At 45.1% G+C, this 57,671-nt stretch carries 55 protein-coding genes and 3 tRNA genes (2 of these 58 only partly in view); 27 read left to right on the forward strand and 31 right to left on the reverse strand.

The window, feature by feature from the left end; translation table 11 throughout:
* Positions 1-87, reverse strand: partial view of a DUF2726 domain-containing protein gene (locus TM7x_RS01200; protein WP_052198795.1) — the beginning only. The gene continues 408 nt to the left of window position 1, outside the view; the window shows 87 of its 495 coding nt (coding positions 1-87); its start codon is at positions 85-87; its stop codon lies beyond the left edge, outside the window.
* Positions 88-137: 50 nt separating this feature from the next.
* Here TM7x_RS01200 and speD point away from each other — a divergent pair, with 50 nt between their 5' ends.
* The 3 genes from speD to TM7x_RS01215 are packed head-to-tail and all read left to right on the forward strand — an operon-like array spanning position 138 to position 2,700.
* Positions 138-485, forward strand: a complete 348-nt coding sequence (speD, locus tag TM7x_RS01205) for an adenosylmethionine decarboxylase (RefSeq protein ID WP_052198796.1) — start codon at positions 138-140, stop codon at positions 483-485.
* Between the two features lies 1 nt (position 486).
* The gene (locus tag TM7x_RS01210; RefSeq protein WP_039327129.1) at positions 487-1,161 is read left to right on the forward strand and encodes a hypothetical protein; all 675 of its coding nucleotides are present in this window, start codon (positions 487-489) and stop codon (positions 1,159-1,161) included.
* 9 nt (positions 1,162-1,170) lie between these two features.
* Positions 1,171-2,700 carry a polyamine aminopropyltransferase gene (locus TM7x_RS01215; protein ID WP_230478855.1) on the forward strand — a complete coding sequence of 510 codons (1,530 nt, stop codon included), beginning with the start codon at positions 1,171-1,173 and terminating at the stop codon, positions 2,698-2,700.
* Between the two features lie 11 nt (positions 2,701-2,711).
* On the opposite strand, the gene TM7x_RS03770 is transcribed toward TM7x_RS01215, so the two are convergent.
* The 8 genes from TM7x_RS03770 to TM7x_RS01255 all read right to left on the reverse strand — a co-directional run bounded on the left by TM7x_RS03770 (position 2,712) and on the right by TM7x_RS01255 (position 13,203).
* Entirely contained in the window at positions 2,712-5,351 is a 2,640-nt protein-coding gene (locus TM7x_RS03770) for a type IV secretory system conjugative DNA transfer family protein (protein WP_052198797.1), read from the reverse strand.
* A 44-nt stretch (positions 5,352-5,395) separates the two neighbouring features.
* Positions 5,396-6,448 carry a sigma factor-like helix-turn-helix DNA-binding protein gene (locus tag TM7x_RS01225; RefSeq protein ID WP_039327133.1) on the reverse strand — a complete coding sequence of 351 codons (1,053 nt, stop codon included), beginning with the start codon at positions 6,446-6,448 and terminating at the stop codon, positions 5,396-5,398.
* Between the two features lie 202 nt (positions 6,449-6,650).
* Complete coding sequence (topA, locus tag TM7x_RS01230; RefSeq protein ID WP_039327136.1) at positions 6,651-8,954, reverse strand: type I DNA topoisomerase; 2,304 nt, start codon at positions 8,952-8,954, stop codon at positions 6,651-6,653.
* Positions 8,955-9,006: 52 nt separating this feature from the next.
* Positions 9,007-9,687: a CDP-alcohol phosphatidyltransferase family protein gene (locus TM7x_RS01235; protein ID WP_039327138.1), complete on the reverse strand. Its 681-nt coding sequence runs from the start codon at positions 9,685-9,687 to the stop codon at positions 9,007-9,009.
* Between the two features lie 38 nt (positions 9,688-9,725).
* Positions 9,726-10,595 carry a DNA-processing protein DprA gene (gene dprA, locus TM7x_RS01240; RefSeq protein WP_052198798.1) on the reverse strand — a complete coding sequence of 290 codons (870 nt, stop codon included), beginning with the start codon at positions 10,593-10,595 and terminating at the stop codon, positions 9,726-9,728.
* A 381-nt stretch (positions 10,596-10,976) separates the two neighbouring features.
* Complete coding sequence (locus TM7x_RS01245; protein WP_052198799.1) at positions 10,977-11,390, reverse strand: Fur family transcriptional regulator; 414 nt, start codon at positions 11,388-11,390, stop codon at positions 10,977-10,979.
* A 45-nt stretch (positions 11,391-11,435) separates the two neighbouring features.
* The gene (locus tag TM7x_RS01250; RefSeq protein ID WP_082001327.1) at positions 11,436-12,170 is read right to left on the reverse strand and encodes a TIGR03943 family putative permease subunit; all 735 of its coding nucleotides are present in this window, start codon (positions 12,168-12,170) and stop codon (positions 11,436-11,438) included.
* On the reverse strand, positions 12,160-13,203 hold the full coding sequence (locus TM7x_RS01255) for a permease (protein WP_052198800.1): 1,044 nt from the start codon (positions 13,201-13,203) through the stop codon (positions 12,160-12,162). The genes TM7x_RS01250 and TM7x_RS01255 overlap by 11 nt, the downstream gene beginning before the upstream one ends.
* A gap of 41 nt (positions 13,204-13,244) precedes the next feature.
* Here TM7x_RS01255 and TM7x_RS01260 point away from each other — a divergent pair, with 41 nt between their 5' ends.
* Positions 13,245-14,363, forward strand: coding sequence for a DUF475 domain-containing protein (locus tag TM7x_RS01260; RefSeq protein ID WP_082001328.1), 1,119 nt, complete (start codon positions 13,245-13,247; stop codon positions 14,361-14,363).
* Positions 14,364-14,382: 19 nt separating this feature from the next.
* Here the strand turns inward: TM7x_RS01260 and pth are convergent, their stop codons facing one another.
* Entirely contained in the window at positions 14,383-14,943 is a 561-nt protein-coding gene (gene pth / locus TM7x_RS01265) for an aminoacyl-tRNA hydrolase (protein WP_039327143.1), read from the reverse strand.
* Between the two features lie 43 nt (positions 14,944-14,986).
* Between pth and TM7x_RS01270 the strand changes: the two genes are divergently transcribed.
* Positions 14,987-15,955 carry a GTP-binding protein gene (locus TM7x_RS01270; RefSeq protein WP_039327146.1) on the forward strand — a complete coding sequence of 323 codons (969 nt, stop codon included), beginning with the start codon at positions 14,987-14,989 and terminating at the stop codon, positions 15,953-15,955.
* Positions 15,956-16,076: 121 nt separating this feature from the next.
* Here the strand turns inward: TM7x_RS01270 and TM7x_RS01275 are convergent, their stop codons facing one another.
* The 6 genes from TM7x_RS01275 to TM7x_RS01300 form a co-directional block, all read right to left on the reverse strand.
* Positions 16,077-16,466, reverse strand: a complete 390-nt coding sequence (locus TM7x_RS01275) for a hypothetical protein (protein WP_039327148.1) — start codon at positions 16,464-16,466, stop codon at positions 16,077-16,079.
* Positions 16,467-16,721: 255 nt separating this feature from the next.
* Positions 16,722-18,290 carry a ribosome biogenesis GTPase Der gene (der, locus tag TM7x_RS01280; protein ID WP_082001330.1) on the reverse strand — a complete coding sequence of 523 codons (1,569 nt, stop codon included), beginning with the start codon at positions 18,288-18,290 and terminating at the stop codon, positions 16,722-16,724.
* A 58-nt stretch (positions 18,291-18,348) separates the two neighbouring features.
* Positions 18,349-18,870, reverse strand: a complete 522-nt coding sequence (locus TM7x_RS01285) for a hypothetical protein (RefSeq protein ID WP_039327150.1) — start codon at positions 18,868-18,870, stop codon at positions 18,349-18,351.
* 71 nt (positions 18,871-18,941) lie between these two features.
* The gene (locus TM7x_RS01290; protein WP_039327152.1) at positions 18,942-19,646 is read right to left on the reverse strand and encodes a pseudouridine synthase; all 705 of its coding nucleotides are present in this window, start codon (positions 19,644-19,646) and stop codon (positions 18,942-18,944) included.
* Positions 19,643-20,599 carry a response regulator transcription factor gene (locus TM7x_RS03775; RefSeq protein WP_052198801.1) on the reverse strand — a complete coding sequence of 319 codons (957 nt, stop codon included), beginning with the start codon at positions 20,597-20,599 and terminating at the stop codon, positions 19,643-19,645. Before TM7x_RS03775 ends, TM7x_RS01290 begins: the two co-directional genes overlap by 4 nt.
* Positions 20,600-20,651: 52 nt before the next feature.
* Positions 20,652-22,610, reverse strand: coding sequence for an ATP-binding protein (locus TM7x_RS01300; protein WP_039327155.1), 1,959 nt, complete (start codon positions 22,608-22,610; stop codon positions 20,652-20,654).
* Between the two features lie 59 nt (positions 22,611-22,669).
* On the opposite strand from TM7x_RS01300, the gene TM7x_RS01305 reads away from it, so the two are divergent.
* From TM7x_RS01305 to TM7x_RS01315, 3 genes are all read left to right on the forward strand, one after another.
* A complete protein-coding gene (locus TM7x_RS01305) occupies positions 22,670-23,878 on the forward strand; it encodes a hypothetical protein (protein WP_039327157.1) in 1,209 nt (402 codons plus the stop codon).
* A gap of 35 nt (positions 23,879-23,913) precedes the next feature.
* Positions 23,914-24,906, forward strand: a complete 993-nt coding sequence (locus TM7x_RS01310; RefSeq protein WP_039327160.1) for a hypothetical protein — start codon at positions 23,914-23,916, stop codon at positions 24,904-24,906.
* A gap of 55 nt (positions 24,907-24,961) precedes the next feature.
* A tRNA-Glu gene (locus tag TM7x_RS01315) sits at positions 24,962-25,036 on the forward strand.
* A 36-nt stretch (positions 25,037-25,072) separates the two neighbouring features.
* Here TM7x_RS01315 and TM7x_RS01320 read toward each other — a convergent pair.
* Genes TM7x_RS01320 through TM7x_RS01340 form a run of 5 tightly spaced genes read right to left on the reverse strand, consistent with a single transcriptional unit; the run spans position 25,073 to position 30,612 of the window.
* A complete protein-coding gene (locus TM7x_RS01320) occupies positions 25,073-25,456 on the reverse strand; it encodes a response regulator transcription factor (protein WP_230478856.1) in 384 nt (127 codons plus the stop codon).
* Positions 25,457-25,464: 8 nt separating this feature from the next.
* The gene (locus TM7x_RS01325) at positions 25,465-26,988 is read right to left on the reverse strand and encodes a sensor histidine kinase (protein ID WP_082001331.1); all 1,524 of its coding nucleotides are present in this window, start codon (positions 26,986-26,988) and stop codon (positions 25,465-25,467) included.
* A complete protein-coding gene (locus TM7x_RS01330; RefSeq protein WP_052198802.1) occupies positions 26,979-28,085 on the reverse strand; it encodes a DUF3048 domain-containing protein in 1,107 nt (368 codons plus the stop codon). The genes TM7x_RS01325 and TM7x_RS01330 overlap by 10 nt, the downstream gene beginning before the upstream one ends.
* Before the next feature lie 38 nt (positions 28,086-28,123).
* A complete protein-coding gene (gltX, locus tag TM7x_RS01335; RefSeq protein ID WP_039327169.1) occupies positions 28,124-29,566 on the reverse strand; it encodes a glutamate--tRNA ligase in 1,443 nt (480 codons plus the stop codon).
* A 29-nt stretch (positions 29,567-29,595) separates the two neighbouring features.
* Positions 29,596-30,612, reverse strand: coding sequence for a DUF4367 domain-containing protein (locus TM7x_RS01340; protein ID WP_039327172.1), 1,017 nt, complete (start codon positions 30,610-30,612; stop codon positions 29,596-29,598).
* Positions 30,613-30,700: 88 nt separating this feature from the next.
* Between TM7x_RS01340 and TM7x_RS01345 the strand changes: the two genes are divergently transcribed.
* Entirely contained in the window at positions 30,701-32,197 is a 1,497-nt protein-coding gene (locus TM7x_RS01345) for a PEGA domain-containing protein (protein ID WP_039327173.1), read from the forward strand.
* 8 nt (positions 32,198-32,205) lie between these two features.
* Here the strand turns inward: TM7x_RS01345 and TM7x_RS01350 are convergent, their stop codons facing one another.
* Positions 32,206-33,579 (reverse strand): sortase, encoded by a 1,374-nt coding sequence (locus tag TM7x_RS01350; RefSeq protein ID WP_039327175.1) that lies wholly within the window; start codon positions 33,577-33,579, stop codon positions 32,206-32,208.
* 103 nt (positions 33,580-33,682) lie between these two features.
* Here TM7x_RS01350 and TM7x_RS01355 point away from each other — a divergent pair.
* Positions 33,683-33,769, forward strand: a tRNA-Leu gene (locus TM7x_RS01355).
* A gap of 42 nt (positions 33,770-33,811) precedes the next feature.
* Here TM7x_RS01355 and TM7x_RS01360 read toward each other — a convergent pair.
* Together TM7x_RS01360 and TM7x_RS01365 are read right to left on the reverse strand one after the other, a co-directional pair.
* Positions 33,812-34,594 (reverse strand): carbohydrate kinase family protein, encoded by a 783-nt coding sequence (locus TM7x_RS01360; protein ID WP_230478857.1) that lies wholly within the window; start codon positions 34,592-34,594, stop codon positions 33,812-33,814.
* 6 nt (positions 34,595-34,600) lie between these two features.
* Positions 34,601-35,401 (reverse strand): exodeoxyribonuclease III, encoded by an 801-nt coding sequence (locus TM7x_RS01365; protein WP_039327178.1) that lies wholly within the window; start codon positions 35,399-35,401, stop codon positions 34,601-34,603.
* A 30-nt stretch (positions 35,402-35,431) separates the two neighbouring features.
* On the opposite strand from TM7x_RS01365, the gene TM7x_RS01370 reads away from it, so the two are divergent.
* Genes TM7x_RS01370 through TM7x_RS01380 form a run of 3 tightly spaced genes read left to right on the forward strand, consistent with a single transcriptional unit; the run spans position 35,432 to position 38,595 of the window.
* A complete protein-coding gene (locus TM7x_RS01370) occupies positions 35,432-36,238 on the forward strand; it encodes an alpha/beta hydrolase (RefSeq protein WP_039327180.1) in 807 nt (268 codons plus the stop codon).
* Between the two features lie 19 nt (positions 36,239-36,257).
* Positions 36,258-37,280, forward strand: a complete 1,023-nt coding sequence (locus TM7x_RS01375; RefSeq protein WP_039327182.1) for a glycosyltransferase family 4 protein — start codon at positions 36,258-36,260, stop codon at positions 37,278-37,280.
* Positions 37,281-37,296: 16 nt separating this feature from the next.
* A complete protein-coding gene (locus TM7x_RS01380; RefSeq protein ID WP_039327184.1) occupies positions 37,297-38,595 on the forward strand; it encodes a glycosyltransferase in 1,299 nt (432 codons plus the stop codon).
* 6 nt (positions 38,596-38,601) lie between these two features.
* Here the strand turns inward: TM7x_RS01380 and smpB are convergent, their stop codons facing one another.
* On the reverse strand, positions 38,602-39,078 hold the full coding sequence (smpB, locus tag TM7x_RS01385; RefSeq protein WP_052198803.1) for an SsrA-binding protein SmpB: 477 nt from the start codon (positions 39,076-39,078) through the stop codon (positions 38,602-38,604).
* A 121-nt stretch (positions 39,079-39,199) separates the two neighbouring features.
* Between smpB and TM7x_RS01390 the strand changes: the two genes are divergently transcribed.
* A complete protein-coding gene (locus TM7x_RS01390) occupies positions 39,200-40,366 on the forward strand; it encodes a ParB N-terminal domain-containing protein (protein ID WP_039327186.1) in 1,167 nt (388 codons plus the stop codon).
* A 34-nt stretch (positions 40,367-40,400) separates the two neighbouring features.
* Complete coding sequence (locus TM7x_RS01395; RefSeq protein ID WP_039327188.1) at positions 40,401-42,281, forward strand: ATP-binding cassette domain-containing protein; 1,881 nt, start codon at positions 40,401-40,403, stop codon at positions 42,279-42,281.
* A 48-nt stretch (positions 42,282-42,329) separates the two neighbouring features.
* On the opposite strand, the gene TM7x_RS01400 is transcribed toward TM7x_RS01395, so the two are convergent.
* Positions 42,330-42,617: a glutaredoxin family protein gene (locus tag TM7x_RS01400; protein ID WP_039327189.1), complete on the reverse strand. Its 288-nt coding sequence runs from the start codon at positions 42,615-42,617 to the stop codon at positions 42,330-42,332.
* Positions 42,618-42,668: 51 nt separating this feature from the next.
* Positions 42,669-42,890, reverse strand: a complete 222-nt coding sequence (locus TM7x_RS01405; RefSeq protein WP_039327192.1) for a hypothetical protein — start codon at positions 42,888-42,890, stop codon at positions 42,669-42,671.
* Positions 42,891-42,932: 42 nt separating this feature from the next.
* Here TM7x_RS01405 and TM7x_RS01410 point away from each other — a divergent pair, with 42 nt between their 5' ends.
* The 9 genes from TM7x_RS01410 to atpC are packed head-to-tail and all read left to right on the forward strand — an operon-like array spanning position 42,933 to position 49,542.
* Positions 42,933-43,190, forward strand: coding sequence for an AtpZ/AtpI family protein (locus TM7x_RS01410; RefSeq protein ID WP_039327194.1), 258 nt, complete (start codon positions 42,933-42,935; stop codon positions 43,188-43,190).
* Entirely contained in the window at positions 43,187-44,023 is an 837-nt protein-coding gene (gene atpB, locus TM7x_RS01415; protein ID WP_052198804.1) for a F0F1 ATP synthase subunit A, read from the forward strand. The genes TM7x_RS01410 and atpB overlap by 4 nt, the downstream gene beginning before the upstream one ends.
* 35 nt (positions 44,024-44,058) lie before the next feature.
* The gene (locus TM7x_RS01420) at positions 44,059-44,271 is read left to right on the forward strand and encodes a H+-transporting ATPase (protein ID WP_039327198.1); all 213 of its coding nucleotides are present in this window, start codon (positions 44,059-44,061) and stop codon (positions 44,269-44,271) included.
* Between the two features lie 15 nt (positions 44,272-44,286).
* Positions 44,287-44,829: a F0F1 ATP synthase subunit B gene (atpF, locus tag TM7x_RS01425; protein WP_039327200.1), complete on the forward strand. Its 543-nt coding sequence runs from the start codon at positions 44,287-44,289 to the stop codon at positions 44,827-44,829.
* Positions 44,830-45,228, forward strand: coding sequence for a F0F1 ATP synthase subunit delta (locus TM7x_RS01430; RefSeq protein ID WP_039327203.1), 399 nt, complete (start codon positions 44,830-44,832; stop codon positions 45,226-45,228).
* Between the two features lie 8 nt (positions 45,229-45,236).
* Positions 45,237-46,763, forward strand: coding sequence for a F0F1 ATP synthase subunit alpha (gene atpA / locus TM7x_RS01435; protein ID WP_039327206.1), 1,527 nt, complete (start codon positions 45,237-45,239; stop codon positions 46,761-46,763).
* A gap of 3 nt (positions 46,764-46,766) precedes the next feature.
* Complete coding sequence (gene atpG, locus TM7x_RS01440) at positions 46,767-47,648, forward strand: ATP synthase F1 subunit gamma (protein ID WP_039327209.1); 882 nt, start codon at positions 46,767-46,769, stop codon at positions 47,646-47,648.
* A 14-nt stretch (positions 47,649-47,662) separates the two neighbouring features.
* Positions 47,663-49,114, forward strand: a complete 1,452-nt coding sequence (gene atpD, locus TM7x_RS01445) for a F0F1 ATP synthase subunit beta (RefSeq protein WP_052198805.1) — start codon at positions 47,663-47,665, stop codon at positions 49,112-49,114.
* A 2-nt stretch (positions 49,115-49,116) separates the two neighbouring features.
* Positions 49,117-49,542 carry an ATP synthase F1 subunit epsilon gene (atpC, locus tag TM7x_RS01450; protein ID WP_039327212.1) on the forward strand — a complete coding sequence of 142 codons (426 nt, stop codon included), beginning with the start codon at positions 49,117-49,119 and terminating at the stop codon, positions 49,540-49,542.
* A gap of 88 nt (positions 49,543-49,630) precedes the next feature.
* On the opposite strand, the gene TM7x_RS01455 is transcribed toward atpC, so the two are convergent.
* From TM7x_RS01455 to TM7x_RS01465, 4 genes are all read right to left on the reverse strand, one after another.
* A complete protein-coding gene (locus tag TM7x_RS01455) occupies positions 49,631-50,401 on the reverse strand; it encodes a hypothetical protein (protein WP_039327215.1) in 771 nt (256 codons plus the stop codon).
* A gap of 22 nt (positions 50,402-50,423) precedes the next feature.
* Complete coding sequence (locus TM7x_RS04175; protein WP_039327218.1) at positions 50,424-51,554, reverse strand: tRNA dihydrouridine synthase; 1,131 nt, start codon at positions 51,552-51,554, stop codon at positions 50,424-50,426.
* Between the two features lie 266 nt (positions 51,555-51,820).
* Positions 51,821-51,895: transfer RNA gene (locus tag TM7x_RS04040), tRNA-OTHER, on the reverse strand.
* A 342-nt stretch (positions 51,896-52,237) separates the two neighbouring features.
* Positions 52,238-55,537, reverse strand: coding sequence for an ATP-dependent helicase (locus TM7x_RS01465; protein ID WP_039327221.1), 3,300 nt, complete (start codon positions 55,535-55,537; stop codon positions 52,238-52,240).
* A 548-nt stretch (positions 55,538-56,085) separates the two neighbouring features.
* On the opposite strand from TM7x_RS01465, the gene TM7x_RS01470 reads away from it, so the two are divergent.
* The 3 genes in view from TM7x_RS01470 to TM7x_RS01480 are tightly spaced (at most 55 nt apart) and all read left to right on the forward strand, a layout consistent with a single transcriptional unit that may run on beyond the window.
* Positions 56,086-56,403, forward strand: a complete 318-nt coding sequence (locus tag TM7x_RS01470) for a hypothetical protein (RefSeq protein ID WP_039327225.1) — start codon at positions 56,086-56,088, stop codon at positions 56,401-56,403.
* Positions 56,404-56,458: 55 nt separating this feature from the next.
* Positions 56,459-56,947: a hypothetical protein gene (locus TM7x_RS01475; RefSeq protein WP_039327227.1), complete on the forward strand. Its 489-nt coding sequence runs from the start codon at positions 56,459-56,461 to the stop codon at positions 56,945-56,947.
* Positions 56,947-57,671: the start of an HAD-IC family P-type ATPase gene (locus TM7x_RS01480; protein ID WP_039327229.1), read on the forward strand. Its footprint extends 1,591 nt past the window's final position; the window shows 725 of its 2,316 coding nt (coding positions 1-725); the start codon lies at positions 56,947-56,949; its stop codon lies off the right edge, out of view. Before TM7x_RS01475 ends, TM7x_RS01480 begins: the two co-directional genes overlap by 1 nt.

A 57,671-nucleotide genomic window follows, 5' to 3' on the forward strand; every position in this document is an offset into this window, starting at 1 on the left:
TTTAATTGAACCTCTATCATTTATTTTTCCCAACCCTATAATAAAAATTACGATAACTACAGCTATTATAAACATAAGTGTTTCCATGAACTCATTGTAGCATATTACTGTGGTTAAATAGTGCTATAATTACTAATATGAACACATCTGGGATACAATCTATCGCCGTTAAGGTGAGCGGATCTAACTCTGCCCTGCTTGATGATGCAGATGGGTTGCAAAAACTAATGCGCGACATTGCCGAGGCGGCTAGCTTACACCCATTAGAGTCGGTAACTCATCAGTTCTCGCCGCAGGGGGTTAGCTCTGCTCTGCTTTTGTCTGAGTCGCATATTGCAGTTCACACATGGCCGGAAAGTGGTACTGCCTATACATCAATGACTACTTGTAAACCCTTGAATGATGTCACTATTCAACAAATACAAGAATTAGTCGGTCAGGAACTAGCGGCTGAAGACATAACTATGAAAAAGGTGGATTTATAATATGAAACGTACTAAGGCACGCCTGAAGATTAACCAGATTTTGACTGGAAAGAAGACAAATCTACGAGTGGTTGGCTGCTTGCTGTTTCGTGAGTGGAGTGAGAAAGATAAACGCTTTTACTACTGGGAAGAATGGGAAATCACTGGCCTAGCTGATTATGATACTTGGGTTGAGTATGACCACAGTGACGAGGTTGTATCTTTATATGAGCCAATTCGGTTTACTAGGTCAATTGATCCGCAGCAGCTAAAAAAAGGTCAATCTTTTACTCTTTCCGAGCAGGACGGAACGGATCATGTTGTAGTTGTTGATGAAGTTGGCGTGGGCGAAATTGTGAATATTAAAGGTAAAAACACCTATCAAGTTTTCCCAAAAGAAATGATGGCTTACGCTACACTGCGGGACAGTAAAGCGCCGAAGGGGCGCCAGCTAATTACTATTGAGAAGTATAATAATCGTGAGTATGATGCTTATCGTAAAGTGAAGCTAGACTCTAAAGAGCAAAAGCGAATATTCGGCAGGACAATTACGCCGATTAATTGGTGGATGATTATATTTATAGTGTTTATTGCCACTGCTGTTATATTTACATTTTTGGATAATAGCTCCAGCGATGGGCATGGTGGCGGAGCGCGTGGTGTTTATGGCGGCAGTAGTGGCGGATTTGGAAAGTAGGATATTCTAGTGCCGCGATTTGAAATGCATAAACGTGAGCAAGTGTCTTTATTTGCGGCGGCGATATTAGTGGCGATTGGCGGCATTATATATGAATTAATTTTGGGTGCGGCTGCATCTTACTTGGTCGGAGATTCAATCTTAAGCTTTAGCTTGGCGACTGGCGTAACTTTATTTGGAATGGGTATTGGTTCGCTGCTGGTTAATTATATTAAAATACATCCAGCGACCAGTTTTGCGACTAATGAGATTGTCTTAGGACTAATTGGTGGTAATTCGGTACTTTTGATGTATACGGGATTTGTTTTTACGCGACTGCACTGGGTTATTTTTGCAATTATCAGCCTAGCGATAGGCATTTGTATCGGTCTGGAAATTCCACTTCTAGTGAAGATGTTTCAGAAATTTGGTCGCAAATCATCAGTTAGGTTATTTAGTAAGATTCTGGCGCTTGATTATTTTGGTGCGTTAGTAGCCTCCTTATTATTTCCCCTGATTATGTTGCCTCATCTTGGTTTGATGCGTAGTGCTTATCTGGTAGCGGCGTTGAATATCGCTGTGGCCGTATTGATTTTAAGGCAGATGAAAGCTTCTAGGGTTGTGATGATAGTTAGTATTGTAGCAACAATAGTTTTGTCTGGACTGTTTATTTATGCGACAGAGATTGAAAACGCAATTGATAAGCGGACCTATAAAGATCCGGTAATGTTTCAGCAGCAAACGCCATATCAGAAGATTGTACTAACCAGATATAAGAAAGACACCAGGCTATTTTTAAACCACAATCTGCAATTTTCTAGTCTGGATGAGGCGCGCTACCATGAGACCCTGTCTGCTTCTGCCCTGTCCTCGGTCGCTAGTCCAAAGCGAGTGCTGATTATGGGCGGCGGTGATGGCCTGTTGACGCGTGACGTGTTGAAATACCCGAGCGTCGAGCATGTTACTCTGGTTGATATTGACGAGTCAATGACTAATTTAGCAAAGACTAATCACCTACTAACTGACATTAATCAGCGGTCACTTCATGATTCTCGCGTTAATATTGTTAATCAAGATGCTTTTCAATTTGCTTTTTCGACGCAGGATAAATATGATGTTGTGTTGATTGATTTGGTTGACCCTTCGAATGAGCGACTAGCTAAGCTCTATTCCGAGCAGCTGTACCGTCAGGTCGGCAATATTTTAACAGAGCATGGCGTAATGGCAACGCAAGCAACTTCTTCGTTCTTTTCTCCGCAGGCTTTTTATATGGTGGCAAATACCATAAAATCCGCTCATCCTGGGCGGCACATAGCGGCGTTCTCGGTGAATGTGCCGTCATTTGGCGAGTGGGGTTTTGTGCTGTCAGCGCCAAATGCTGATGTTGTGATGAGTCAGCCTTTACCAAAAGGATTGCGTTATCAAAATCAGAAGCTACTTACTTTTTTAACTAAAAATAATGCGGTTTCAGTTCCGTCGGGTCCCGTCTCTACGCTGATTTCTCCGCGGATAACTGATGTTTATAATGCTGATATGCGCCAGTGGCGTTATTATAACTAGAGTTCAATAATTTATTGAGTGGTGCTCTTTTTCCGTCGTCGGCGTCGTCTTTTTGGCGTGGTGGTCGCGGTTGATTCGGGCGTGGTTGCAACTTCTGATGAGGACTTAGGCTTATCTAATCCATTATTGCCACGAATTTGCAGGACAACCTCCCCGCTATCTATAGAGGGTTGTGTTTTATTTGGTTGACTATTGGTCTGCGGATTCGGCTTTGGGACGGCCTGCTTTTTCTGATTTCTGTTGGGCATGATAGTGTCGCTAATTTCTCTCTCGACATCCTCCCTGCTCTTCGAATACATACGCCTTGAATGTTCGATGATATGTGGCGTATTGTCCGCTTGGGACGGTGGAAGCTCCAGGCTGCGCGCTGAAAATGCAGGAGTTTTTTCGCCGCCGATTACCATATTGATAACAAAATTACGATTATGCATCTGTAGTAGGTCAATTGATTCAAAGTTTGGCTCAAACTGTTTAGCTAGGATCGGTGCGTCATCGGCAGAAACTCGGAAAGAAATCATGGTACCAACGTTACCAAAAACGGCGTCACGAACAGTTTCACTCATTTGGGAAATATACTGATTGGCGACAGTCAGATTAAGACCGTATTTGCGAGCTTCGGATAAGATGGTGGCAAATGAATCAGTGGCGAAATTCTGGAACTCATCGACATAGAGATAGAACGGACGACGATCGCGAACGTCAGGAATGTCTGATCGTGACATGGCAGCGAGCTGAATTTTTGTGACTAAGAAGGATCCCAGAATGGCGGCGTTGTCTTCACCAATTAAGCCCTTCGATAAATTGACGATGAGGATTTTGCCTTCGTCCATGATTTGACGAATATTGAACGTAGATTTAGGCTGGCCAATGATGTTGCGGATGATTGGGTTGGCGGTAAAGGCGCCGACTTTATTTAGCACCGGTGCGATTGCTTCAGCGACAAATTTATCGTTCCAGCTGGCAAACTCAACATTCCAGAATTGTAGGACCACGGTATCGCGACAATAGCCCAGCGTCTCTTTGCGGAATTCTTTATCTGTTAGCATGCGAGTAATATCAAGCATAGTGGCTTCTGGTCGGTCAAGTAGCGCCAGAATAGTGTAGCGTAAAATGTATTCCAGCCGCGGACCCCACGAATCGCCGAACATGCGCTTCAGGACGCCAATCACTTCTGATGAAATATTGGTTTTTTGGTTGGGATTAGTGACTTCTAGCGGATTAAACCCTAAGGGGTAAGCGGTGTCGGCTGGGTTAAAATAGATGACGTCATTCAGTCTTGAGCCCGGTATGAACTTCATGTTATTGATAGCGAAATCGCCGTGTGGGTCAATGATGGCGTAACCTTGATTATGGAAGATATCGCTGAGGGCGAATAATTCCAGCAGGCCGCTTTTTCCGGCGCCAGTTTGCCCGATAATGTAAACGTGGCGTGAGCGGTCGTAGCGTAGCATGCCGAATTGATGACTAATGCCGCGGAAGTTAGTGACTCCAAAGGCGGAGATTTGGTCGTCGTTGGCGTCATTGCCAGTTAAGACTGGTAGTTTGGACGGTGGTTCGGCGGTTTTGGCACTAGCCCAGACAATATTCGGTGTCTCAACATTGGTGTGTGGTAGGTGAAAGACAGAAGCTAGTTCTTCAATGTTTAAGATAAAGCCGTCGCCATAAAATGCTCGCTTACGATATTTCTCCAGGAATTCTTTACCGAATGCACCCTTGAAGGCGCGAAAGCCGTTAAGGTTGGTTGAGTTGAATTGCTTAAATGTACCGACCAGGGCTTGCATGCGAAGCTTTGCGTTGGTGTTACTTTCGCCCATGTAAACCAGTCGTATCTTTACCTCATAGCCAAGCTTTGTAGCCTTTTTTTCCGCTTCAGAAATGCGAGTTTTATCGCGGTCTGACAACTCAACAGCTGTAGACTGACCGACTCCCTGCTCCGGTGGTTGCCAGAGCGCACCAAGTATCCCGACTATCCACTGCATGCTACCGCCGAGTCCTGGAAGCGACAAGCCGCGTCCGCTTTTTATATTATTTATATATCTGTCTGCAGCGTGTTGCCAATCATCAGGAATCGGTCGAGCTAGCACCTGAATCCATAGCTCTTCTCCGGTAGTTTCTAATTTGGCGAGGGTGCCGGTAACACCAGCTAGCGGGTCAACTTCAAAATTCTGAAAGGTGCGAATTGGTAAAAATTCATCCGTAGTTAAAGTTAGTTCGGTTGAATACGCAACCTCGTGATCACGCTCGTGCTCGGTATAATCTTCGTTGGCTTGATGAATTTGGACGGTTGGATATTGCGAGTAAATTTGACCCTCGACGAAACTTTGCAGAGTTTTTGGCACCCAAACATAAAAGCGAATTTGACCATTAACCGAAGCAATCTCAAAACTAATATGCTCCTGCTGTCCACCGGATAAGCGCAGTTCTTTATTGTCGCGTAAGATGCCGTGGAGTGAGGCAAACAGCTGCTCGGCGGCCAACTCCTGTTTATCATTGGTCCGTGGGATTTCCAGAACTAATAGTACGCTCTCAACAGGAGTAAATTCTTCGATTCTTCGATAATTTCGCCACGTCAGAAATACCAGAACTGCTACAATTGGCATCCAAACATACCATTGTAATAACGTACCAATAATCCAAGAAATAATCTGCATGATATGTAAATTATCTCACCTCTGAAGGAAGTTTGCAACTTAGCTTAAACAGCTTCGTCAAAAACGTAAGTAGCTTTCGCGACACGCTTGAACTGCGGTTTTGACTGAAGGTTGAGCAGAATAGTGGTTTCTTTAACCTGCCGCTTATCAAGGACTTGACGAACAATTTCATCACGGTGCAATGGAGACTCAGAGTTTTTCAAGATATCGGTAATAATATCAGAGACGGTACCGCGACTATATCCCCAGCTGGCCAGTGCATAAATACCACGCCCAATCAGCACAAATCGACTATCTTTAATAAGTTCATTGTGAATCGCCTGAGTAGTAACGCTTCGTCGGTTAAACTCGCTGTCTCGAATACCTTTGGCAATGTCAGAAAAGTGCATCGGTGAGCCGTTGGTGTCAAGAACGACATAGATTTTATCGCGGATGTTCTTTGGGTTAACTGATGGCCATTTAGCTAGTCCCCATTGATTGTGTAGATTAGCTAATTTTTTACTAACAGTAGCCAATGCTGCAATATTTGATGGATGTTCGTAGTCTAATTTTTTATGTAGATCTTCCGCAGTGATTGGCTCGCCATGTTTTTTAATCGTCTTAACAACTTCTTCAACTCTTACTTTAACTTGCTTTTCGTTACCCAGAGTGTCAATGGCTGCCGCTTGATAGTAGTCGTCATTTTCTGTGATGATAGTGATATTTTCCGCCAACTCTCCGATAAACGCTACACGAGAGCGGTCAATTGATGAGGCCTCCTTGCCCAGGAAATGTGATGCTAAATCTTGTATACGGGCTACTCGACCCATTTCTGATAGGCTTGAGGTTATTTCCTTTTCTATAGCAGTAACTGACGGTAGGGTTCCTTCGCTAACAGCAACTCTAAGTCGTGTTAGGATAGACTTTTCCAGCTGACGAACTCGCTCGCGGGTGATGCCGAACATATCACCAATCATTTCTAGCGTTTCCTTCCTGTCAGACAAGCCGAATCGTCGAGAGATGATTTCCCTTTCGCGCTCTTGCGGTATTTTGGAAATAATAGTATCAATGGCAGAATTTAAGTTGTCGATTCTTTCGGTTTTTACTGTCTCGTTCATGCTATTAGGAAAATCCTCTCTGCCTCACCACAGGTTACATTGATTAAAATATGTTTTTAATTATACAATTGCATTTGATAAATGTCAATAGGTAAATGCTATAATTGTTCATATAAATTATAGCATGTATTTTACTATTTTTGCAATAGATGATGTGAGAGTTTTTATTATCCAAAATTGTTGGATAGTATAGAAAATATCGCTATTTTTTCTTAGCTGTTCGCTTACGGGTTGGTTTTGCGGCTGTTTTACTTAACAATTCCAGTGCCTTTTCATGGGTGATGGTTTTTGGATCGGTGCCCTTAGGAATTTTGGCATTTTTACTGCCGTCGGTGATATATGGACCAAAGCGACCGTTGAGGATTTTGACGCCGTCACCAAAGTCAGCGATGTTTTTCTCGGCTTCGGCCTGGAGTTTGGCGGCGTAGAGCTCGCGAGCTTTTTCTAGGGTGATGGTGTGCGGATCTTCGGGCTTGATGGAGACGAAGAGTTTGCCAACTTGGATGTACGGGCCAAAGCGGCCGATGTTGGCCTTGATGTCTTGCCCGTCTTCGGTTTGGCCGACGATGCGTGGTAGCTTAAACATTTCCAGCGCTTGCTCCAAAGTGACGGTTTCAATTTTCGCACCTTTTGGTAGCGGCGCAAAGCGTGGTTTGTCCTCGTCGTCAGTGGCGCCCAGTTGCAACATTGGGCCAAAGCGGCCAAAGCGCGCCAGGATTGGTTTGCCGGATTTTGGATCGATGCCGACTTCGCGATTGGCGCCGACTTTACTGCGGTCGATACCGCCTGATTGTTCGATCAGTTTATGAAATGGCGTGTAAAATCCGTTGAGCATGGCACTTTTAGCCAGCTCTGCGGCGGCAATTTTATCAAATTCAGTCTCGACGTTGGCGGTAAAATCATAATCAACGATTTGCGTGAAATGGTCGGTTAAAAAGTCGGCGATTAGTTCCCCGCTTGGTGTTGGAATAAGCTTGCCGCGGGTGGAACCCGTTTTTTCCTGGACAACGTCGCGACTGACTTCTTCGCCGTTGTAACTGAGGACGATGACGTCGCGCGGCTGGCCTTCGCTGTCGCCCTTTTCGACATAGCCGCGGGTCTGTACAGTGTCGATGATAGTGGCGTAGGTGCTTGGACGGCCAATGCCGAGGTCTTCGAGCTTCTTGACCAGGGAGCCTTCGGTGTAGCGGGCCGGTGGCCGAGCGAAGGTTTGGCGGGCGGTGATGTCGTGGGTTTCGAGGGTGTCACCGGTGTGGAGCTTTGGTAAGAGTTCGTCTTTGCCGCCGCCATAGACACGCAAGAATCCGTCAAAGGTGATGACTTCACCTTTGGCTTCAAAATGTAACTTGTCATTTCCTTGTATATCTATGGAAATTGTCGTCTTCTCTAATTTCGCTGCCGACATTTGGGATGCCAGGGTGCGGCGGCGGATGAGGTCGTAGAGTTTTTGGTCGTACTCGTTGGAAGTGACGGTTTCGCTGGTGATGTCGGTTGGACGGATGGCCTCGTGGGCTTCCTGGGCGGAGGCGGATTTGGTTTTGAATTTGCGCACGGTGGAGTAATCCGGGCCGTACAACCGCTTGATAAAGTCGGTGGCACTGGCGATGGCCTGCCCGCTCAAATTGACCGAGTCAGTACGCATGTAGGTGATTTTACCGTCTTGGTAGAGCCGCTGGGCTGAAGCCATGGTGGCTTTGGAGCTGAAGCCGAGCTTGGCGTTGGCTTCCTGCTGTAAGGTCGAGGTCGTAAACGGTGCGGCTGGGTTGCGGGTGCCAGGAGTTTTCGAGATGTCGCTGACGGTGAATGTGGCTGGCTTGAGACTAGTTAAGAATTCATGGGCGGCCGCTTCAGAATCAAATTTCTGGTTGAGCTCAGCCTTGAACTCTTGATTGTCGTGGATGAATATGGCGGTCACCTTGAACTGTGAACTGCCCTCGAACCTCATAATTTCTCGTTCGCGTTCGACCAGTAGCCGTACTGCCGGGCTCTGGACGCGGCCAGCTGACTTGCCGCCTGGCACTTTTTGCCAGACTACCGGGCTGAGCTCAAAGCCGACCAGCCGGTCGAGGATTTGCCGTGCTTGCTGCGCCTGCACCAGATTCATGTCAACGGTGCGCGGGTTCTTGATAGCATTGGTGATGGCATCCTTAGTGATCTCGTGAAAGACGATGCGCTTGGTTGTCTCAATCGGCAAATCCAATACTTTACAGAGATGCCAAGCAATTGCCTCCCCTTCACGGTCTTCATCGGTGGCCAGCCAAACATTGTCTTTACCGACGGCCTTGACGTTTTTCTTGAGCTCGGTGATGACTTTCTTCTTCTCGGGATCAACTTCGTAGACGGCAAAAAAATCATTCGCCACATCAATTGGCGGTGTGCCGTCCTTGGTTTTTTTGACAATCGAGCGGATATGTCCCACGCTTGACAGGACATGAAAATCCTTGCCCAAATATTTCTCAATGGTTTTAGCTTTGGCTGGCGACTCGACGATAACGAGATTTTTCATAACTTTATATTATAACAAATCGATATGTAGCTACAACTGCAGCTTAAATTATTTAGCCACATTTGTTAAATTTGTTAAGTGCTCCCATTAGTCTTAGGCTACGTTCGGCGCCCGTCGGCGGCATTCTTTCTGGTACAGTATTCTTGCCGAGTGCTTGCTTTGTGTATGTATATAAGGAATGGGCAGCAGGCGGTAGTGATGCTATAAACGCTGTGGCTCCTAGCCCACGTAGAAACTTAGCAAGTTTAGGATTGTTAGCATATTCGGCAACATGGGCACCGGCATAAGCTATTAAGGTAAACGTTTCGCCAGCCATGGCTAATTTGCCTGATTTGGTTGGTCGAGTTTTACCTTTCTCCTCACTGCGTAGATTAGTAATTCCCGTGGCTGTAGAATTTAAGAAGTTTAGTAGCGCAATAGTGCCAATGACTAATTCTGGAGCTACCTTTTGCTTTTTCATTTCGTAGAGGATTTTTGCAGTAACTATTTTATCGGTTATAGCATCAAGGGCTGCCCCAACGTCACTCGTTTGTCCTGTGAAGCGAGATACTGGACCGTCAATTGTGTCAAGTAATCTTCCTAGGGCGGCTTTTGACAAACCGCAAGGATTGTTAAGTTCTTCCGCTCCGCGCCATGCTAGTATCCCACCTGTTAGTGTTATGGCGTTAGGTATGGTAAATACATCTTTAGCTATAGTATTAGCGCGATTACCTGACTCTCGGCTTGTCTTCATAATCTGTATCTTAACATTAATTTGTCAAATTGACAATATTATCGTAATGTCCAGTTGTTTGCTCCGAGCGGCTTAATCGCGCCGTTGATTTCTAGCATAGTTAGCGCTGTGGCGAAGTCTGATGCCGATAAGCCGGAATTTTGCTGGAGCTCATCTCCGTCTCGAATTCCGCTAGAGATTAGTTTGATAATAATTGCTTCTTCTGGAGTTGAGCTTAGTGGAGCCTCGGGGCTGCTGGATTTTTGTAATTTTTCTGGGGCAATTATATTCAAAATATCATTTGCGTCTGTCACTAGATAAGCGCCCTGCTTCAGCAAGTTATTGCATCCCGCTGAGAGCGGACTGGTTATGTTGCCAGGGACAACGAATAAGTCTCTGCCCTGGTTTAAGGCGTGAGAAGCAGTATTTAAGGTGCCACTTCTCTCTGTGGCTTCAGTGATGATAATGCCATCTGCCAGCCCACTGACTAATCGATTGCGTTCTAGAAAACTCCAGCGATTTACTATTTTATTATCACCTTTCATCCACTCAGAAATTACTGCCCCGCCTTGCCTAATTATGTCCATAGCTAGTTTATAATTGGTGCGCGGTGAGATGTCAGGTAGTTCATTGGGGACGACTGCTACCACTGTGCCACCAGCCTCTAAAGCCGCTTTTTGAGCAATTCCATCTACTCCGAGGGCTAGTCCACTGACGATTATACAACCGGCACTTGCTAGCTCTGCGGCTAATCTCTCGGTTACTTCTTTCCCATAGGCTGAAGGCTTGCGCGAACCAACAATTGATACGATAGGTGCGTTAGCTTCTGGCAATTTTCCCATATAACATAAGCTTTTTGGAGGATTGGCAATATGTGCTAATCTCTGGGTGAAAATATGCTTATCTGGTAGAATTCTCTTGATTTCCATACAAAATGTTGTGAAAAGTATTGACACTTTGTCAAATGTTTGCTATAATCAAGGACGATTGGTTAAGTAATCATTAACCAAACGCACCTTATACCCCCTATTCTAACTATATGTTAGGTTGCGCGCAATGGCATTAAGTATTCTTACCCTCCACTTTTTGCGGTTCAACGTTACGCGCATACTAACCCCTTTAACTGCCCTTTTTCAAAGGCGACCTCTGTTAAGGTGAGCACTAAGCAGTGTTGATAATCAATCAGGCGCGGACTTTTGGAGTTTTAGTCACGACGCTTCGCCGAGACGGTAGCTCGGGTGGGTTGAAGGGTAAAAAAGCACCAGGTGATGCCCACCCTTACCTGGTGCTTTTTTGTTGGTAAAAATTATTTACTCTTCTATAATATGTCGGCATTTTTCGCAAATACCTTCTAGCTCAAAATGATGTTTTGTGACTATAAAATTATACTTTTTGCCAATGTAGTCTACGAGTTTTTCGAGTTCTTTCGGTTGTATGGGCTCGGCATTTTGGCAATTGATACAGTATAAGTGGTGATGATGTGGTATGAATGGCTCGGCTAATTCGTAATAGTTTTTCCAGCCAATGTATATTGTGTTAATTATTTTTAGTCTATCAAATATGATAAGGGTGCGATAAATACTAGTGCGGTTAATGTTTTTGTAGTTTTTTGCAATATCTCCGACGGTAAGAGGTATTTCTGAATTTTTTAGTATATCGAAAATCTGCTGGCGAGGCTTTGTCAGGCGAAAACCGTGCTGCTCGAATATTTCGCTTAGTGTCATAATGATAAGTATTTTACAACTTATTGCAACAAATATGCAATAACACTATATTCCCATTAGTTCGTATGGGTATTTAGGCTGGCTTATCTTAGTTATGTTCGGCTGAGTAATCACGTATTCAGCTTGGCCATTAATGACTTTCTGGGATAGCTTACCCTTGACTATCAGCCAGGTACCGTCTGGGTAATCTACTGAGAATCTCTTCTCGACGATGATTTTTACTGGAACACTATCAACAGCACAGCAACTTATGACATAGCGCGCAATGTAAAAGTAATCGTATCCGTAGTTTTTTAGTAGGTCATTTGAAACGAAGCCAGTGATAGTAATATCTTTATTATCGAAGTAAGAGGCTTGTTTGCAGGAATTTATGGCAGTTTTCCAGCGGTTTATTGAGATTGTGGAGCTATTTTCTGTTGGTTTTGGAATTTCGCAGCGACTCTCAGCTTCAATAATTGCAGGATTCTCTCTTTGGGCGAGGCTGCTTGGCGATAGCGTCTTTGGCGGTAGTGTATAGCCGATTGTTAGGATAATAATCGCCAAGTAGGAGCTGACCTTTACTCTCCTTAAATTAAAGACAGATCCGTTAAGGGACTGTCTGCTTTTAAATTGCAACATTATATCAATAAGAAAAAGTGCAATTCCAACTATACTGATTATAATGGCAAATTGATGATAACGTGGATGAGTGTAAAAACCCAGATGATCGCGGCTGGCTAATAGGAGGATATAGCCACAGACCAAAATCCCGCCCATCGACCTTAGTAAATTAGCGAACATATAAGTTAACTCCCACGCCCGCCATGAAAGACAGCGCGAATATTATTAGTACAATTGTTGCTATAAAGTGCCAACGGAAAGTAGTCTTCATAAGTATAATCATTTTTATGTCTACCATTGGTCCGGATAATAAGAATGACAAGATTGAGCCGGCAGTAAAACTACGTGCATAAGCTAAGGCAAAAAACGCGTCTATGCTTGAGCATATTGAAACAACAAAGCTGAGGATGATCATGGCGATAACTGACAGAAAAATGTCACCACCGACGGTGTTAATGATGAATCGTGGTACAAATACTTGGGTGGCTGCGGCGATGCTAGCACCTATGACTAGTATGGTAAATAACTGCCAGAACTCGTTGCGTGAGTTGTCAAATATTTTTAGAAAAGACGAATCGTTTTTATGAGCGTGGCAATACTCTTTAAAGTCTGGATTAAGTATAGAATCTTCTTTGAATAAACTAACAATGAAAGCTGTTATTTGGACGATAATCAGCGCAAAAATGACTCTCCACCAGACCATCTGCGGCTGAAAACTGAAGGCCGTCATAGTAGCGACGATGGTTATGGGGTTGAGGATTGGTGCGGCAAATAGAAAACTGATGACGTCAGCAGGTTTAAGGCCCTGCGCCATCAGGCTGCGTGCAACCGGCACATTGCCACATTCACAGACCGGCAAGGCTATTCCAAGCGTTGACAGCACAATTCGCCTGAGGAAGGTATTTTTTGGTAGTATCTTGAGCAGTTTGTCTGATGGTAAAAATTTTCTAATTAGTGCCGATACAATTATTCCCAGTAGCAGAAATGGTGTAGCTTCGACGATTACACTCAGTGTGAGCGTAAGAAAATCTTGAAGCGATGGCAGTAGTTTTGTAAACAAATCTACAAGTTCTCCATTAACTAACATAGTGCTAAATTTTGAACTGAGGTAATATATAGTAATCACAAAAATCCCAAAAACAATCCAGTTTATTAATTCCTGGTTGGCGTATAGTATTTTCTTTAAGCGGCCGTCTGATAGCTTGCGCACCATATATAAAATTATACCGCATGCTTATGTTATACTAAATCATTATGAAGCATCTTTTACATTCGCATCATCCGTTTCGGATTTTTTGGTTTTCAGTGCTATTAACCATGGCTTTAGGTGGTCTAATTTTTACGCAAATGGGGCTTAATGGCTTATGGCTATTTGCCATTTTAGTTATTTTGGAAGTAACTTTTAGTTTTGATAATGCAGTAATCAATAGTAAGGTTCTGGCGGGGATGGGTCAGGTTTGGCAGAAAATATTCTTGACAGTCGGTATTTTTGTAGCGGTGTTTGTTGTGCGATTTATATTGCCAATTGTTATTGTGATGATTGCGAGTGGCCACGGTTTTATGGAAGTGGTTGATTTGGCTCTTCATAAGCCAACAGAATATGGTCAGATTTTGCATGAAGCATCGCCGATGATTGACGCGTTTGGCGGGGCGTTTTTAATCATGATTGGACTTAGTTATTTTATTGATTACAACAAGCGTATTCACTGGATGCGGCATGTTGAACCGTGGATGGCTAAGGCTGGGCGATTTGAGAACTTTAAGGTTTGTATAATGCTCAGCGTGGCTGCTGTACTGTATTTTACAGTTGACGCTCCACATAAATCACTAGTGTTGATCTCGGCAGTGCTCGGAATTATGCTTCATATTGGGCTAGAGTTGTTTGGCTCATTCTTTCATGAAGATAGCGCAAAATCTATCAAAATTAAGACTGGTTGGGCGGCGTTTGCTAGCCTGCTGTATTTGGAGGTGTTGGATGCCAGCTTTAGTTTTGATGGCGTAATTGGCGCATTTGCTATCACTAATAGTGTGTTATTAATTGTGGCCGGCCTGGGTGCTGGGGCAATTTGGGTACGGTCATTGACTGTTTATCTGTTGCGAACTGGCGCTCTCAGTAAATATAAGTATCTGGAAAATGGTGCACACTGGGCGATTATGGCGTTGGGTATGATGATGATCGCTAAGCTGTTTCAGCTGGAATTGCCGGAATGGGCGACGGGAGGACTGGGGTTGTTGTTTGTGAGCCTGGCGGTTGGTAGCAGTATATTAGAGATGCGATCAATTAATCTGCAGGAGGCGGCGATGACTAAACTTCATCAAGCCGAGCAGAAAATAAAAAATGGCGCATCAAAAATTGTACCTAAAAAACGGTAGTAAGTATTATAATTTGTCGCTAAAGCTTGACGCTAAATGACTCAATTGTTCCATCAAGAAACTTATTTATTAGCTTAATTGACTCTGGAAAAATCCAGCTATGAAGGATTTTTTGTTCGTCAGAATTAAATTTGCTTAAAACAAAGTCAACGCTACCGATTTGTTTTCGCAGTAAACTGTCGGTGCCGATACGAATATGCCAAAAGTCAGAACCAATGTGAGCATGAAGCGATTTCAAACCGTTGCTGCCAGCGTCGCGGCCGCCTTTACGGACGCGGATTTTACCAAAATCAAGGTCAGTGTCATCATGAATAATTAGTAAATCATCCAGTGTCAGTTTATAAAAATCCATGATCGCTCGCGCGGCAATGCCGACCTCGTTATAATATGTGTTTGGTTTAACTAGTAGTATCTTTTCTCCAGAAAGATTCAGCTCGGCAATGTCGGCGGCAAATTTTGGCTTATTTATGAAATTTACATTTAGCTCAGCAGCAAATTTATCAATAGTCAAAAAGCCAGCATTATGTCTGGTATTGGTATATTTATCGCCAGGATTGCCCAGTGCTAGAATAACTTTCATAGACCTAGTATATCACCTGAGGCTAATAGCGTATAATAAGCATATGGCAAAGCGCGACAATGATTTGGAGTTTAGTGTTAATGCGGCGTTTGACGAAGCGCGGGCGGTTGTTGACAAAGTGCCGCTATATTTGGTCAATGGATCTTTGGGTGCTGGAAAAACCAGCGTCCTTGAATTCTTATTGCAACAAAGTGACTATAAAGGCTCACGGGTAATTGAAAATGAGTATGCTAATGAAAATATCGACGGCTATCGGCTGGAGGGATTGGCGGAGATGGTGACGACGTTGGCTGGCGATTGCGTCTGCTGCTCGTCGAAACACGCATTGACGCGGATGCTGCTGGATTTTTGCCGCAATTCCCCGGCGCCAGTGTTTATCGAAGCGACGGGTGTGGCGCGAACGATGAGCTTAGTTGAGAAACTGATAAATGCACAAATCTTCAATAAGTATGAGCTGATGCAGAGTTTTTACGTAATTGACGCTTACGAGATTTTACACGGGATTGAGCCGGCGCACGAGGTTGAATTACAGGCGGCGGACGTGATTTTGGTGACCAAGGAGGATTTACTAAATAACAATGAACGAGCTGAATACGGCATAAAACTCTCCGCCCTGCCCTACGCCAAGGTGCTGAGCGCGCCGCACGGTCGGTTTGACCTAAGTAAATTAACCACGCCGTCGGGGCTGCTAGCGTTTTTTGACACGTATGACGGCGAGCTGGTCGTGCCGGACAATCCGACGTATGCGGTGCTGGATATTTCTGGTATGAAAATTGCTGCGGCGACTCTGGAAAAAATTTGGCCGGAACTTTTTGACACTTATAAACTTAGGCGGATGAAAGGCTGTTTTATTGACGATAATGGTGTGCGACATCATTTGGAGGCAACGAAAAATCAGATTCAAATAGCTAATTCTGCGGCGGAAGAGCCAGCAAAAATTGTGCTAATTGGTGAACGTGCGGACGAAATTACGCGTGAAGTTTTGTCTGCGCAATTGATGATGTTTGAATAAAAGTTCGCTTTCGTCGTTTCCGACTCATCAGCATAGACACGCATCTATGGAGCAAACACGACAAGTGAGAGAATCTGACGGAGAGTCTACAGACTCGCCATGTTTGCGATGTTATTGCCTGCTACTCCTGGTTGTTGGAGAAGTAGACGACAATGCAAGGGTCGGTGGTAGCTACCCACGGGTTGGATTCTGTGTAGCTGAATTCAACGTCACGAACCTTCTCCTCAAGGCTTTGGAGCTCTTTAAGGAGCTCCTTGCGGCACTCAGAATTGTTTGCGACTGCTGAGGTGATTAGAAGGTCATGGTCATAGATACAGATCTCGTCTGGAAGCTTACCTTTCATAAGGTATTCATTGATTGCGGCTTTCCTGACTTCCTCGCAGAACTCAGAGATCCCCTCCTCGAAGAAGCGGGAGACCTCATTTTTTCTGAGTTCCTCCATCCTCTTCTCTGTTTCCTTGAGGTTGGCAGCCCTCTTTGCCTGGACCTCGGGGGTAATGAATGTAGGCATTGCAGTACTCTCTCCCCATCTGGGCGAACGCCCGTGTTGGAAACACTGATCAACGCCCGGATGGCATAGATCGAAGATGAGGTTTCGGGATACTTCTTAAAATATCGCAAAATCTCACCTTCGTCTTATAGGTTCTCTTCACTTGTCAAAGTACGCTTTCGGACAAGGAATAAATCTCAACTTGTCAACAAAAGCTGTATTCATTTATATCACTAATAGGATAAAATGTCAATAGATTTTGTCAAGAATAAAGTATCATGTGTGTTTTTCAGCGTTTTTGGCCTGCTTGTAAGCTTTGGTGACTGGTGCCAAACCGCGCACAACGCGTTCGCGGTTGGCTTTTAATTGCTTTTCATCGCGGAAAGATAGTTTAATTGGCGTTCCCGCAAAATTGAAAGCTTCACGCAAAGTTCGCTCCAAATAGCGTTTATAGCTCCAGTGGACAAATTTCAGATTACTGCCATATATAACAAACCACGGCGGAGCAACGTCAGTCTGGACAATGTAGCGCAGCTTCGGGTGTGAATTTTTCAGACCAGCTGGCGGATGTGCGGCGATGGCTTTCTGTAAAATGTCGTTTAAGGCACGAGTTTTACATTCTTGGCGACGACGCTTATAGATATCAAGCGCTAGGTCGAATAACTTGGCGACATTCTGTCCAGTGACAGAAGAGGTAAATATTAACGGTGCGTACGGCGTGAACTTGAAGTTATAGCTGATTTGTGGGGCAATTTCATCATGAGTATAGGCGTCTTTGTCCTCAACGGAATCCCACTTGCTGACAACCAGAACAAGCCCCTTGCCCGCTTCGTCGATGATGCCAGCCAGCCGTTGATCTAATTGAACGTTCAATTCGTTAACATCCATCAAGAGAAAACAGACGTCGGCTTCGTTGATGGCCTGCATGGTGCGCAGGACCGAGAACTTTTCGATACCGGTCTCTTGCTTGCCCTGGCGGCGAATGCCAGCGGTGTCGAGTAGCTCGATGGTCTGGCCGTGGTAGCGGACTTGGACGCGGTTGACGTCGCGGGTGGTGCCAGCGACGTTGGCGACGATGGCTTGCTGCTTGCCTGCCAAGGTGTTGAACAGGTTGCTTTTGCCGACATTTGGCCGGCCGATGAGGGCAACGCGAATAATGTCGTCAGGCGCAGTTTCAGTGGCTGGCGGAATGAGATCGGCGATGTTGTCGAGCAGCTCGGAGATGCCGATGTTATGCTCGGTGGAAGTTTTGATGATGGTTTTAATGCCAAGTCGTTTGAATTCGTCAACGTGAAGAGATTCTTTCAGATCAGCTTTATTGGCGATTAAAATGACGGGCTTGCCGCTCTTTAAGGCTTTTTTGGCGAGTTGGCGGTCGGCGTCTGATGGATAGACGGTGGAGTCGACCATGACGAGAATGACGTCGGCAGCGGCAGAAGCATCGGCGATTTGGTCTTGGATGGTGGCTTCGAATTCGTCTTCGGCGGGTTTGAGGCCGGCGGTGTCGATGAGCCAGAATTCGGCGGTTGCACTCGCGCCACGCTCCTTCGCTGGAGTACTCTTTTCGCTCAAATCTCCACTGGAGATTTGTTGCGAGCGTTCGGCTGAAACGCCCGCTTCTCGCGAACATTTCACGGCCTCCAGCGTAGGAGGTGTCGCGTCTGCCGCATTCTCATTAGGAGATGACGCGTGGCGTTTATATGAGACCTTACCAACAACGTTGTCGCGGGTGGTGCCGGCCTCACGGGCGACTATAGCTGTGCGAGAGCGTGTTAAACGGTTAAACATCGAGCTTTTGCCGACGTTGGCTTGACCAATAATAGCGACAGTTGGTAATTTTGACATGATTATAGATTATAACAGTTTTAGGGTGTTTTGGCGAGGAGGCGGTTGTTGGTGGCTATTAGTTGTGTAATATCTTAGACTTAATATCTTTGAGGCGATGATTAAGCCAGCGGCTGCATGAGCTCTCTATTTTCAAATAGTCAAATATATAGTTTGAGCTGTCGTGCTTAAACTTCCTCATCGACAGATCCCCCATTTCAGCATTATTGACGGCTTGGGTATTGTTTGGAAAGTCAGCAATATATATGGCTAAGGATTGTCTGTGTATGAGTATATAGTAGTGATTTTCAGAATTATGTATACAGTAGTAGTCTTGTTTTACTGTGGGTAATGTTTCTAGATTAAGTTTTTCTGCAATATTTTCTAAACCTACTATTACCCTACCATAATCAGAGACCTGTTCATTTATTATTTCAGGAAGAGATTTATTTTTGCTTCCTGAACACAATTCTAAAATACTCTCGCGCCTTTCTTTTATGGAGTCAATTTCTGGCGTTAATGTTTGTAGGTCCAACCAAGCTTCTGCGGCCTGTCCGTGGCTTATGTCTGTCTCTTTCCGCGGTGATTCTGGTGATTTCATGATAAGTTATTCTTTTTATAAATTTAAATACAGAAGATATTCTACAATGTTTTTTATCAAATGTAAATAGGCTAGTTGGAGATTTGTTCTTCCTTCCACTCACCCCTCCTAAGTTCTCCGAGGGAATATTTCCCAAAATCCGTACGATGGAGTTTCTTGACGGTGTAGCCTAGTACGTCAAACGTACGGCGGATTTGACGATTGCGCCCTTCGCTCATCTGAACTATCCAGCGGTAGTCATCGCCATCATGCTGTCTTTCGAGGGTTAATTGACTGGGTCCGTCTGGTAGCTGCACGCCAAAATCATTAATCATCTGCCGATGGAGAGGCTGCAGCGGCTTGTCAATTGTAACTAAGTAGCGCTTAATCTTATAGAAAGACGGGTGTGTCATGCTATGCGCAAAATCACCGTCATTGGTGAGTAGAATTAGGCCAGAGCTGTCTTTGTCCAAGCGACCGACGGGTTTGAGGTGATGGAGGTGTTTTGGCAAGAGCTTGTAAATTGTTGGCACGCCGCCCTGGGAGGCACGTGAGCAGAGATAGCCTGTGGGTTTATGCAGAACGATCAGCTTCTTTGGCTGAATTTCTAAAGTTTGACTATTGTAGGTAATCTGATTTGTGCTAGAAATCTGCTGTCCTAATCTGGCTGGCTGCCCGTCAACTATGATCTTCCCTTTCTCGATTAGTTCGTCAGCCTTACGGCGAGAAACACCCAAACTTAGCGCCACAAATTTATTAAGGCGCCAAGAGTTTTGGTCGTTGTGAGAGTCTGTCATTGCTCTGGAGTTATTGATGGAGGTTGTGGTAGTTGTGAGGCTTCTGGCGTTTGCACGGGAGCGGTCTGTGGTTGGGCTACTTCTGCGCCAACCTGAGGCTCAACAGGTGTCTGGGCGACCTGGGGTGGCGTGACTGGGTTTGCCGGCTGGGCTATTGATGCTGGATTAGCGTCTAATTCCCTAGCCATGAGCTGAGAGATATCAACAGAATTTTGCGAACTGTCAGCGGGTAGCGGTTGGATAATGCGGTCACCTAGTCCAGATGGGCGCGGCACCGACGAAGAGAAAGGCGCTGTAGGTTGCGGTAATGTTGTTGGCTGTGCTGGCGGTGTCGGCATAGCTACTGGTGTTGGCTGCTGAACTGGTTGCGGTGCTTGAGCTTGTGACTGATAGGTTTGCTGTGTTTGTTGTGCAAACTGATTTGCTGTAGGTAATGTTGGTGTGATAGTTGGAGCGGTCTGTGGTTGTGGAGACAATGAAGACACGTCGGGTCTAGTTATTGGTTGTGGTGCTGGAGCTTGTGGCTCTGGCGTATGTGCAGGAGCTGGCTGTGAAACTGGTACGGGATTTGTTCCGACACCAGGCAAATCGCCTAAAGCCTCATGGACTGCCCTGACAACATCTTCAATGCCCACTTGAGATTTAACCAAATATCGATCAGCTCCAAGCTGTTCGCCACGCTTTCGCTGGTCCTCTGAAGATAGGGCTGTCATGATGATTACTTTTACGTCTTTTGTTTCTGTCGTTGAGCGCAGAATGTCTAGCATATCAAAGCCGGAAATCTTTGGCATCATCACGTCACTTAAGATCAATTGCGGACGTTCTTTGATTGCCATGGCCAGAGCTTCTTCGCCGTCGCCCGCCGAAACGATATCGTAGCCCTCCGCCAAAAGCCGCACGCCGTAAATCTCACGTAAGCTTTTGTCGTCCTCGACCAATAAAATTTTTGTCATATACCTATACTATACTGGAGTTTTGACAAAAAATCTATAGTACTTATGGCTATTATTCGCGACCAGGAACTGATAGCTGCTGCCGGTTTCTCTTTATCTCTTCTTCAATTTCAGCCAGGGTTGGCTCGGTAGAAGTTTTAGGTGCTTGTAGATTTGCCGTTTGAGGTTCTGGGCTGGGTGTAGCCGACACCTGAGCAGAAACTGCGCCGTTGGTAATATCTGGAGATTCAATAATAGATTCTTCCGGCCGATTTTCAGGCTTAATTTCAATATTTTCAGCGGTAGCGGGAGATGGGTCTGCTTGGTCTGAGGATTCTGCGTTTATGTTCTCCAAACGCTGAGTAGCTTCCGCGCTACTGACTCGTGGAATTTCTAGGTAAAATGTACTGCCCTCTTTATATTTACTCTCAACACGTAAGTTGCCTGACATTGTTTCAGCTAAGCGGCGGCTTAAGTACAGCCCCAAGCCGGTACCACCAATTTCGCGGGTGTCAGAATTGTCAACGCGATAAAATTTCTGGAATAAATGCGGAATGTCCTCGGCGGGAATGCCTATGCCGCTATCTTTAACGCTTATAGAGATTTGCTTATCGTCACCAGTTATATCTACGGTGACATCTCCAGATGGCGTGTATTTGATGGCGTTTTCTATAAGATTACTAGCAACCTCCCTAAAATGGTCAGGGTCAATATTAGCATAGAATATTGGCTGTAGCGATTTTTCTTTACCTTCGTCAATCGTGTCTGGAGCAAAGATATAATTTAGCTGCTTTTCGTTGGCTTTTGGCGCTAGTCCTTCAAAAATTTCTTTCAGGAATTCATTGATATTGATAATCTTTGGATTATTTTTCATTCGGCCGTCTTCTACTTTACTAATGTCAAGTAGGTCTTGAAATAGCCGACCCAGATGCTGCGCTGATTCGTGGGCTTTAGTGATGAAGTCGCGCGCTTTTTCGTCGATATTGGCAGTGGCTGGATTTAAGGCTAATCCCAAATACCCTTCAATGGAGGCAACTGGTGTGCGCATCTCGTGGCTGGCGGTAGAAATGAATTCAGCCTGCTCACGTTCTTCGGCCTTTTCTTTGGTAATGTCTCGGAATACCACAATAACCCCTTCTCCGTCTGTGCCAACCGGAGAGCTGACTACTGAAACAAGGATTCGTTTTTCGGAACTGGTTAATAGGAAGAATTTATCACTGTGGGCTGGCTGGTTTTTAGATAAAGATTGAGAGATTGGATTTTCAAGCTCGTCAACTTCCTTGCCATCTGAAGCAACCAGTTTCAGAACGCTTTTCCAATTCAGCCCAAGCGCGTCGCCTTGCTCCCAGCCGATAATTTGTTGAGCTGATGGGTTGATTAGTTCAATATTGCCGTCTTTAGAAATAGCCAGAACGCCGTCATTGATAGCATTGATAACTACATCAGATTTACCTTCAACGGCAGAGAGCTTATTCTCTAGGTTAGACACACTATTATCACTCTGCTGGCGGCGACCCCAGAGAATAAGACTAAATATTAGAGGCAGGAATCCAAAAAATATATGTCCAATGATAAACTGCGTATTTATGCCACTCTGGGTGACGAAGGCGATGATTTGCAAGACTACCAGAAGCGCCATTATGCCTAGAATAGCTATACCAAAGAATCCAGCGAAAATTGCCACAATGATCCACATCGCTAAAAATGGCGAGACGACGCCACCACTAGTAATGATGGTGACGGCGCTTACGGCGACGGTTAATAAATATACAAAAATACCGACACTGGTTTCGTGTTTTTTAGGCAGCCAGAAACATAGAATAAGCATAATTAAGCTACCGATTGCTGCTACTCCAGCCGCTTTGTCAGAGACGGATAGGCCTATCGGCAGTTGATAGCCTGTAGGAATAAACCTTGCCCATGCGTATAACAGAATAATCGTAAAACAACTTAATAGTGCTACTTCACACAACCGCCTTAACCAAAATCTGGAAATTGTGTGAGGCTTACAGCAAATCCCGCCCTTTTTCATACCTTTTATTATGGCGAATTTTCAGGAAAATCTCAAGAGTTATGTGGTATAGTAATTGCATGAATAATGATTTGGATCGGAATCAAAATGATAATCTCACAAATAATGAATCGCCCACCCTGCCTAATGCTGGAAATGTAAAAGATCAACAAACTTCTATGGAATCCTCAACAGCCACGGGTCCTTCGTTTGATAAGAGTATGGATAAGAATAAAGCATTTAAGTATGCAGTATTTTATGTGATTATTTCTGTTATTGCGATATTTGCGGGGATTTATATTTTTGGGCAAGGGTTAAGTAATCGTGGTGATAATTTTGGGAATTATAGCGTTTTCTTAGCTACTGAATTTTTGGTCATTGGCGTTATATATAGCTCTCTGCTTTTGGCTGGATCTATGATCATACAATATAAAAAAGGGCGCTACCATTTCATCGACCGGGCGGTGAAGAATAGTCCCAAGGCTGCTTTTTATGCTGCAATAGCTGTAGTGATATTCTTAACGTTGCTCTGGGGGTCTGATAGACCTATGACAATATTCACACTCCTTCTCTCTCCTGTCGCCGCTTTTGCTTCCGCTCTGGAGATTATTAATGAAGAGTCGGTGCGACGATATGCCATTAATATGTCGATTACTGATGGAAAAATAGAGAAAAAACACGCCCTTTTATATACCATAATTTACATAATTCTCTGTCTTCTTGTGCCGGTGTTTTTTGCTATTGTTGTATTTGATAGTCGTGATGTACTATATGCTGGTGCTGGATTAGCGTCGCTCGTTGAGGTCATATTTCCTATTGCGGCTATGATTATAGGGATGCTTATCTGTATTTCGATTTATTGGTATCAATCTGGGCGGTATTGGATTGCGAATTATCTAGTGAAAAACGGCAAATTAGTTAACTCATTTTTTACCGCTATAATTTTTTACACGATTATGTCTTTCTTGAGCCCGTCAGCTGATATGGAAGATAAATATTCAATAATATGGCTTCCTATATCTTTGATGTTCTTGTTTTTTAAATTTATTGCCTTAATCAGCCCGCTGGTGGCGCTAGCGTATGTCTCTTGGATTACAGCGTCGTGTTATATAGGAGGTCGTCGCATAAAGTCTATTGAAGAGAACGTAGAAAAACGTCATTTAGATTATGCGGAGCATTACGAGAATCAACCACTTTCATATAAGTGGATCAAGCCTATGATCATTACCATTATTGCGATTATCGTCTTGCTTGCAATACTGATTCCGTTATTAATTGCGATAGGATAATAATTTGAAAATATAATAGTCAGGAGAATAATTCTATGAATAATGATCAATATAATAACCGAAACAATAATCCCGACGTAAGCAATGCACCAAACTATGGCAATACGGAGAAAAAGAGAGCCTTCAACCGTGTTGTACTCTTTTCTATAATATTTACTATCATTATACTATTGGGGGTTTACGTGTCAGTGCGAGGATTAGGGCAGTATGACAGATACGTCCTTTTCTTGACAGAAATCATTCTGACTACATCTATGGCTAGCTCTCTGTTACTGATTAGTTTTATGATTAGGTGGTATAGGGGTGGTGATTATCAAAATGTTAACAAAATGGTAAAGGATAGCCCAAGGGCGGTAATCTACTCTTCTGTGTTGTCGGTAATAGTTTTTATGGCACTTTGGTTATACGGTAAGTCTATACCAGTAGATGTCTTGGTGCTTTTTCCTGTAATCATCTTTTCTGTTGAGCTGTTGAGCTGTTCTTTGCCGACGCCTATGGATATAATTGACCTATTAGCAAATAGTTCGTTTCCGCGCGAGGAGGATATGGATGAGTGGCAGCGTGTTGATGTACGTCCTACTAAAGATATGAAGAATAAGGCTCTTAGGCGAACTGCGGTCTTTGTGATAATTTGTCTCATCTCGGTGGGTTCCACTAGTACCTTATTGGGTATACTTAAGTCGTTTGCTGGTCCTTTGGGCTATATATTAGAAGCATTAGGATTGTATATATTAATGCTTGCTTGCATTTCAATCTATTGGTATAAAACTGGACGATATTGGATTACTGATAAAGTTTCAAAAGTCTTGACTGCCATTGGACGTGCGACGGTCATATTTTATGTATTAGTCGTTTTCTTACGATTCGGGCTATTTTTCCCCATTGCCAATAAAGACGTATTCATCGTAAAGGTCTTGTCGACTATTGATATGATCAATTTTAATTTCTCTCCTATTGTTATTTTTCTGGTCGTTTTAATATATAGCTCTTGGGCTATGCTGTCTTATCATAAAAAAGTCGACGTCTAACATAGAGAAAAAGTAGACAAACCCTCCCTTTCTATGGTATAATCCATGGAGTTACGGCCCTATCGTCTAGCGGTTAGGACACCAGGTTCTCATCCTGGCAACCCGGGTTCGATTCCCGGTGGGGTCACCAAAAATATTTTGGCGGAGCTTTTTCCGTCTTTTTTATTTATGATTTATCATTGTCCATCTGCTTAACGACTTCAATGAGGTTGCGTGGCGTAATGTCGGCTTTAATCAGATAGCCATCGACGCGACCCATCACAGACTTGCGAGAAGACTCATCTTGCTCGAAATTAGTCATAATCAGCACCTTGCTATTTGGGATTAGATCGACATCATTATTACGGAGTGAATTTAAAATCTGATCACCGCGCTGCTCTGGCAGCATCAAGTCCAGAATAATTAGATCAAATTGCTGATTACGCGCTGCTACCAGCCCATCATTGCCGTCAACCACCCATGTTACATCATAGCCGGCTTTTTGCAGACTTCTGACATACATTTCGCCAATAAATCGGTCATCTTCTACGCATAAAATTGTCTTTATCATAATTCCTCCTAACCCTTGTACATGGCGTGATTTTTTATCCAGCCGCCGCCCTTTCGTATCAATTGATTATTTAATTGGCCGTCTTCTAGCAATTTATCTTTAACTGTGGCGTAAATTGGTAGGGTAAATGAGAAAACTGAGCCTTCATTCTCACGGGAGCGAGCAGTAATCGAACCGCCATGCGATTCTACGAAAGCCTTGCAAATGTAAAGGCCAATACCCGTGCCGGCTACAGCTTCACGTGATCGATGTGAGCGGTAAAACTTGTGGAATAGATTATTTACAACGTTAGCGGGCATTCCAATTCCGTTGTCAGCTACGGATATTTCTACGAAGTCACCCTTTTTCTCTGCCGAGACGGTCACGGATCCGCCCTCAAAACTATATTTAATAGCGTTATCAATTAGATTACCGATTACTTCCCCGATGCTGCCATGATCAGCAGCCACAGTCGGTAAATCTTCTGGAATATTGACACTAAGTAGGCGGTGCTGGGTCGAGGCACGTAGCTGCATATCGTCAGAGATTGAGGCGTAAATATTCGAAACGGTATCTTCCAGGAGGTAGACCTTCAGATGATGTCTATCAAATCGTGCTACATTAAGGATATTGTCGACGTAGCTTGATAGGCGGTTAGCAGACACCGTTAACCTTTCAAGCAGCTGTTGCTCGTCACCCTGCAGTCGCCCAGCAAATTCTTCAGTGATAATATCCAGATAGCCTCGAATAACAGTAATCGGACCACGAAGCTCATGGGCGGCAAATGATATGAAATTAAGGTCCTCTTCTTCTGGTAAATAATTGTCAGACTTATCGATGAGGAAAATAACAGTCTCTGCAACAGTGCCTTTTTCAAATGAGGCCACAACATCAAAAATGCGTGAATTTTGGATGATATCGGGGTTAGTGCTGATACGGCGCCAACGTCGTTCTGCTTTAATTTTTTCGTTAGAAATCTCGTGGAGCCAGTCGGAAATTGTTGGTTCGTTGATGAAGTCTAGCGCCAAAAAATCTTCGCCATTGGAGTTTCGAGAAATCGGCGCGGCGGAATTAGCAAAGATAATTTTTTGATTTTTATCAAGTATGATGACGCCGGTGCTGGTTTGGTTGAGGCCTTGAACGAGCGGAGTTTTTAGATTATCTGTAGATGTGGGCTTTTTTTCTGGTTGGTAGTCGCCATAAATTGCCTGAAGGGCGGTCTTAAATCCAGTTTTTTCGTAACGTTTGTCATTGGGTCGGGGTGGAGTATCGGTGGTTAGCTCGCCAATCTTATGAGACAAAGCGGCTAATATTTTATTAAGCGGAGCGGTGATAATTTTAACGATGGAAATTGAGGATATAATCTGTAAGATCGCTGTTATGAGGACGATAATCCAGAAGTTTAGATGAGAAATAGATAATCCTGTGAGATGAAGAGTAGTGGCTAGTCCTAGTATCACGCAGGCATTTGCTGACAATAATACGAGTATGACTTTTTGATAGTAATATTGTTTGTATTCTCTTAGGGTTTTGGATTTTGGGTCTATTGCCATGAAACGCCTCCCCTACCTGGAGTGAAGGCTGCGATCCAAGTCTGACCGCGATTCAAGGCAATATTCTTCCCGGATTCGTCAGTCAATTTCAGGGGTGAATTGATGTCTGCCTTTGACCAAGTTGCAGTAGTGACCATGCCGTTTTGGAAAATATAGGCTTTGCCGCTACCAGTGGTTTTGGCGTCCTCGTAGCCGTCGGAATTTTGAGCGCGAGCTTCGACGCCGACTTCTATGGCGACTACGACCTTTGGGGCAATTTGCCCGTCTTCACGATCAGTGTGTGGTGCGCCAGCCATACTCCTGACGTAAGAATTTGATTCTTTATGGTAAGTGTATGAGGTGTTGTAGGAGTATCCGCTGAGGTTTATAGCTATTTTTGTGGCATTTGGTGTCTCGGCTGGTTTTCCGTCCGTGCGGGTGAAGCTAGTGAATTCGGATTTGATGTATCCCTTAGCGCTGTTTAATTGGTCTATTCTTTCTCCTGATGTGTAGATGTTATGCGGCGCGTAACGGTCGCGGACTCGCCAGTAATAGCCGCCATTAAAGAATTGATCGATGTCGCGGTAGCTACCATTTCTGACCTGAGCTAGTGCATTAGGGCTGCCGCCAACGTGGGCGACCGAGGCTTGATACGATGCTGCCCAACTGAGGTAATATAGCCTCAGGCTTCTGACGGGCCCGATTAGCGCTGGCTTTTCTCCTTGATATAGGGCTATAAATCTAGTTATACCACCCTCTGCTACTGCCTCGTAAATCACACCAGCTTTTTTCAAGCCAGATTGTGGCCGAGCGGCCGGGCTGTTCTCTATCATCACTCCAGTAACGGGCTGCTTTGTGGCGTTTTCATCAGCTACTTCTATACCAGTTAGGGGTGAGTAAAACTTTTTTGGTGTAGCTTTTTTCTTTGGTATTTGTAAATCTGTACTGGCAGTCTGCTCATATTTTATGGAATAAATAGCAATTAGAAAAACTCCAGTAATAACTACCGCACTGGAAATTAGTGCAATTGCTAAAATGTGTTTTTTTGCCCACTCTTTTATCTGTTTCCGGCGGGATTCCTTTTTTCGTCCAGATTTATCTAATTTTTCTATATTCATGCTTATGCTTAGTATAGCATTTTCGGCGCATGAATAAACTATTTTTGTAGATAATTATCAATTCTTTGCAGAGTTTTTTCCTGGCCAATTAGCGCCAGCGTGTCGTTTAGTTGTGGGCTAAACTGCGCCCAGGTAGTCACGATTCGAACCAGACTAAAGAGAATACCGGGTTTTTGGCATGTCGTTTCCAGTAGTCCGTTTAGGCAATTTTGGATTGATTCTGGCGTCCAGTCGGTGATTTTAGCGAGTTCTTGACGTGCTACTCTTAAAAGGTTCTGCCGTTCTTCTTCGGCTAATTTTCGGAGTTGCTTATTGTCGTTAATCAATTCTTCGTCAATCTCGGGCTCGGTGAAGAAATAGTTGGTTAATTTTGGTAAATCTTGCAATGTTTTCAAACGGTCCTGCGCTAGAGCTAAAACTTGTTTTTTATACGATTCTTTAGCGTTGTTTGATTCTTCACCCCAGAAAGCTTCGCATCGATTATAAAGGTCGTCTAAGTCGAGTGAGCGAATCCATTGGCCGTTTAGCCAAATGAGCCGCTGCTCGTCAAACCGTGCGCCTGATTTTTGGACGCGGTCAAGTGAGAACTTTTCTATTAGTTCGGCTTTGCTGAAAATCTCTTGTTCAGTGCCGTCGTTCCAGCCGAGTTGCGCTAAGAAATTCAGCATCGCTTCTGGCAAAATTCCCTCTTTTTGGTACTCGGTGACACTTTTTGCGCCATCACGCTTGCCCAGCTTCTTATTGCCAGTTGGCGCCATGATGTGTGGCACGTGCGCCAGAATTGGCGGCTCGATTTTCAGGGCTTCATACAAAGATAAATATTTGGGCGTACTGGCAATATATTCTGAGCCGCGAATGACATGGGTAATTTTCATCTCAAAATCGTCAATGATATGAGCAAAGTTATATGTCGGCAGCCCGTCCGCCTTAATCAGGATAAAATCATCAAGCGCCTCTGGCCCAGCTGACAATTCACCCATGACGGCGTCTTGCCAAGAATATCGCTTAATCTCCGGAACCTTAAAACGGAGCGGCATACCCAGCTGCCATTCTGGTGGATTTTCTGGCCGATGGTCGCGGTATAAGAAAGCTCGCTTCTCGGCCTTGGCTTGGTCGCGGAAGGCTTGAACTTGTTCTGGTGTGTACGGATCGGCGTAAGCTAAGCCTTCATCAATCATTTTCTTAGCCCACTTGAGGTAAATTTCCCGTCGGTCTGTTTGATGATATGGTCCGAAATTGCCAACCTCTTCTGTACTATCGAGATTTGGTCCTTCATCCCAATCTAGCCCCAGCCAATTTAGAGTTTTTAGAATCAACTCCTCCGCTCCGTCGACAAATCTGGCTTGGTCGGTGTCTTCGATGCGTAGGATAAAATTACCCTGATGTTTCCGGGCGACAAGATAGGTGTATAGTGCAGTACGAACATTGCCGACGTGAATATAGCCAGTCGGACTTGGCGCAAAACGAGTTCTAGTATTCATGAATAAATTATATCACGTTAACTAATATGCTACAGACTGGTTGCAATTTTCTGGATTTGATCGTTAGAGAGATTAGCATCGCCGCTAATCTGGTATAAAATTCCGCCGTTCACCCAAGCGGCTTCTTTACCGCCGCTGTAAATTGTTAGCCCATCAATCATCGTAGTATTTGGTGATTTATATTTTTCGGAGAAGAATTCCTTGACGGCTGATGAGTTCCAGCTGCTTTTTTGTTGGGTTATAGTGTAAGCTGAGCTGCCGTCAGCATAGGCATAGCGCATGCTGACTTCGCCTGATTTGAATTTAATTGGACCGTTTAGTGCATAGCCGTCTGGTTTGTAACCTGGATATTTGGCGTCAATTCCTGACTGAATTGCCGCCATCCTTATGGAAATGTTTGGCATACTTAGATATGTCAAATAGCCGCCAAGTAGCATTACCGCAAGACCAACAGAAAAGGTATTCAACCAGCGTAGTGCGCTGCCTTTTTTCTGGCGTCGTCGAGCTTTTTTATTGCTAGTAATTTCATTTGATAAGGCTTTTTCGATAGCCTCATTTTTTAATTCTTTAGCGGTTTTTATGGCTGGCTTTTCGACTTTTTTCGGGGCAACTAGTGGATTATTATTGGTATCTAGCGGTCGACGCTCTTTTCGTAGTTTGCCATTAACGCTAAGATTTCTGTTTTGGGCACGACGAATGACAGGATGAGCTTCAGCTGGGCGATTAACGACAATTCTCTCTGGGGTTGGCTTGCTGACTGTTGGCGTAGCAAATTTCTTTACGGCAACATGTTGCTGTACAGAAGCACGGGTCTTCTGGGGTTTGGCAGCTAGTGCTGTACGTTGCGGCATCTTAACATGTCGACGATTTAAAGTACTCGATTTTTGAATGTGATTAGCATGGATGTTTGATACTGCGGTACCGCGGTTGTTGATTGGCTGCACTTTTTTTACTTCAGTTTTCTTTACATCAATGTCATCCATCACCATGCCAGTTATGGTGTTGTAGGCTCGCCCATTGATGACTACATAATTTTTACTCGTCATTAATCCCCCTAATGTTTATTCCTGTATATATAGTACAAATCGCCTACGGTTTTTTCAAGTATGCAAATATGTTATAATTTCCGTAATTATGTATCGACAAAGAAATCGTACTAAGGAACTCGCAAGGCGAGCCTTTGTGTACACGTTAATGACATTATCGCTTATTACTCTTCTGGTATTTTTAACTTTTAGAATGCTTGGCTATACATTTAATCCTAATACAAAAGAATTACAGCAAACGGGACTAGTCCAATACGAGTCTCATCCAAGCGGAGCGTTGGTCTATGTTGATGATATGGAGTTACGTAGGACCTCAACAAAGAGTACTGTGCTTCCAGGAAAGCATACATTTGCAATGAAGTTAAATGAATACGAGCCATGGCAGAAGACGCTGGATATTAAATCTGATACCGTAACCAATCTGAATTATGCCAGGCTTATTCCGATAAAACGCGAGACTACAGAGGTAAAAACGTTTGATTCGGTGCAGACCATCTCATTATCGCCGAACGGTGGTTTTTTGATGGGCTTTGGCACAAAGGATAAAACTCCATTCATGACTGTCGGTGATATCCGCGACACCAATAAGGGCAAAGAGAAATTTACGGAATATAATCTCAGTATAAGTATCTTGGCTGGCTATTCCCTGTCTGCTGATGGTCACGTATTTTCGGTGGCGGAATGGGACCGCGACTCGCGATACGTTTTAGTCAAGCACTCATATCCAGCAGAAAATAATGCCACGGGCGTGCAGTGGCTGGTTTTTGACAGAGAAAATCCGGAGAAGATTATCGACGTAACGACTATGACGGGCTTAAGCGTGAAGCAAATTAGTTTCGCAGGAACTGGCGCTCACTCGGTATATATTTTGCAGGAGAGCGGTGAGCTTCGTCGAGTTGATCTGGATAGCTCGACGATTTCTAGTCCAATTTTAACTGGCGTAGAATCATTTAAGCTATATGGCGACGACCGGCTATCTTACGTGTCGATTATTGACGGCAAAAAAGTCGCGGGTATTTGGAAGCGGGATTGGAAAGAGCCGTTCGTTATCGGTAAATTCACCACAGATAAGACGCCAATTATTCGGACCTCTCGCTATTTTAATAAAGACACTGTAGTTTTAGCGGTTGGTCAGGATATGACAATTTATAGAGGAAATATATCAGATTCTAAGGACCGACAGAAAGAATTTTTACAGACTGCAAAAAACATTAAGACTGAAAACGCAACGACAAGTATGACCCTGGATAATGCCGGGCGGTTTATAGTGGCACAAAAAGGTGCAGCGTTACAATCATACGATTTAGAGCGCAAAGAGTTGTCTCGGGTGTTTAATATTGGTGTTGCGCAAGAGGTGAAATGGCTTGATAATTTCTATATCCGTAGTGTATCGGCTAATGGAAAGATGGAGGTTCGTGAATTTGACGGCACTAACGCACATACTTTGCTGGACGTAAAAAGCGGCATGGATTCGGTTTTATCAGCTAACCAGCGTTATGTCTATGGAGTTACAGTTAACGCGTCTGGAAAATTTGTCCTGAATAAAATGAACATGGACAATGGCTCAATAGGATTATTTAACTAACAATTAGTTTACCTACCGAATAATCTCTCTATAAGTGTTGGCTCGGGTTTTCCTGGGATGGCAGATTTGTTATTCTGCGGCTGACTTGTGCTAGGTTCAGTTGTTGCGGTGGCTTTATTTGGGTCGGGGCTGATCTGTTCAGCGAAAATCAATAAGCGCTTCTCTGCCGTACCTAAAGGAACACAGCTAACTAGTGTCAACATTGGCTTATCTGTAGTTAGCTGAACCTTTGAGACTTCGTTTGGCATGACGACCTCGGTGGAGGTGATTTTATAAGTGTAGCGCTTACTGTTGTAATTCATATAGATGATGTCGCCCTTGACTAGTTTTTCATTCTGGGCAAACACAAACTTATAGTCGCCTGCAGCAAAGGCATCATTACTGGAGTGTGCAGCAAAAACCGCGTTGCCTACCTGGCCTGGCACGGCGCTGGCTCCAGGAATTGAGAAGTGGGCGACTCCTCGCCTCATGGCTTCTGACTGAGATTTTGTGTCGCTAGCAGCCCCATAAACCACTGGAGCATCAACATTGATTTTAGGAATAATAATCCGAGATTCAGAGCTAACCGTAACATCTGTGGACGCGTCAACAATAATATTCTGAGGATCAATTGCGCCAGGGGTGGTGTAGGCGGCTACTGCCCCAAAAATGATGCGATTATATTGTAAAAACATGAAGATTAGTAGTACTGACAGGCCAGCAATCGCCGGGATAAAATGGCGAGATTTTTTGACCTTCTTGGCGGAATCTCGAACTTTTTGTTGAATTTGACTACGAAGCTCTTTTATGGCGACCTTTTGTGGGTCTAGGGGCTCGTCGGCGTCTGAATTTGCATGCCTATTCTCCCTATTTAGCCTAGATATCTCACGGTTTTTTGCATTAATATTTTCAGCATAATAACGCTCGTAGTACATTTGGTAGTATTTTTGCCAAGCACTATGATACTGCTTCCATTGGTCGGCTGAAACTTGGGTGTGGATAGTCGAAGTTTTATTCTGGACTGGGCTTATTACGGTGTCTGATTTTTTTTCTGGCTGGTCTGTTGGTGTCTCCTGGGTGATTGGTGCTGTTCGCATAGCGTGGCCGGAGCTAGCTTTTTGGTCGGAATTTGATTGAACTTGAGGCGTCTGCTGCGAGCTAATATATTGAGGTCGAGTTTCATTGGTTGGATTGCCATTCGGTTTAGTTTGAGGTTGTGGCTGCTGGGGAGTGGCTTGATAATCTTCTGATCGAGCATAGATAGCGTCAAGCTGTCCACGAATAACATCAGCAGCGGCGCTCTGCGAAGCTGCTGGATCACGAGCTGGCGGCGCAAGAGGTCGGCGCTGATCTGATTGCGGCATGCCCACTCGACCGTTTGATTGATCATCCGTCGGATACATAACTTACCTTATTATACGGTAAATCAGCGGTAAATAAAAGTCGTGCTTGTGAGCGGGGGTCTATTATGTTACAATCGTACGGTAGTTTGAAGCGTTCTCTTGTGCCGCGGTGGCGGAATTGGTAGACGCGCTAGACTCAAAATCTGGTGAGCAATAGCTCGTGCCGGTTCAAGTCCGGCCCGCGGTACCAGAGATGGCTTCAGGCTTAATCGTCCAACTTTTGGGCGATTTTTTATGAAGAAATAGCAGTACTAATGGCTGCTAGCGGCGCTTTCGGCGACCAAATCAAGTAGCTAGCGGCGCGAGCGCCGACGGTTCCTCGCCAAATTGCCATTGGTGCGTCCCATTTTTGGGTGACGACTTCTCCGCTGTGAGCGATTATTAAATTGTCGGCATGAAAAACGCAAATTGTTACGGGATATGTAATGGTAAATTTGTGAAGTGTCTCAACAAGTTGCGCCAGCTGAATGCTAAAAGTAATCATCTTTGGGTAATAAATGGCGCGGAATATTTTCTGAACTTGCGCCAGACTTGCCACAAAAACCACGCGCGGATTATCTAAGATCTCCTGGAGGCCGTTCTGGACCAGGTCAATCGCATCTCTTGTTAATACTACTGGGATTTCTGACTTTTTTATCAATTCTTCATAGACAATTGACGTTTGGCTGTTGCGTCCAGCATCGCCGCAGAGTAGTAACACGTCCGCCCATTTTTCTAAGGCTAGAGCTTCACTTAGGGCTTCGTTGGATAGGCTGCCTGATTGGTTGGTTGGTGCAAATAATACGTCGGTCATTACAGCGGGAACGCTTTTTTTCAATATGTCAGGCAGTAATACGCGAGCTTCACCGACGCCGGCTTTAAGAGCTTCTTGATAACTTTCCGCGACCGCTAAAAATCCCAATTTATTGCCGCCAATAATCCCCAGCTTCCCTGCTTGATCGCGCCGCTCTGGCTTATTCCATTCAACATCAGGAAAAAGCGGTTTGCCTTGTTCTTGTCTGTGCCAAAATTTCATGTCCATTTACAAATCCACCTCAATACTCACCGGACAGTGATCGCTGCCCATTTGTTCGGGGTGAATTTGTGGATTAGTGACGTGATTTGCAATTTCACGTGATGCCAACCAATAGTCAATCCGCCAACCGACATTGCGTGCCCTAGCATTAGCCCAATGTGTCCACCAAGTATAAGCACCGGTTTTTTCGGGAAAAACTGCCCGGAACGTATCAATAAAGCCAGCGTCCAAATAATTCTGAAAGCCTTCGCGCTCTTCGTCGGTGAAGCCGTGTTTGCCAACATTAGGTTTGGGATTTGCTAAGTCAATTTCTTTATGCGCCACGTTCATATCTCCGCAGTATAGTACCGGCTTTGACAGTTCCAATTCCTGCAGATAAGCCAATACTGCCTTATCCCATTTTTCATGGCGTAAGCCCAGTCGACTCAAGTCTCCTTTGGAGTTTGGTGTGTAGCAAGTAACCACCCAAAAACTATCAAACTCAGCCGCGATAATCCGCCCTTCGTCAGCTGGATCGCCATATTTATCGCCAATTAAATTGAATCTTTCAATTATATTTTGCGGAAATCCATCATGCCAATTCAGCGGTGGGATTTTTGAGAAAATTGCCGTACCAGAATAGCCTTTTTTAGCGGCAGAGTAGAAATGCTCGTGATAATCTGGAAGGTCGATTTCAACTTGGTCTCGTGCAGCCTTGGTTTCTTGTAGACATAAAATATCCGGATTGTACTTATTGATGAATTGCGCAAATTCGCCCTTGTTGATGACTGCGCGAATACCGTTTACGTTCCAGGAGAATAGTTTCATATGATTATTATAGCGTGGTAATATAATTTAATGAATATACCGCTGGTGTATAGTAAGTTTTTAAGTGAGATTTCTAGTGGTTTTATGGATGTTGGGGATATAAAGACTGCTTACTATTTTCATCATAATAACTCAGATAAAACCATCCTGTTGATTCATGGCATTGGCGGAGACTTTCATGGAATGATTCCTCTGGCGTACTTCTTGAAAGATAGTGCGAATATTTTATTTGTTGACCTGCCCTCGCATGGCAATAGCCAATTGATTAAAAATACAGATGTTAGAAATATTGAAGATTGGGCGAAAGGCTTGATAGTGGCTTTTAGAAAAAAGAACTTACAAATTGATGTAGTGGTTACTCATTCATTGGGTTGTTTGGCGGCTCGTAAGGTGAATTGTTCCAATATTTGGTACGTCAACCCACCGATTAAGGCTTCAGTTGCAGTGAAGATTTCTTCCGCGATCTTGTATCATATTCGTTGGATAAATCAGTATGTTTATTTAAACTATTATTTTTCAGTATTGCGTGGTGTATGTTTGATGAGAGATAAACAAAAGAATACGATAAATCTAGTAAAATGGCTGACAAAAAATACCAACGTAACCTCACGACAATACCTGGAGCAAGCAGGAATAGCTCGAGATATTCCCATAAAAGAGAGGTCGGTTAATTCCGGGAAAGATTTTACGGGAATGATCGTGGGAAGATTTGATAAAATTACCCGCCCCGTCCGACCGTCTGGGCTGAGAATTGATAAATTTGTTGAGCTTGAGACTGGTCATTTGTCGGTTTTGGACAGTCCAGAATTAATAGCGAAACTAATATTGTCAGAATAAATTTTGCTATACTGTAGATATGAGTAAGAAGGCTGATAAGAAACTAATTGTTGATATGATTTCTGAAAGTGAGTTTACTGTTCAGGGTCACGGTGTGCATACGGCTTATAAAGAGATTACAGATGCACTGCGAAAAAGAAAAGATATTGATATTGAAGTAAACTCTAAGCGTCCATCTGACATTATTCATATTCAGACTATGGGACTTTACTCTTTTCGTCATTTGATAAGGAAAGGTGGAAAAAAAGTAGTCTCTGCTCATATTGTGCCGGATAGTTTTATTGGTTCAATTAAGGGCGCCAAATATTGGAAACCTCTGGGTAGGATGTGGTTGAAATTTTTCTACAAGAAAGCGGATTTGGTTTTGGCCTGCTCTGGTATGGTTGCCGATGAGCTTATAAACGACATGAATGTCCCTAAAACTAAGGTTCTTTACAATACAATCGATATGTCGAGGTATAGGCATTCGGCTGCAGAAAAGAAGCTAGCCAGAAAGAAGCTTGACCTTAAGGATAATGATTTTGTAGTGATGGGAAATGGTCAGGTCCAGCCGCGAAAACGCCTCGACATTCTGATAAAAGCAGCTAAAAAAATGCCAGATGTAAAGTTTTTCTGGGTAGGAGGCATTCCATTTAAGAATCTAGGAGCAGACTATCATGCTATGCAAAATATGATAAAAAGTGCTCCTGACAACCTTACGGTGACTGGTGTTATTCCTCTGGAGGCTGTTAAAGATTATTATGTAGCTGCCGACTTGTTTGTCCTTCCTGCTATGCAAGAAAACCATCCTATGTGTGTATTGGAGGCAGCAGGTGCTGGATTACCGATTATTTTACGAGATATTCCTCAGTACGATGATACGTTTAAGGGTGATGCCGTTATGGCAAAAACAGATGATGAGTTCTTGGATTTGATTGATTTACTTCGTAAAGATAAAAAGGCTTATAGTAAAGCGTGTCTTGGAGCTGGGAAAATTGCCAAAAGGTTTGACAGCAGTGCTGGTGCTGAACGGCTAGTCGAGTTTTATCGGTCTTTGATATAGATGGTATAATGAGAATATGAAGATAGGACTTTTTACGGATAGTTACCGGCCGTCTATTAATGGGATTGTTTATGTAGTCGAATCTCTGAAGCGTGAGCTGGAAGCTTTGGGGCATGAGGTTTACGTTTTTTGTCCGGCAAAGTCTATTAGTCCATCCAAGCAGGCGGAACTTCTGCATGAGGATGACAATAGTCGGATCGTTCGTTTTCGTTCTATTAAAGGAGCGTTTTTTGATGATTATGATACGTCGGTATTCTTCCCTCCTGTGGTGCAGCGTCAAATTGCCAATATGAATCTGGACGTTGTTCATATTTTTACGCCGTCGCAAATTGGATTGTTAGGTGTAAAAGTGGCGAAGAAAAATAATATTCCGCTTATTATTCAGCACTGTACTGATTTATATGAGTTTGTTGATCACTATCCGGCGGTTCTGCCAGGAGCACTGGCTTTGGCGGGAATTGTTTTTCCCTTATCGGTCAAGCTGAATGGTCAAGATTTGTTAGAGGTTGCTAAGCTTTATCGTCCGCGTAATGGCGTGACAAAATGGAATAAAGATATCATTGAGCGTGTTATTACTATTTTATATAGCAAGGCGGACGCGGTTATCGCATTGTCGCGTAAAAGCCGCGACCAGTTGCAATCTTGGCAAACGGAAGATTATGGATACGATATCACTTTAATGCCAAATGGTGTCAACGCCCTTCCGAAGCCAAAGTCTGAGCGGATAAAAGAGTTTCGAGAACAATGGGGTTTGAGGGAAAAAGATGAGGTATTTGGCTTCGTTGGGCGCTTGGGTGAGGAGAAAAACCTACCAATTCTTATCGAAGCATTCAACAAATTCATCGCCCCAGACAGGCCGAAGTCCAAGCTGCTATTTGTCGGTGATTTTGAATATCGTCAAAAATTGGAAGAGATGGCTGCTGAAACAGATTTTGTAGATAGGATTATATTTACTGGCGCTATGCCTCGTGAAGATTTGGGCGTGGCGTATGGTGTGATAAATGTATTTACCTTCCCTTCACTGAAGGACACGCAAGGTTGGGTTCTTCATGAAGCGGCTCATGCTGGTAAGCCGATTGTAATTATAGACAAAGAGGTTTCGGAGGTAGTTAAAGACGGTGTCAATGGTTATTTTGCAGAAAATACTCCAGAAAGTGTTGCCAAAAAGGTAATTTCAATTCTAAAGAGTCCGAAAAAGCAGGCAGAGTTTAGTGCTGAAAGTAAAAAGCTTGCCAGCAAATTTACTGAACGCAGTCAGGTCAAGAGGCTGGAGAAGCTTTATAAAAATTTGATTGAAATACGGGAAAATCAGTAGTAGATTTTATCTATTGGAGATTAGACGCCTGGCCTCTCTGTCTTGATCGCGGCGCTTGATAGTCTCGCGTTTATCGTAGGTTTTTTTACCTCTAGCTAGAGCAATAACCACTTTGATAAATTTTCCATTAGTCAATAATTTGGTCGGCACAATAGTCATGCCTTGCTTTTTGGCATCTGTAAAATGGGCAAGTTGTTTTTTGCTGACTAATAATTTTCGTGCCGAAGTATCGACTGATCGGGTGTTTGCTTCTCCGCGGACGTTTAGCCGTAACGAAAAACTAGCGTTATTTAGCCATAGCTCGTTATTTTTTAAACTGACGAAAGCGCCCTTCAACTGAACATGTCCTTCCCTGGCGGCGCGCACCTCCAGCCCAGTTAAAACCAGCCCAGCCACAATTTCTTCGCCCAACTCATAGTCAAACCGAGCTCGTCGGTTAATGACGGCTTGGGTGTTTGGTTTTTTCGTTTTTGGCTTTGGCATGGGTATATTATAGCAGGTTTAATGACCTGTAGAGATAGAAATTTATATTATGCCATAAGCATGTTAAAAATACAATATATAACCCTTGAAAAGAGTGTGTCATTTTTGTCATACTGGATGAATGCGTGGAGAAAAAATGTCTGGCCGCGAAGGCTTATTACTTAATGGCGAGCAAGATCAAGTTCCTCTTGGTGAAATTGTACAGCTATCTCAGATTCGTGGCGACAGAAATAGAGTAACGACCGCCCTGAAGGACAGTATCCTGCAGGAAGGGCTGCTCTATCCACCAATTGTAGCTAGCGTTACTCCTGCTTTACTGGAGGAGTATATCGGCTTTACAAATCGTACGTGGGGTGGTGATGCGAATTTCGATGACTTTGCTGACAGGCTGCGCCTAGATGGCAATTACTATCTTATGGTAGCTGGACACACCAGATGCGCGGCTGTCGAGGAGCTAATCAACGAAGGTGCGCTTCCTGCTGATATTGAAATGCCGGTTAAGGTAGTAAAAATGGGTTCAGTCATGGATATTGTCTCAGTTCAGCGGGCTGATAATCTACATAGTGCACCTCCGAAAGAGCGTGAAGCTATGGCTATCGTGGAGTTGTACGTTTGGGGTTTGGAGAATGGTAGTTGGAGTAATAAAAAAGAATTCCTCAATAGCCAGTCCAGTCAAAACATTAATATTACAAGAGGCACACTACGTGATGCTTTACATTACGCTAATCTGCCATCAAGAATTCGGAATTTCATTTTAGGCGGTGCAATTAAGTATTCCGTGGGGGTCGAGATGGGTGCTGGCGTCCCTATTATGCTGGACTTTTTTGCTTATAAAATGGGCTTTTCTGGGTTTGATGATTCGGCGATAAACGAAGAATCCAAAAGACAAATTGAGTTGGCTACTGAAGTCTTCTTGGATAGGCTGTGTATTGAAATAGTTAGTGGCAATCGGAGTACAGGAAAGAACAGAAGTATTTTGGAGTCTAGGGTTCTCATTAGGAATGAGCTTGAGAGAATGAAAGGTGTGATGGTGCCGGTGTCAGACGAGCCGCTATTTACCTTGCAGGAGCCGCCGTCGCAGATTATTGATGGTGAAATTAGAAATCTTCGTCGAGCGCTTAATGATATGACTGTAAGGCATGCCAGCGGTTTATTATCGGATATGATTAAGGGCCAAGAGGGGTTGCTGGGTAGCGATGAAGTGGATAGCTTATTAGAGAAACTTAAGTCCGCAGAAAACTATGAGTATCAGAGTTTGGGCGGAATAGCCTTATCTGCAAGTATCTAATACTTCTCCCCCCACCTTTGCTATAATAAGTCGGATGATAGCCGACATTCACATCACCGAAAAAAGTTTTGGCGACAAGACGTTGATGCGCGACGTCAAGTTTAGCGTGGATGATGGTGAGAAGGTTGGTGTGGTCGGCCGTAATGGCGTCGGTAAGTCGACATTGTTTGGCATCTTGGCGGGCACGGACACCGACTATACTGGTGAGGTGATTTTTCGGCGCGGCATCACCGTGGCCAGTACGGCGCAGGAGCATCATGGTTTGGGCGATCAGACGGTGCTGAGCTACATTTTGGCGGGGCTACCAGAATATGCGAGCTTAAAGAAAATTATTGATGAATATCCCGAGACCATGGGCGATAATATGCGTAAAATTGAGGAGTACACGCAGGCACTGGAGCGATTTGACCAGAAAGGGTTTTACCAGATCGAGGAGAAGATTGCCCGAGAGCTCGATAATTTTCAGCTGAGCGGGTGCGGCGAGCGGCCGCTTGGTTCCCTGTCGGGTGGTCAGAAGCGGCTGGTGGAGATTGTGAAGATTATGCATGCGGGGGCACATTTGGCGCTGATCGACGAGCCGACTAATCACATGGATTACGTTGCCAAGCAGCAGTTTATCGACTGGATGAGTTCGCAACCGCGCCAGGCCATGTTGATCATCACCCATGACCGCGATGTGTTAGGCCGGGTGGATCGAATTGTTGAACTTAAAGACGGCCAAGCGGTCAGCTACCGCGGTAATTATGACGCCTACCTCAAGCAAAACGCTCAGGCGACGGCGGCGGGCATGAATAATTTTGAGCAAGTCGAGAAGCGGATAACTAACCTCAAACAAAAAGTGCTGGATTATCAGCGGCTGAAGGAAAAGTCGCGTAACCCCGGCACCATCCAAAAGTTTAAGCGGCTGGAACATGAGGCGCGGGCCGAGCTGGCGGAATTATCAGAGATGGACAAGCCGACGTTTTGGATCGACAAGCAGTCGGCTGGGCAGCTTGATTATAAGTCGGCTGAGCGCTACGGCAAGTTCAAGGCGCGCAATATCCGGCTGTCGATGAAGGACGCGGCCAGTCGCAGTCAGCATGTGCTGGTGCGAGTTGAGGACGCGGCGGTTGGCGTTGGCGAAAGGATATTGTTTGAGGGGGTGAATATTGATCTGCGCGAGGGCGAGGCGGTGGAGCTGCGCGGCCGTAACGGCGCCGGCAAGACGACGCTGATTCGGATGTTGTTGGGGCAGCGGCGAGGTTCGGACTCCAGTCTCTCTGGCAAGTCGATGGTTTCGCGGACGGTGTTGCCGGACGCATTCGACTTGGAGGAGACGGCTGGAAGTCGAACCGCGGCAAGCGCTCCGCAGTCCTCCGCCAGAGCACACTCTTCGCTCAAATCTCCACCGGAGATTTTTCGCAAGCGTTCGGCTGAAACGTCCGCTACTCGCGAACGTTCCACAGTCTCTGGCGTAGAAGGTGTCGCACCTGCCGCTCCCATCCTTTACTCCGGCAACCTCTTCCTTGACCCGCAGGTGCGGGTGGGCGTGTATGAGCAAGAGATTGATGAGCGGTATTTGGCGGATCCGCTGCAGGCGTCGATTGAGAAGTTGTATCTCAGCCGCGACCTGCCGATTTCTGATACTAAGATTCGCCAACTACTGGCTGACTATTTGTTCACCGAAGCCGATCGGATGACGCCGCTGGCTCGCCTGTCGGGTGGCCAAAAAGCGCGCTTTCAGATTATCGCTATGCTAGCAAATGACCCGCAGCTGCTGATTTTGGATGAGCCGACCAACCATCTTGACCTGCCGAGCATCGAGGAGCTGGAGACGGCGCTGGCGAAATATTCTGGCGCTATCCTGTACGTTAGCCACGACAATTATTTCCGCCAAGAAATCGGCGGCGAGGTCGTGCAGATTGGCGCAGCATAAAAATCCCGCCACTGTTAGGCGGGATAATTACTCGTTCAAGTGTATATTCTAGTCAGCCAATAAGCCGTTCTTGCGCAGCAAGTCTTGCAGCTTTGGTCGGTCAAAGCCAAGCACTAGTTCCCCGTTAATGTCGGTGACTGGCACGCCTTGGAAATTGCCACCGTTTTTATTTAGCAATTCTTCCTTAGCGCTAGGATCGGCCTCGATATCCTTAGAAACAAAATCAATACCCAACTTTTTCAGCCATTCCATTTCCGTGTGGCAAAACGCACACCAGCTGGTGCTATATACAACAACTTTTGTGTCTTGGTGGTTGTTTGTCGTGTCTTCGCTCATATACTCCCCTGTTTAATAACAATCTCAATTATAGCATATTGGCTACGCTTATTAAGAATTCTTAGAAGTCAGGTGCCAGCCTTTGCACCATTCGCAGCGATATACGTCAATGGATAAATTTGAGTTGACTAGTTCTTGGGTGTCCGCGGCTTGGCGTGCTTTTACTTCTGTCGAGAAGTGTCGCTTTTTCTGACAATTAGCCAGACCAGTAATTGACATCAATGATGTTTTCTGTGATTTTTGACTATTTTTTGGATAATTTCGCCGAGGCATCTTGCAAAATAGTATAACAGATTGATATAGTGATAAGTAATCATGAAGGAAACTGATACTTCTGCTAGTAAAACAGACGACTTTAATGCGGCAACGCTTTTGACTAAGACGATGATTGGTACGACGTGGCGGATGTTTTTGCCGACAGTTGGTTTAACTTTGTTGGGATTGTGGCTGGATGATAGAACTGGACTAAGGCCTAAGTTGACGCTTATGGGGATTGTCATTGGCGTGATTGTTGCGGCTGTTCTGGTGTTTTTGCAAATTGCTAAGATTAAGCGACAGGAGTCGAATAAATGATTAATTACATAGCAAGTGCTGGTCCGCACATTTCGGTAAAAGTTGACGAAGTTTTTAATATAGCTGGCGTATCAATAACTAATTCTCATCTGGTTGGGATCTTAGGTTTGGTGGCGCTAGTATGGCTAATGTTCCGCACGCGAGTAGCAGTTTTAGGGAAAAAGAAGCATAATTTTGCAACCATGTTGGCCCAGTGGACTTTTGATGGACTATATAATACTGTTCATCAGGTTATTCCTGACGAGAAGTGGGCGCGTAAAGTAGCGCCGTTATGTATTACCCTGTTCTTCTTTATTGTCGCACAGTACTGGCTGGGACTTTTGCCGATTGTTGGTCCAATTACCATCGGCGAGCATCACACTCCCCTGTTCCGTGGCGGCGTAGCGGATCTTAATATGACATTTGGATTAGCAATTGTGACAATTGTCGCCGCACAAGTTTATGCCTTTAAATACTTAGGTTTTAAGGGGAATATGGGACGATATTTTGTTAATCCACTGCGCGACCCAATTATGGCGTTCGTTGGTATTTTGGAGTTGGTGGCAGAGTTTTCGCGAATGCTAGGTCTGAGTTTTCGCTTGTTTGGTAACGTTTTGGCTGGCGAAATTCTATTGGCTATCATTGCTTATATGACGCAATTTATGTCACCAGCTGCACTGCAGCCTTTCTATTTCTTCGAGTTATTTATCGGCGGCATTCAGGCATACATTTTCTTTATGTTGTCAACGGTGTTTATTTCCCTGGGGCTGGCTCACCACGATTCACACGAGCCACTTGATGATGTTCACTCCTCTGTTGAAGCTAAGAAATTAGTGACGGCAGAAAGTGATTAAATTAGTTAACAATTAATTAAAGGAGAATATTAAAAATGGAAGCATTATCATTTGCACTTACCTACGCAATCCCAGCTGCATTTGCGGCAATCGGCGCTGCAATCGTTGGCGCAGCTGCTATGAACGCCGCTGGTCGCAACCCAGAAAAAATCAACGACCTACGCACAATGATGATTTTGGGTATCTCTTTCATCGACGCGATTGCTATTATTGGTTTCGTCGCAGCAATCGTCGGCAAAGTTATGTAGTTTTCGGAGTAAATTGTGGAGAGAATATTAACACAATTTGCCAATTCTGGCGCGTCAGAGAAGGCTGATTTGCTGAGCTCGCTAGGGATTGATTGGACATTGCTAGCACTTCAGACAGTAGCGTTTCTGATTCTGCTTTTCGTGCTGCGTAAGTTTGTCTATCCGCCAATGATGGAGATGCTTGTTAAGCGCGAGAAAGACCTTAAGGCTGCGGACGCGGCGGCGAAATCAGCCAAAGAAAATGCTGATAGAGCCGAAGAGATGACTGCCGAGATGGTGCGAAAAGCCCGAGTTGAAGCTAGTAATATCGTAGCATCAGCTCGAGAAGAAGCAGCCGAGGTTGTTGAGGAAGCGGCTAAAAAAGCCACCGCCAAGTCGGAGGCCTTGATTAAAGAAGCTCATAATACAATTGCCCAGGAAGTTAAAAACGCTAAGAAAGAATTGCATAATTCAACTCTGGAATTGGTAGCTGAGGCGGCTGGCAAAGTCTTAAACGAGAAGATTAATTCTAAAAAGGATGCAAAGCTAATCTCGACCGCGCTAGAGGAGGCTGAATAGATGCGATTGGTGTCCAGGCGAAAGTTGGCAAAATACGCAGCTGAGCAGATTATGGCTGGCAATGATACGATTATGGAAGAAATTGCTAGTTTGTTGGTTCATGAAAAACGCCAGCGAGAGATTGAGTTGTTAGTGAGGGATGTCGAAGCAGAATTGGCTGAGCATGGTGAAATCGTGGCGTCAGTTGAAAGCGCAAGGAAGCTTGATGTTGATACAAAGCGAGAGATAGAAAAATATCTGATGTCTGCAGTGAGCGCCAATAATAATAAGTCGAAGGTGACGCTGAAGGAATCAATTGACCCAACGCTAATTGGTGGCTTCAAGCTACGAACGCCAACCGCAACGCTGGACGCGACGATTGCCAAGAAATTAAACGACTTGCGGGCGAAGAAAATCTAGGAGGAAAAATGAGCAAGATTGATGTGACAGAACTAGCCAAAAGCCTGCGGGAAAAAATCGCGCAGCTGGAGGCGACGGAAGGACTAGAGGACGCTGGTGTGGTCATCCGCGTCGGTGACGGCGTGGCATGGGTGCACGGCCTCAGTAAAGCTGGCTACAGCGAAGTGCTAGAAATTGAAACTGATGGCGGCACAGTGGAAGCCTTTGCGCTGAACTTGATGGAAGATGAAATCGGTGCGGTGATCCTCGGCGGCGAAGAAAAAGTCAAGGCTGGCGCCAGCGTTCGCCGCAAGGGTGCGGTGCTGGACGTGCCGGTTGGCGAGGAACTGCTCGGCCGCGTGGTTGACCCGCTCGGTCGGCCGCTCGATGGCGGACCAGCTATCAAGACGAAGCAGCGTGGGCTGATTGAACGGCCAGCCATCGGCGTGATGGGCCGCAAATCGGTGCATGAACCATTGATGACCGGTATCATGTCAATTGACGCCATGTTCCCAATCGGTCGCGGGCAGCGTGAGTTGATCATCGGTGATCGCCAGACCGGAAAGACCGCTATTGCCATCGACACCATGATCAACCAGGCACGGCAAAAGACCGGCGTAGTCAACGTTTACGTAGCGATTGGACAGAAATTATCAAAGATTGCCAGGTTGGTTGACCGCCTGAAAGAAGAAGGCGTGATGGAGCAAACCATCGTGGTGGCGACTAGTCCGTCGGACGCGGCTTCCCTGTTGTACCTGGCGCCATATGCTGGTACGGCCATGGGTGAATATTTCCGCGACAACGGTGGCCACGCGCTGATGATTTATGACGATTTGACCAAGCACGCCGTGGCTTACCGCCAGATGTCGCTCTTGCTCCGTCGTCCACCGGGACGAGAGGCGTATCCTGGTGATGTCTTCTACTTGCACTCTCGTCTGCTGGAGCGTTCAGCTAAGTTGTCGGACGAATTGGGCGCCGGTTCACTGACTGCCCTGCCGATCATCGAGACACAGGCTGGCGATATTTCGGCGTACATCCCGACCAACGTGATTTCCATCACCGACGGCCAGATTTTCCTGGAAACTGACTTGTTCTACCAAGGTATTCGCCCGGCGATTTCTGCCGGTCTATCAGTTTCCCGCGTAGGTGGTGCTGCCCAGACCAAGGCGGTTAAATCAGTTGGTGGTAACTTGAAGCTCGGCCTTTCACAGTTCCGTGAATTGGCATCGTTTGCTCAATTTGGCTCGGACCTGGATGATGCGACCAAGGCACAAATTGACCGTGGTCAACGTTTGACTGAGCTGCTCAAGCAGCCGCAGTACCAGCCGATGAGTGTCTGGGAACAATTTGTCAGTATCCATGCGGTGACCAGCGGTGCGTTTGACAGTGTGCCAGTCGCCAAGATCAAGGAAGCACAGGACACTCTGTTGACACAGCTTTGGAAGAATAACAAAGACGCAATGCGTGAACTAAACAAGGGTGACAAGCCGACTGACGAACAACTGAAGCTGATTGATGAGGCAACGCAGGCAGTGGCGAAAGGATTTGAGGAGTAATTCATGCCGAGTACTCGTGCGCTGAAAAATCGCATTCGCTCGGTGGATTCGACCAAGCAGATCACCAAGGCGATGCAATTGGTGGCGGCCAGCAAAATGCGCCGTTCGCAAGAGGCGGACAAGGCCTCGGCTCCTTACACTATGGCGGCCGAGGAGCTGCTGAGTTACTTGGCTAGTCAAGGTGCGACTGATAATCATCTGCTGTTCAAGCGCCGCAAAATTACCAAGCGCTTGATTATCGTCATCGCTAGTGATAAAGGCCTGGCTGGTGCATATAACACTAATGTCTTGAAGAAATATCTAGAGCTACTGAAGCGTGATGATGAGCGCGGTATTGAGAATCTGACCCTGACAATTGGACGTCGGGCTTCACAGTTTGCCTCGCGCTTGAAGGATACGAAGATTATCGGTAACTATGATGATTTACCAGATCAGCCGTCAGGGCTAACTTTTCACACCATTTTAAACACCGCGACTAGCATGTTTGAGAATGGCGAAGTTGACGCAGTAACACTGGTGTACACGCGATTTGTCAATAGTATGGTGCAGACGGCAGAGTTATCGCGCTTGTTGCCAGCTGGTACGAAGACGCTGATCGATCCGAGTGAAGTTTCTAACACAGTTTCTGATGCCAAGTATGAGCCGAGCATTCCAGAAGTGCTGGACGCCGTGGCGAATCGTTTAACGGGTGCGAGGTTATTGCAGGCGCTGCTGGACGCTCGTGCTTCAGAACACTCCATGCGGATGATGGCGATGAAAAATGCCACCGATAACGCTTCTGATTTGGTGGATGATCTAACCTTGGCGATGAACAAAGCTCGCCAAGGTGCGATCACTCAGGAGTTGGCAGAAATTTCCGGTGGCGTGGAGGCGATGGAACAATGATAAAGGAGAACAAGATGGCAAAAGATTTAGGAAAAATTATTCAAATCGTTGGCGTGGTGGTCGATGTGGAGTTTCCACGTGACGTTAAATTGCCGGCGATTTATGACGCGTTGCATGTTAAAAATGGCAAAGAGACGTTGGTTTTAGAAGTGGCGCAGCACCTCGACGAGCACACGGTGCGAACGATTGCCCTGTCGTCGACTGATGGCTTGGCTCGCGGTGCGGACGTGGTGGCGACTGGTGCACCGATTTCTGTGCCAGTGGGTGCTGAGACCCAGGGGCGCATGTTTAACGTGGTTGGTGAAGCGATTGACGAGAAACCGCAGCCAAAGGGCAAAACTGCACCAATTCACCGCCCTGCTCCAGAGCTTTCCGAGCAGTCGAACAAGACGGAGATTTTGGAAACTGGAATTAAAGTTGTTGACCTGATCGCACCACTGGCCAAGGGTGGTAAAGCGGGTCTGTTCGCCGGTGCTGGTGTCGGTAAAACCGTCTTGATCACCGAGCTGATCAACAATATCGCCAAGTTCCACTCTGGTAACTCGGTCTTTGCCGGTGTTGGTGAGCGTACTCGCGAAGGCAATGACTTGTACTACGAAATGGAAGATGCCGGCGTGCTGGACAAGACCTCGCTGGTGTTTGGTCAGATGAACGAGCCACCTGGAGCGCGTTTGCGCGTGGCATTATCAGGTCTGGCGATGGCTGAAGCCTTCCGTGACGAAGGTAAGGACGTGCTGCTGTTTATCGACAATATTTACCGCTACACCCAGGCTGGTGCTGAGGTATCAGCGTTGCTCGGTCGTTTGCCAAGTGCTGTGGGTTATCAGCCGAACTTGCAGCAAGAGATGGGTGCGCTGCAGGAGCGCATCACCTCGACGAAAAAGGGTTCGATCACCTCTGTTCAGGCGGTGTATGTGCCAGCTGACGACTTGACCGACCCAGCGCCAGCGACGACCTTCGCTCACCTGGACGCTACCATCGTGATGAACCGTGCTTTGACGGAAATTGGTATCTACCCGGCTGTCGATGTGCTGGATTCCAGCTCTAACTCGCTTGATCCAGAGATTGTTGGCGAGGAGCATTACCGCGTGGCACGCGAAGTTCAGCGAGTATTGCAGCAGTACAAAGAATTGCAGGATATCATCGCCATCCTCGGTATGGAAGAATTGTCGGACGACCAGAAGCAAATCGTCGCTCGGGCGCGTCGCATCCAGCGTTTCCTAGCCCAGCCATTCCACGTGGCTGAGAAGTTTACTGGTAACCCTGGCGTGTACGTCAAGTTGGAAGACACCATTCGCGACGCTGCCGACATCTTGGCTGGTAAATACGATGACAAGCCAGAAAACTGGTTCTACATGGTGCAAGGCACATTGAGCGACCAAGTAGCTCGTGACGCCGCCGAGCAATCCAAGCCAGCTGCCGACAAAAAATCCGCCGCCAAGTCAAGCGAAAAGAAAGCCAAATAGCCATGAAATTGTCATTGGTTACACTTGTTGGCACGAAGGTTGACGAAGAGGTTTATTCGCTGTCAATTCCAACCATTGACGGCGAAATATCCGTCTTCCCTAGTCATGAGCCGCTAGTGACGATTGCGCGGGACGGCGTCATTACTGTGCGCCGCCATAAAGAAGATCTGGATAGCCAATTAGAGTATTTCGCGATCTCCGGCGGCGTGGTGAAAATTGATTATTCATCGGTGCAAATCCTAGTGGACGAGGCTGACCATGGCGACGATATCATCGAGGCGGAAACGCAGGCGGCACTAGAGCGCGCCATCAAAGCCCGCGACGAAGCCGGCGACCAAGTCGAGCGCGAGAAAGCCAAACAGATCATCGACCGGCACATGGTAAGGTTGAAGGTGGCGGATCTTCATCGGCGCAAGCGACGGCGCTAGGATTGAAAGTACAATAATAAGACCTCCCGCCATCATGAGGTCTTATTTTGTAATTATGATTGCAATCTCTTGATATGGCGTCTACGATCTAGTAATCGGATAGAAATGATTTTATAGAACCCATTCCTTTCCTGTATAGCAAGGATCCTTCTTGTTCTGAGACAATTTCACAAAGAGGCCGTACGAAGAATTCTCTAAATTGGTAGCCCGTAATCCCTTGTCTTACGAGGTCTCTATAATAAATCTCCATAGTTCTGTAAACCACGTCACCTTCATCCAGACTTCGAACTGATCTTTGGTCATCTATTACTAGTGTGTCTTTGTGGCTACGTATATGTTTAGGGTCAAATGTTGCACATATTAATCCGTAAGCGCCCAGAATTTTGGTTATTTCTAGCAATCCGCTAAGACATTCTTTTGCTTTTTCGTCGTCTGCTTTTCTGCCACGTGTAATATCAAATTTATCATAATAACTAGCACTATCGGGTGCGGGACTCCAAACAACAATACTAGAACCCAGTACTCCTAGTGCTTTAATGACGCGCACTCGAGATTGTTCTGAATTAAGTTTTGTTACCTCTTGTGATCTCTCTCTTATCTTGTCTAGTTCATAAGGGTTAAGGTAAGGATCAGAAGAGAAGTCGACTGCTAACTGGTCACCGTTTGGCAATATTAGGATTCCAGGTGTTTTTGACTCGTCGTCTTTTATCGTTTGTGTGTCATTGCTGATTACTATTCTTGATTCTGGAGTTAATTCTTCAGGTGTTTTATGAAATAAAGTTATAGTATTATCCGTAGGAAGTTCTTCATAGTCGTTGCTCTCTGGCAGGTATATCGCTTCAGTAGGTAAATCTAACATGTATCATTTTATACCATAGTAACTATATATCTTCAAGTATCTGGCGAACTTCGTCTGTATTTGTGGTATGCATCAACTGTTCACGCAGTTCTTTGGCGCCGTCAAAGTCGCGGATGTAGATTTTGAAGAAGCGTTTGAGGGTTTCATAGGGGCGGCTGAGGGTTGGTTGGTAGCGGTCAAAGAGGTCGAGGTGGTAGTGTAGTAAGGCGATTAGTTCAGATTTGTGATGAATAGTTGAACCATCCTCTGCCTCGGAGTACTCTTTACGGGTGGCTTCGCCAGCCCGTGGCGTTCGGCTGACGGGGCTTGACGTGTCCACCGCAGCCCCCAATTTAGCGTACGTGTTGCCCATCTCTCGGGTATCGTCATAAAATAATCCGGGACCCGCTAAAGCCAGCCCAGATTTTTTCTGAGATACCGCTCGAGATGCTCGAAAACAAAACGGATCGCTAAATACTCCCCGCCCGATCATGATGCCGTTGAGGCCTGGGTGGGCTGCAAATAGTTCTTCGCCGTGGGCACGGTCGCGGATGTCGCCGTTGATGGTTAGTAGCGTCTGTGGGGCGATTTCATCACGCAGTTTAATGATATCGTCGATGAGCTCGTAATGCGCCGGGACTTTACTCATCTCCTTTTTGGTGCGCAGGTGGATGGTCAAATTAACTATGCCTTGCTGCAAAATAGTTGTCAGCCACTCTCGCCATTCGTCAACATACGTATAGCCTAACCTAGTTTTGACGCTGACTGGTAACCCGGCAGTTTTAGCGGCGGCGATGGCGGCAACTGCTATGTCGGGCTGGCGGATCAGTGCTGCGCCACCTGATTTGATGGCGGATTTGGCGGGACATCCCATATTGATATCAATTCCGTTAAAACCAAGTTCCGCGCAGTGCTTCGCGAAAGCTTCCATGTCCCCTGGCTCACCACCCCAGATTTGGGCGATCAGCGGATGTTCGTCGTCTGTTTTAATCAACCGTCCAGCGATAGCCTTATCGCCAGCATGCACCCAGCCGGTGGCATTGGCAAACTCGGTGAAGAACACGTCGGGTGCGCCTGCCTGTTTCACGACATGACGAAACACCACGTCAGTGACGGCTTCCATGGGCGCCAAGATGAAAAATGGCTGCGGTAAATCATTCCAAAATGATGTCATCTCTGTTATTTTATCACAAAAAGGAGAAAACCCCATCTCGTCATTGAGATGGGGTGTGGCGGGCTCAAGCGGTTCTGCTCGGAATCGTCCTCTGCGTTGAGGATGACTCTACGAGTGAATCTCGCGAACCCGAAAGTTGGAAAACATCAATACTTCCACGTGCCGGCTCACGTTGCTAGGCGTCGTTGTCTAGCGGGGAAATATTGATGAACCTGAACGCCGCTAGGCGCTTTCGGCGTTGTGTCCCAGGTTTTTCGATTGCCGGATGGCGGACATGGAGGGAGTCGAACCCCCTATCCAGCCTCTATCTAGAGATAGAGGGGTTTCCGATTTACATGTCCCTTGATTCTTTCCCGGATTACCGGCTGGGGAATCAGACCCAGGGGCAGGCTTAAGCCTTTTTGCCGCAGTTCGGGCAATGGAATTTCCATGACTTAAGCTTCGAGGGGTCCACGTAGAAAACGCTTCCACATTTACTACAGGTTTTCATTGTAGTGTACAGACCCGTGGGGGTGTTCTTTCCATAATATTTGAACACCGTCTCACCTCTTTCCTGAAAGAAAAGAGCCGACCTCCCAACTGTGCTCCTAGAGAGCACAACTTAGAAAAGTCAGCTCCACTAACAAAGCGTTTATTATAATAACACTAACTATAAAAAAATGCAACAATATACTAGAATATTTTTATATCTCCCCTGTCAGAAGGTCGTTTTCAAATTGTAGCATCCCCTTATAATCCGCCGAATAGCCAGAAACGTCTGGCAGATCTAGGGTGGTGATTTTTCGCCAAATAATCTCAATCAGTTGCGTAAATTCAGACAATTCTTCTCTGGAGAATGTGTCTTCCAAGCTAAGAATATCGCCGGTCTTCATGTCTGGCTCGACAAATTGTAGTCGCCCGCCAGTAAACGTGAAATTGCTATAATCGCGTGAATGCTCGACCAGCAGCTGATAGAACATCAACTGCTGACGATATTTATGAAGTTTGATTTTCTCGTAATCAGCCGAGCCTTTCCAAGAATGAGATGGTTTACCAGTTTTATAATCTGTTACAAATATAGTTTTATTCTGTTTATCAATGTCGACGACATCAAGTTTACCAGTTAATTTGGCTTCCCCTATAATTACGCCTTGATTAGAAAAGTCCAATTCCGCCAAATCCGTGTCATGAAAATCAGAGGCCTTGGTGTTTAAGAATGTGGTCAAAGCCGACTTCCCTTTATCCAAGTACAATTGAAAATCATCCGCAGGTAAGTGTTGGTCCTCTAGCGACTTTTGGAAAAACTGGAGGATTTGTTCAGTGCTTGGCAATTGGTGATCTGTGCTTAATAGATAATGTGCTTGTTGAAGACTGTTGTGAATCGCGGTTCCGTAAGATGCGGCGGAATTTTTGGCGGCTGGGAAATGCAGCAAATTGTTCAATAAGAAATTCTGTGGCCCGCCGCGCGAAACATCGAGGAAATTATTAAGATGCGTTACCGAGAGTTTGTAGGTTTCTAGGTTTGGAGCTAGTAAGTCTTTTAGCTCTGGAATAATCGGTGAAGTCAAGCGTTCCGACCAACTGGTCTTGGCAATTTCAATCTGTTCTGTTGGATTTTCGATGGCGGGAATAATAGTTGGCGTGTGATTAGTGAGGAAGCTGGCAATTATTGTGTCGCTGCCAGAATCGTTGGTCTGCGAGTAAGTCATCGTCAAGGTGTTTTTGGCGCGGGTCATCGCCACGAAGAACAGACGAAGTCGCTCGTCGTAGGTTGCTCCAGCTGGCTGAAGTTGGAGATTTGCGGGATAGCGGATTAGTCGACTGCGCGTACGAACCTTCTCTCCCCAAGCGCTGTCAATTGCCCCGACAACAAAGACGTGTGGGAATTCTAGCCCTTTGGACTTGTGGGCGGTCATTAGGTTAATGGCACCGCGGATTGAACTGGCGTACGGTCGGATTTGTGTTAGGCGGGTTTTGGTTGATATGTGAAGATCTATAAACTCCAGAAAATCTTCCAAGGTTGGATTTTTATCGGTAATTCGGTCACGGAGTTTTTGGCGTAGAGTGCGCAGACTCTCTAAGGTCGTTAAATATGTATCGGGGTTTTTCTCTAGCTTGTCTGGTGAAAAATAAAAGTTGGCGATAGAACTCGTCGAGGTATTGTAATCTTTATTGTCAACGGTTAATCCTAATAGATTATCCAACTGCTCTTCTAGTGGTAGATTTGGTACGTCCTTGGCACGGTCCAGTAGCCACTCGCCAAATTCCTTAAATGTGCTATTTGCCAGCATACTTTCCAGCCACAATTGTCTATTTTTATAAGCGTGAAGGCTTAATTTCCAGATGTCTGACGTTGAAAAACCGAATGCTGGATGAGCGATAATCTCTGGAAGGAGGCTATTGGCTAGGCTTAAATCATTTTGGTGAATTGCCACGATGACTCGCGCTAGCTTATCTAAAATCTGGATAATGTCTTGTTCTAAAATGTCGTCGTGTCGCTCGTAATTAACCGCGATATTTTCTCTATAAAGATACGGAAGTATCTCGATTAATTCTTTGTGATGGCGCGCAATGATCGTGATGTTTTCTGGTTTTTCGCCGCTTTTTATTAGCTCGGCAATTTGCTTAGCCACTCCCGCTCGCTCTTCGCTGGCAGAAGAAAATTCTTGGATTTCAACACGCGATCCTTGGCTGTCTGCGTGCGCTGTCAACTGCTTAGACAGTCCGTCAATGGTATTTTCTAGTCGATCTGAACCTTGGGTGATTACTTGTCGCGCTGACGTTAAAATATTTTCAGCCGAGCGATAGTTATCCGTTAGAACGATGATTTTTGGATTGTGATAATGTTGGCGGAAACGCTGGATATTACCTACGTCCGCACCCTGGAAGCTGAAAATCGCTTGATCATCATCACCGACGGCCATGATATTTGGATTGTCGTCGTTGTCGCTGGTTAAATTGAATAGCAATCGAAGCTGTGCTAAGTTGGTGTCCTGGAATTCATCGACCATGATGAATTGGAATTGCTCTTGGAGATTTGCACGCAATTCTGGGTGAGATTCGCAGGCTTGAATAACGGATAAAATCATGTCGTCGTAGTCAAATAACGAGCGCTCGGATAAAATATTTACGTATTTTTCGTAAACGTCGATTACGGCGGATAATTTTTCTGCGGCTGCCGAGTCTTTCAGGACAAATTCGCCATTGGCATTTTTTTCGCACCATTTATTTTTCCAAGCAGTCAGCGGCTTGGTGGAGTTGGTGTCAATTGCCTCCTGAGCAGCATGCGCGACGCTAAGCGCTAAGACGTTGGCGTACGGAGTGACGGAAGATGGTAAATTAGAATTTTCTTTTTCGGGATTTTTATCAATTGACTCGGCGATTCTTTCAGCCATTGGCGCAAATAATTCTATGGTTTTTTTAGATATTTTGGTGGCAAAAATCTGCTGAATGTCTGGCGCAATTTCATCTATAATGCGCTGATTATCCGCAATAATTGTCTTTAGTTCTGCTGGAGTTAAGCCGCTTTGCTTGAATTCGGAAATAACTCGAATTAGTTCTTTGATATAAACAAATTCCCCGCTATTTTTCACAGTTAATGGATTTCGCCAATCAAGATTTTCAAGAATTCCAGAGATAATTTGGTACTGTGTTAACTCGTCAACAGGCTGGGCGTCGGCGCCACGGAAAAAATATTCTCGATGTTGATTGATAATTTCTGTGCCAAAGCTATGAAATGTATGGATGGCAATTTTATATGCATCCTCGCCAATAATCTGACGAAGGCGTTGGCGCATGTTGGTGGCGCCACTTTCAGTAAAGGTCAAACATAAAATACTATTCGGTAAAGTATCGGTCTTCTTAAGTATTTGAGCGGTACGCATGCTTAGCAGCTCGGTTTTGCCTGTTCCTGGTCCAGCAATCACCAGAAGTGAGCCGTGGATATAATCAACAGCTTGGCGCTGATTATCATTTAACTTTGCGTAGCGAGTATTGAAATCCATAGTTTTATTTTACCATGTTGACTAGTTTTAATAGGGTGTGTAATATTAGGGTATCGTGCTAGTTCCTTGCGCGTTTCAGTTAGCTAAGGGACGCACAGTACCTTAGCGATTTCTATCCTGGAAGGAGAATCATGAGCAAGAGGATTATTTCCGTACTTGCCATCGTCATGCTCACCGCTGGGTCGCTATTCGTGACTCAGAGTAGCGCCAAGGCATATCCTGGCAACTGCTATTCGGAAGTGACGCCTGATCTCAGAGGGCACGCTAGCTGTCATTCCGGCACGGGGTATTACCGTGTTAGTGTCAGTTGCGCAGCAGTCTGGACGTTTGGATATGCCTTTGGGGTGTATAGCCCCTGGGTTGCCGTAGGGTCCAGGAATGACGAAGCCTGGGTATCGTGTCCTCCTGGAGCGTGGCTATGGAAGCCTGCTGGACAGGCTCACTATTACGCGTTCCTCGAGAGGAGAAATCCCTGAGATGAGCCTCAGAGTCGCTCTTTGGAGCGACTCTGAGGCTAAGATTTATAATATTTTTTAAGGAGGGCGTAAATGAAAAACTTAAAAAAGATAAGATTTAGTCATATATATATGTTTGTGCTGACGATTGCGTTGATTTTTCTGAGTTATCAAGTCTACTGGCTGAACGAAAAAGGATATCGAAGATCAGTCCAGTCTTCCATCGATTATCTTGAAAACGCCCAAAGCATTAAGCGACTTGAGTTTTGTGTTAATCATGCCATTAAAGATTGTACTGAAGAAAATGTCGCTGCCTGGAATGAAAAACATCCAGAAGACGCGTTTAAGGGTAAAAGCCACTTGGATATTTCCCGTCAAGCAGTTGAATCGGTCAGACAAGTTGGTTATTAGATTTCACATCTTTGCCATCTCGCGCACCTCATAAAAAAATGGTAAAATATTATCTATGAATAAGGCGACGTACGACGAGCTGGCGCTGGAGCGAATTGCTAAGGAAAAATTTGGTTTTCCAATTGATGTTCAATCGATAATTTTGTGGCACGCTGATGTTAGTCGCACTGCTAAGGCGTCGGTTTTTTTGACGAATAAAAAGCAGCTGATGATGTACCTGGAAGCGACCTCGCCGTTAATCTTATCTGATGTTAAAAAGATAATTTCACGAATGGGTATGCGAGCGGAGCTATTTTTACCGCCGAAGGGGCAGCCGCGATATTTTACGGATATTGGTAAGCAAAAATTTCGTGAGGTTTTTCCTGGGCGCAAGCATGTAACTGATGAAGATTTGCACTTTTATAAAACTTTGGCGCCATATAATCCTGCTCTGGTGCTTATTTCTGAAGTAAAAAATGGTGAAATATATCAATTTGATTCTGATGCATATGGCAATTGGAGGGTGGGTGCACGCTTCCGCTACAGAAGGATACAGACAAGCTAATGCGTGACTATCTGGATATTATTAAACGAAATTTGCTTTCTCCTATTGTCGTGGTTGTTTTTTTGCTTGCTGGTGCGCTGGTGTATGTGCGTGAGTATCGCGATGCTTGGTTTATTTCTGTGGTGATTGTCGTAAACTCGACAATTGGTATTGTCCAAGAACTTAGAGCTAAGCGAGTTTTGCGTCAATTAGAGCTGATGAGCGCACCGAAGGCTCGATTGTTGAGAGATGGAAACGTAGTTGAAGTGGACTATGATGATCTGAAGATTGACGATGAAATTCTTATTCAGGCCGGTGATGAGCTGCCGGCTGATGCGAAAGTTATTGAGTCAAAAGGCCTGGAATTGAATGAGAGTATGTTGACCGGAGAGTCGGCTTCGATTGAAAAGAAGAATGGCGATGTTGTATTGGCGGCGACAACTGTTTTGGCTGGTGAAGGTATGGCGCGAGTAATTGCTGTTGGCGACGACACGAAGGCTGGCGCTATTAGCCAAGTTCTGAAGCACTATAAGCCAGAATTAACACCTCTACAGCTAGCGATTTGGCGAGCAATATATTTCTTGACATATGGCGCAATTATCTTATCTCTGTTAATTGCTATAGTCTATTATTTCTCCGGTGATAATGTAGTTATTATTTTAAAGACAATTACTTCAGCGGCGGTTACGGTTGTGCCAGAGGGTTTGTTATTGGCAAGCTCATTACTGCTGGCGTTTGGCTCATT

It is taken from the genome of Candidatus Nanosynbacter lyticus (assembly GCF_000803625.1).
In the GTDB taxonomy this organism is placed as follows: Bacteria; Patescibacteriota; Saccharimonadia; order Saccharimonadales; family Saccharimonadaceae; genus Nanosynbacter; species Nanosynbacter lyticus.

Coding starts and splice junctions, on each gene's coding strand:
- speD (WP_052198796.1), top strand. CDS start 138: ATGAACACATCTGGGATACAATCTATCGCCGTTAAGGTGAGCGGATCT.
- TM7x_RS01210 (WP_039327129.1), top strand. CDS start 487: ATGAAACGTACTAAGGCACGCCTGAAGATTAACCAGATTTTGACTGGA.
- TM7x_RS03770 (WP_052198797.1), bottom strand. CDS start 5,351: ATGCAGATTATTTCTTGGATTATTGGTACGTTATTACAATGGTATGTT.
- TM7x_RS01225 (WP_039327133.1), bottom strand. CDS start 6,448: ATGAACGAGACAGTAAAAACCGAAAGAATCGACAACTTAAATTCTGCC.
- topA (WP_039327136.1), bottom strand. CDS start 8,954: ATGAAAAATCTCGTTATCGTCGAGTCGCCAGCCAAAGCTAAAACCATT.
- TM7x_RS01235 (WP_039327138.1), bottom strand. CDS start 9,687: ATGAAGACAAGCCGAGAGTCAGGTAATCGCGCTAATACTATAGCTAAA.
- dprA (WP_052198798.1), bottom strand. CDS start 10,595: ATGGAAATCAAGAGAATTCTACCAGATAAGCATATTTTCACCCAGAGA.
- TM7x_RS01245 (WP_052198799.1), bottom strand. CDS start 11,390: ATGACACTAAGCGAAATATTCGAGCAGCACGGTTTTCGCCTGACAAAG.
- TM7x_RS01250 (WP_082001327.1), bottom strand. CDS start 12,170: ATGTTCGCTAATTTACTAAGGTCGATGGGCGGGATTTTGGTCTGTGGC.
- TM7x_RS01255 (WP_052198800.1), bottom strand. CDS start 13,203: ATGGTGCGCAAGCTATCAGACGGCCGCTTAAAGAAAATACTATACGCC.
- TM7x_RS01260 (WP_082001328.1), top strand. CDS start 13,245: ATGAAGCATCTTTTACATTCGCATCATCCGTTTCGGATTTTTTGGTTT.
- pth (WP_039327143.1), bottom strand. CDS start 14,943: ATGAAAGTTATTCTAGCACTGGGCAATCCTGGCGATAAATATACCAAT.
- TM7x_RS01270 (WP_039327146.1), top strand. CDS start 14,987: ATGGCAAAGCGCGACAATGATTTGGAGTTTAGTGTTAATGCGGCGTTT.
- TM7x_RS01275 (WP_039327148.1), bottom strand. CDS start 16,466: ATGCCTACATTCATTACCCCCGAGGTCCAGGCAAAGAGGGCTGCCAAC.
- der (WP_082001330.1), bottom strand. CDS start 18,290: ATGTCAAAATTACCAACTGTCGCTATTATTGGTCAAGCCAACGTCGGC.
- TM7x_RS01285 (WP_039327150.1), bottom strand. CDS start 18,870: ATGAAATCACCAGAATCACCGCGGAAAGAGACAGACATAAGCCACGGA.
- TM7x_RS01290 (WP_039327152.1), bottom strand. CDS start 19,646: ATGACAGACTCTCACAACGACCAAAACTCTTGGCGCCTTAATAAATTT.
- TM7x_RS03775 (WP_052198801.1), bottom strand. CDS start 20,599: ATGACAAAAATTTTATTGGTCGAGGACGACAAAAGCTTACGTGAGATT.
- TM7x_RS01300 (WP_039327155.1), bottom strand. CDS start 22,610: ATGAAAAAGGGCGGGATTTGCTGTAAGCCTCACACAATTTCCAGATTT.
- TM7x_RS01305 (WP_039327157.1), top strand. CDS start 22,670: ATGAATAATGATTTGGATCGGAATCAAAATGATAATCTCACAAATAAT.
- TM7x_RS01310 (WP_039327160.1), top strand. CDS start 23,914: ATGAATAATGATCAATATAATAACCGAAACAATAATCCCGACGTAAGC.
- TM7x_RS01320 (WP_230478856.1), bottom strand. CDS start 25,456: ATGATAAAGACAATTTTATGCGTAGAAGATGACCGATTTATTGGCGAA.
- TM7x_RS01325 (WP_082001331.1), bottom strand. CDS start 26,988: ATGGCAATAGACCCAAAATCCAAAACCCTAAGAGAATACAAACAATAT.
- TM7x_RS01330 (WP_052198802.1), bottom strand. CDS start 28,085: ATGAATATAGAAAAATTAGATAAATCTGGACGAAAAAAGGAATCCCGC.
- gltX (WP_039327169.1), bottom strand. CDS start 29,566: ATGAATACTAGAACTCGTTTTGCGCCAAGTCCGACTGGCTATATTCAC.
- TM7x_RS01340 (WP_039327172.1), bottom strand. CDS start 30,612: ATGACGAGTAAAAATTATGTAGTCATCAATGGGCGAGCCTACAACACC.
- TM7x_RS01345 (WP_039327173.1), top strand. CDS start 30,701: ATGTATCGACAAAGAAATCGTACTAAGGAACTCGCAAGGCGAGCCTTT.
- TM7x_RS01350 (WP_039327175.1), bottom strand. CDS start 33,579: ATGTATCCGACGGATGATCAATCAAACGGTCGAGTGGGCATGCCGCAA.
- TM7x_RS01360 (WP_230478857.1), bottom strand. CDS start 34,594: ATGAAATTTTGGCACAGACAAGAACAAGGCAAACCGCTTTTTCCTGAT.
- TM7x_RS01365 (WP_039327178.1), bottom strand. CDS start 35,401: ATGAAACTATTCTCCTGGAACGTAAACGGTATTCGCGCAGTCATCAAC.
- TM7x_RS01370 (WP_039327180.1), top strand. CDS start 35,432: ATGAATATACCGCTGGTGTATAGTAAGTTTTTAAGTGAGATTTCTAGT.
- TM7x_RS01375 (WP_039327182.1), top strand. CDS start 36,258: ATGAGTAAGAAGGCTGATAAGAAACTAATTGTTGATATGATTTCTGAA.
- TM7x_RS01380 (WP_039327184.1), top strand. CDS start 37,297: ATGAAGATAGGACTTTTTACGGATAGTTACCGGCCGTCTATTAATGGG.
- smpB (WP_052198803.1), bottom strand. CDS start 39,078: ATGCCAAAGCCAAAAACGAAAAAACCAAACACCCAAGCCGTCATTAAC.
- TM7x_RS01390 (WP_039327186.1), top strand. CDS start 39,200: ATGCGTGGAGAAAAAATGTCTGGCCGCGAAGGCTTATTACTTAATGGC.
- TM7x_RS01395 (WP_039327188.1), top strand. CDS start 40,401: ATGATAGCCGACATTCACATCACCGAAAAAAGTTTTGGCGACAAGACG.
- TM7x_RS01400 (WP_039327189.1), bottom strand. CDS start 42,617: ATGAGCGAAGACACGACAAACAACCACCAAGACACAAAAGTTGTTGTA.
- TM7x_RS01405 (WP_039327192.1), bottom strand. CDS start 42,890: ATGCCTCGGCGAAATTATCCAAAAAATAGTCAAAAATCACAGAAAACA.
- TM7x_RS01410 (WP_039327194.1), top strand. CDS start 42,933: ATGAAGGAAACTGATACTTCTGCTAGTAAAACAGACGACTTTAATGCG.
- atpB (WP_052198804.1), top strand. CDS start 43,187: ATGATTAATTACATAGCAAGTGCTGGTCCGCACATTTCGGTAAAAGTT.
- TM7x_RS01420 (WP_039327198.1), top strand. CDS start 44,059: ATGGAAGCATTATCATTTGCACTTACCTACGCAATCCCAGCTGCATTT.
- TM7x_RS01430 (WP_039327203.1), top strand. CDS start 44,830: ATGCGATTGGTGTCCAGGCGAAAGTTGGCAAAATACGCAGCTGAGCAG.
- atpA (WP_039327206.1), top strand. CDS start 45,237: ATGAGCAAGATTGATGTGACAGAACTAGCCAAAAGCCTGCGGGAAAAA.
- atpG (WP_039327209.1), top strand. CDS start 46,767: ATGCCGAGTACTCGTGCGCTGAAAAATCGCATTCGCTCGGTGGATTCG.
- atpD (WP_052198805.1), top strand. CDS start 47,663: ATGGCAAAAGATTTAGGAAAAATTATTCAAATCGTTGGCGTGGTGGTC.
- atpC (WP_039327212.1), top strand. CDS start 49,117: ATGAAATTGTCATTGGTTACACTTGTTGGCACGAAGGTTGACGAAGAG.
- TM7x_RS01455 (WP_039327215.1), bottom strand. CDS start 50,401: ATGTTAGATTTACCTACTGAAGCGATATACCTGCCAGAGAGCAACGAC.
- TM7x_RS04175 (WP_039327218.1), bottom strand. CDS start 51,554: ATGACATCATTTTGGAATGATTTACCGCAGCCATTTTTCATCTTGGCG.
- TM7x_RS01465 (WP_039327221.1), bottom strand. CDS start 55,537: ATGGATTTCAATACTCGCTACGCAAAGTTAAATGATAATCAGCGCCAA.
- TM7x_RS01470 (WP_039327225.1), top strand. CDS start 56,086: ATGAAAAACTTAAAAAAGATAAGATTTAGTCATATATATATGTTTGTG.
- TM7x_RS01475 (WP_039327227.1), top strand. CDS start 56,459: ATGAATAAGGCGACGTACGACGAGCTGGCGCTGGAGCGAATTGCTAAG.